The organism is Pseudoalteromonas sp. P1-25 (assembly GCF_001401805.1).
Lineage (GTDB): Bacteria > Pseudomonadota > Gammaproteobacteria > Enterobacterales > Alteromonadaceae > Pseudoalteromonas.
The window spans coordinates 56,918-108,589 of record NZ_LKDW01000013.1; the positions used below are offsets into that span (position 1 = coordinate 56,918).

The following is a 51,672-nucleotide window of genomic DNA, read 5'->3' on the forward strand; positions in this document are numbered from 1 at the left end:
ACGTTCAAAATGTGCATTGGGCAATGTATTCATACCTTGCTGCCCGAGCGAGAAAAAGTGCAGTAATTGGCGCATCTCATTGGCTTGCTCAGCCATGGACTCACCGGCAGCTGAGGCTTCTTCTACAAGTGCCGCATTTTGTTGCGTCATTTCATCCATTTGCGCAACGGCTTTATTAACTTGCTCAATGCCAGCGCTTTGCTCTTCAGAGGCCTCGGTTATATCCGAAATCATTTGCGTAACACGTTGTACGCTTGAAACAATTTCTCTAAGCGTTTCGCCCGACTCATTAACCAGCACAGTACCGTCGGTGACTTTTGCTACGCTGTCTCTAATGAGCTCTTTAATTTCTTTGGCCGCTCCTGCTGAGCGCTGCGCTAAGTTGCGCACCTCGCCAGCAACCACAGCAAAACCTCTGCCTTGCTCACCCGCTCTAGCTGCCTCTACAGCCGCGTTAAGCGCCAGTAAATTAGTTTGAAAGGCAATTTCGTCAATAACACCTATAATGTCAGCAATTTTTTTACTCGATTCGTTAATAGCCGACATACTCGTTACTGCTCTATTAACCACTTCTCCGCCTTGAATTGCTTTGTCGCAGGTTTCTTCGGCCAAATCGTTAGCAACTTTTGCGTTATCTGCATTTTGCCTTACGGTACTGGTCATCTCTTCCATACTCGATGCAGTCTCTTCAAGCGATGAAGCTTGCTCCTCGGTACGCTGACTTAAATCTGCATTACCTTGTGAAATCTCCTCTGCACCACTGGCAACAAGTGTGGCTGAGGAGTTTATGCGATTTATAACATCAGTGAGTTTATCTGCCGTGGTATTAGCATCTTGCTTGAGCTTATCAAACGAGCCTTGATACTCTTTCTCTATGCGCTTTGACAGATCGCCATTGGCCATTGCATCAAGCATTAGAGCGGTATCGCTAACGGCATCATCCACAATTTCCACTAAACTATTTAAACCCTGCGCCAAGCGTAAGAAAAAGCCTTCTTTACCTGTTTCATCTACACGCGTATCTAAATCGCCTTTACCAGCATTACTCACTAACTGCGCAATTTCCTTTTCTATGGCGACTTCACTTGTTCTATCTTCCCACTCAACTACCGTCCCTATACGTTCTTGCTCTGGTGTGAAAATAGGGTTTGCCACTAACCCAAAGGTTCGTCCGCCTACTTTTATTTCAGCGCGATATGTTGTTGTAAGCTTAGCTAATAAGTTTTGCTGGTGGGCCGGGTTTTTGTGGAATATATCTATATTTTGCTTAATTAAATTAGTGCTATCAAAGTTAGGCAGCTCTTTTTTCAAATCATCTTCAGCAATACTCATCATCGATTTAACCGCGTTGTTCATATAAACAATCACATTTGAGGCATCGGCTATCATGGTGTTTGTTGCTACGGTATCAAGCGCCTGTTTTACTCTTAAGTTTTCTTGAGCTTCAGCGCGCTCTTGCTCTGCTTTTGCTACGCTATCGGTAATATCTTCCCATTCAACAATGGTGCCTAAGTGTTTACCTTCATGATTTATCCACGGTGTGGCAATCAAACTAAAAATAAGCCCTGCTAAACGTAACTCAGTTTTGTAAGGTTGCTTTAAGTTTTTTAATAGCTCGCGTTGATGAGCTGGGTGCTTATGAAAATCATCTACACAGGTGCCGATTAAATTATCGACAGAAAAACTAGGTAGCACACTTTGCAAGGCCGTTTCACGTGCTTTGAGCATTGACTTAACTTGATCGTTTACAAATACAATATTGAGATCTTTATCGGCAATCATTACATTGGCTTGGCAAACGGTTAACGCACTTGCTAAGTCCGCAGCCTTTTTAGACTCACGCTCTAGCTGTTTTTGCGCGGTGATATCACTTGCGTATTTAATAACTTTATAAGGCTTGCCATTTAAATCGTATATAGGGTTATAAGAGGCTTGAATCCATATTTCTTGCCCTTGTTTACCTATTCGCATGTACTCGCCCGAGTCGTACTCTCCACGCCCAAGCTTTTCCCAAAACTGTTTATACTCGTTTGTTTTAGCGTATTCTGGGTCCACAAATAATTTATGGTGTTGGCCTTTTATCTCGCTAAGTTGATAGCCTAAACCGTTTAAAAAATTGTCATTGGCAGTAATAATTGTGCCATCAAGATTAAACTCTATCACCGCCTGCGATTTACTAATTGCCTCAAGCTGACCTTGTGCTTCAGCGGCCTGTTTTTTTTGCTCGGTAACATCTGTGGCAAATTTAATTACTTTTAGCACTTGCCCTTGGCTATCAATAATCGGGTTATAGGTCGCTTGAATCCATACCTCACGACCTCCATTTGCAAGGCGTTTAAACTCGTCAGAAATGAACTCACCGCCGCGTAAACGTTGCCAAAAATTTTTATACTCGCTGCTTTGTGCTTCGTCTGGTTCAACAAACATAGAGTGGTGCTGGCCTTGCACTTCTTCTAAGCGATATCCCATTGCATTTAAAAAGTTTGAATTGGCGGTAATTATTCTGCCACTCGGTTCAAACTCAATAACTGCTAATGATTTATTTAATGCATTAACGATTAAGTCATTACTTGATTCTGATTGCTTCGGATTACTAAACCATCCCATGCCCATCACCACCTTTATGTTTGTTTTTGTTGCTACATAGCACTGCGGCTATATATCCATTGTTCTTTGTAAGTCAATTAACGAGACCATTTTTTCACCTACGTTTACCAGCCCTGCCACATACTCACAATTACTCGAATCAGACAGGCTAGGGACGGGCTTGGCGTCTTGCTCTGCAATGCTGTAAACATCAGAAACCGCATCTACTGCGATGCCCATTACTTTTGAATCATTTTCAAAAGTAACTTTTACAACAATAACAACCGTTAAAGGCCCATATTCAGTACTTGGCAAACCAAAACGTAAGCGCAAATCTATTATTGGCACTATGGTGCCGCGAAGGTTTATCACTCCTTTAACAAAATCAGGAGCATTGGGCAGTACGGTAATTTCTTCCCAGCTTCTGATTTCTTGCACGGTTAATATATCTACACCGTACTCTTCATCAGCCATAATAAAGGTTAGAAATTGCTTAACGCCTTGCTGTTGCTCTAAATCAATTTTGTTATTTAACTCGCTTTGTGCGCTAATCATGAAGCCTCCAGGGGTGTTTTAGAGTCTATGATTAGCTCTTGGCTACCTGGTTTTTTAAGTCCTGATAGTTTTATTAAGCCACTAATATCAACAATTAACGAGACACGCCCGTCGCCTAAAATAGTTGCTCCAGACACGCCATCCACTTTTTGATAATTCGCCTCTAAACTTTTTATTACTACCTGCTGCTGTGAAAGTAAGTCATCAACCAGCAAGCCCACTTTTTGGTTGTCGGTTTCAACAACCACCAGCAAGGTTTTGTCTAATGACTCTATGGCGTTTTGATGATTAAAAATTTGATACAAGCGTAAAATAGGGATGTATTCGTCACGCAGTCTTAGTACATCTAAGTCTCTACCCACTCGGCTTACTTTAGTGATATCAATCTGTAGCGATTCAACAATTGAAATGAGCGGAATAATATAAGTATGCTGCGCAACCTTAACTAATTGACCATCTAAAATGGCAAGCGTAAGAGGTAGCCTTATTGTAAAAGTAGAGCCAACGCCAGGTGCTGATGAAACCTCAACGGAACCATTTAAAGATTGAATATTGCGCTTAACAACATCCATTCCTACACCACGCCCAGATAAGTCGCTAACCGCATCGGCGGTAGAAAAACCGGGCATAAAAATAAGCTCATTGATTTCGTCATCGGTTAAATTACAGTCAGCGGTAATTAGCTCATTAGCAATGGCTTTTTCTTTTATTTTTTGCGTATTTAAGCCTTGTCCATCGTCCATTATTTCTATTACGATATTACCGCCTTGGTGAAAGGCATTTAAGGTCACGGTGCCCACGGGGTCTTTACCTGCGGCAACCCGCTGTTCAATTGTTTCAAGGCCATGATCGAGCGAATTTCTGACAAGATGCACCATGGGGTCGGATATTTTTTCCATTACCGTTTTATCAAGCTCGGTTTGTTCCCCTAATAATTTCAACTCCACCTGTTTATTTAGTTTTTGGGCAATGTCGCGCACTAGTCGCGGAAACCGGCTAAATACAAAGTTAATCGGTAACATACGAATGCGCATCACATTTTCTTGCAGGTCTCGGGTATTGTGTGCCAGCTGCGCAAGGCCTTCTTGTAACGACGTAATGGTCGATTCGCTAATTTCTTGCTCGCTCAACTGATTTAACATGGCTTGTGTTATCACCAGTTCCCCAACCATGTTTATTAATGAGTCTACTTTGTCTATTCCTACTCTTATGGAGGTAGACTCCGGTGCTGATGTTGGCTTTTTATCGGCTGTGGGTTTGCTTTTAGGCTTATCGGGTGCTTTTTTGGCATCGCTAATAGGCTGTGTTTGAGCTGTGCTGTGGTTGCTCTTTTCGTCCGTGTTTGCGGTGTGAGAAGTGTCTTCATCAAATAACCCGCCACAGAGCTCTATTTTTATATCGGCATCATCCTCTACCCATTCAAATACCTCTTTAATGGCGGCTTCTTTTTCGCTGGTATTTAAAAAAAAGCGCCAGTGCAAGTAGCACTCGTCACTGCTTAAATCTTTAATATCTGGGATATCGTCTAAAAATGCCTGCGTTTCAAGCTCGCCGAGTTCAGCTAATTCGCTGATCATGAATAAAGGCTCATTGCCTGTTTTAAAAAGGTGATGATGCGGTTTAAAATCAATTTGAAAAGTATTTACCTCAGCAGCAGCCTTTACTTCGCTTGCCTCGGTTGGGGGTGAATCGGCTTGCATTTCGAGTACAATTTCAAACTGTTTTTTTAAGGTCGTAGCGTGTGATAAATCAGGCTCTTGCTCAGCTTGCAGCTCACCAAGTAACCCGCGCAAGCAATCAACAGCTTTAAGCAATAAATTAACATGTTCGGTGGTTAGCTCGCGCTCGCCTTGGCGTATTTGATCGAGTAAGGTCTCAAGCACATGAGTAAACTCAGCGACAGAGTTAAAGCCAAAGGTGCCACTGCCCCCTTTAATTGAGTGCGCAGCTCTAAAAATAGTATTTATTGTTTCTAAGTCTTCTTCGCCGGGCTCTAAATTTAATAGCTCGGCCTCCATTGTATCTAGGCCTTCAAAACTTTCTTCAAAGAACACTTCAAAAAATTGACTTAAATCTATACTCACGCCGCACTCCTCAGTTAACGAATTACTTTTTTAAGCACCGCTAGTAACTGATCCGGGTTGAATGGCTTTACAATCCAGCCTGTTGCGCCAGCTGCTTTGCCTTCTACTTTTTTATCTAATCCTGACTCGGTAGTTAACATTAGCAGCGGCGTAAATTTGTAATCAGGAAGACCTCTGAGTTCTCTGATAAGCGTAATGCCATCCATAATGGGCATATTTACATCTGAAATGACCGCATCAAAACTTTGCTGCTTGGCAATCGCAAGAGCCTCGCTGCCATCTTTTGCTTCGGTAACATCAAAACCTGCGGTTTTAAGCGTAAAGCTCACCATTTGACGCATTGACGCAGAATCATCAACCGCTAAAATTTTCTTCATATAAACCTCTACCCTTTACTATCAAGTATTAAATATTGACTTAAGCCAAGTTGATTAATGGCGTTTTGAAGTGCATCACTGTTGCCTACCCATACAATTTTGTGATGTATGGTAAGAAGGTGTTTTTGCAAAGCACACAAAAGTTGAATTGACGCGGTATCGGCTGAAATAACCTCACTGACATCTAAACAAATATCGTTGTTGCTATTGAGTTCTTGTAATAAATCTTGGTGAAGAGTCTCTACATGCATAATTGCAAGTTCGCTTGGAAGTTTTAGCATTTTTTCAGGGCTTTCCCTGTCAATTCAATTCATAACAAAAGCTTAGCCTTAGTTATTAAAATTGCCATAAAAGGCTCAAAAAAATTAATAAAACTTTTAAAAGTGGCGCTAAAAAGCAAAAAAGGAGCCTAAGCTCCTTTTAAAATTCGTGAAAGGTGTAAAACTAGTTTTTATAGTAATCCGCTATTTGCTTAAATTCGCTAATAAGTTGAGTGGTATTAATAAGAGGTACATTGCCTTGTTGGAACTCAGGCTTAAATATGGCTCTTACCGCTCCATTTGCATCAACTAAAGCCACCGAAGCACTATGATCGACCGCATACTCTGATTCTTGTGAGTCACTAATGGCATAAATTAGTCCAAGCTCTCTCACCACTGGGAATAAGTTTTTGTGCACACCTGATACAGCTAAAAAATCAGGGTTAAAATAATCAATATAGGCCTTTCGTTTTACCGCTGTATCGCGCTGGGGGTCTACCGACATAAACCAAATTTGCAGTGGGTATTCGTTATGTAACTTTTTATACACACTATTTAGCTTCGCAAGCGTTAATGGGCAAATATCTGGGCAGCTGGTATAACCTAAAAATACTAAGTTCCACTGCCCCATAAATTGCGCCTTGGTGACTAACTCACCGTTTTGGTCATTAAGCGTAAAATCTGAAAGAGGCTTTGCTTGCTCATACACTAAAGCTTGCACATCGGGTGCACTATTTTGCTCTGAGCAAGCAACAAGTAAAAACGAAAAAATTACAACTAAGCTAATCCGTAACTGCTTCATAAGGGGAGCCATTTATCTATAAATAAGATCACGAAGAGTACCATTAAATGCATAATTGAAAAGCGAAATAAGTCCATGGCATTACTATTATCAGGGGCTAGCTTTAGCTTAACCGCTTTATATAAAAAGAGTGCATTGAGTACACATGCGCCAACCAAATAAATACCGCCCGACATACCAATTAAATACGGTAACACGCATACAAGCGCCAGTAATATGGTATAAGCCACAACACACGTTTTGCAAAAATCGATACCATGAGTCACTGGCAGCATAGGAATTTTAGCGCGTTCGTAATCGCTTTTGCGTGCTATTGCCAGTGCCCAAAAATGCGGTGGGGTCCACGTAAATATAATCATTACAAGTAACCATGGTGCGGCTGCCATTTGATTTGTTTCAGAAACCCAACCCAATAAAGGCGGCATTGCGCCAGCTAAACCACCAATCACAATGTTTTGCGGTGTGGCACGCTTTAAAAAAGAGGTGTAAATAAAAGCATATCCCACTAACGCAAACAACGTAAGTACGGCCGTTAGGGTGTTGGCCCAAAGCATTAGCATTATAAAACCGGCAAACCCTATCACACCTGCAAAGCTTAACGCATGGGTTTTACTAAGCCTGCCTTTGGCTACAGGGCGGTGGCGTGTTCGCGCCATTTTTGTATCTATTTCGCTATCAACAACATGGTTTATTACCGCCGCAGCGCCAGAGAGCAACCCAATGCCTAATAAACTAATAAACTGTACTGTAATGCCTCGCCCTACATCAGGCGCCAGTGCCAAGCCAACCCAGGCAGTAAGTACCAACATAGCCACTACTTTAAACTTGCTAATAGCTAAGTAATCTTGCAGTAAATTATAAGCACGTTGAATAAAAGGGTGTGCGCTAATAACTTGTAGTTCTTTTTTGTCTAGTGTGAGTGCCATTATTATTCCCCTTTAAGTGCGTGCTGTTAGGTAGTAACACAACCTAACCATAGTCAATAACAAGATAGCTGCCATTAAATTGTGTGCCAGCGCCACTCCTAGCGGAAAATGCCAATGCACCACCGCAAGCCCCAAACTAATTTGGCACAGTAGCGCAACGAGCACGCTGACAGTACAGTGTTTTATTTTTGCAGATTGCGCCTGACTGTATATACGCCACATAATTAGTGCCAACACAACACATGTAACTAGCGCCCAAATTCTGTGTAATAGGTGAATAGACATACGCGCCTGTTGCGATAGCACTCCGTACTCATAGTTACTGTGCTCAAGCGGCAGCTGAAACACACTACTGAGTGAAAATGGCTGCGCATAACTACACAGCGGTAAGCCATTACAGTGCGGCGCTGCATAATTTGCTGCAAGCCAACCACCTAATGCAATTTGTATAACCAATACAGCCAATGCAACTAAGCTCAATGAAAAGTAGCGTTTAGCGCTACTATCTCCGCCCTCTATGGGTTTACTGGTTAAACGCAGGTATAAAAGAGTGATTAGCGATAAAATACTAAACCCTCCCAGTAAATGCCCCATTACAATGAGCGGTTGCAAGTTCATAGTAACGGTCCACATACCCAGCGCTGCCTGAAATATAACTAACAACAATAATGCTAGCGGTAATTTAACCGGCGTGTTTGAGTTATGGCGCTTTACAAAAGCCAACACAAATAGCGCTAAAATAAGTAACCCCAGCGCACCTGCAAAGTAACGGTGGATCATTTCTTTCCACGCTTTGGCGGTTTCAAACATCATATCTGGGTAACTTTGGGTAGCCAGTGCGATATCGGCTTCATGCTTTGGTACAGTTAAAAAGCCATAGCAACCTGGCCAGTCTGGACAACCAAGACCTGCGTCACTCAAACGTGTATAAGCGCCTAGCCCTACCACTAATAACGCAAGCAACCCCGTTGCAAGTACCCAGTGTTTATAATTTTTATACATAGGAATCTCCCATTAACAATGCGCTATTAGTTAGCTTGAACGAGAATAATTAAGTAGTTTTTTTAAATCTTTTAATAACCCTTTTTGTACTAAACGGTTTTCTTGAGGCTGCTCTTTAAACGGATACTCAAGCACCACTAACCCCCTATGATCAATTAAATATAAGCTAGCGGGCTGTAAATTTTGTTGCGCGTTAAAGGTTTTCCAAGGCATGTTCTTAACATTAGGCGCCCCCATTACAGCCATATCAACCTTGCCTTGGTTTTTTCCTAAGGCGATATATAAGTTATCAAGCGCATTGAGCTGCTCATTACACGATGCACTACATTTATTGGAGTAATTAAGTGCAATTGTCCATTGCTTAGGGTTATGTTGCTGCCAGTTTTCAAGCTTTACTTCGTGCTGTAAAAAATCGCCATTATTGGTAATAGCGCTTGGCAACCAGTCTAGTTTTAGCGCACCGTATGCGAGTACGAGTGGTACAGCGCAACATACAACAAATAAAACTAAGGGATTATTTTTCATTGTTAGTCCTCTTTTTACTAGCAAAAATGGCCACCACCACACAAGCTAAGGCTATTAAAAACCATTGCACTGCATACGCTTGGTGCTTTTGCGGACTCATCACCACCGCTGTATAATGCGGTATTGCTAGCGCATCTCCAGTACCTTGACGATAAGCCATAAAGTTAAATAACGATTGATTACTTTGCTTACTTAGCTTTTGTAAATCTATTGATTGAATTCGTTTTTGAAAGTCTTGTTTTGTCGAATTGGTTTGTAAGTTAAAGCTCGCTAAGTTTTGCTCTTTTATTTGCGCTTTAAACGTAAGAGTACTTTTAGGAAGTTGGATGTTCGGTAATTCGCTGCGTGAAATAGGCGCTTTTACCCACCCTAAATTAACGAGTAAAACGCCACTTGCTTGGCTTGGCTTAAATAAAACCAATAAATCGTAACCCACTTGCCCTTGGTAAACTTGGTTATCTAAAAGCCAGTATTGCTGATTTATTATTTTTCCGACAAGCTCAACCTCTACACCTGTTTTATTCCACTTTGAAGGCATGGCCTGTAATTGCTGCCAGCTCATTACGCCTTGGGTTTGCATGTTAGCTATAGCTGTTAGCTGTTGCTGCTTTTGCTCAGCCCTTGCTAATTGCCAATACCCTAAACGTACACATACCAGCACCACAGCTACCACAACGCAAAGTGCGATAAATGAGCTAAGCTTTTGTTTACGCCTTAAAATTAACTGCATAAAGGGTCAACCCAGTGATTATTAAAATTATTATTGTGCTGCTGTTACTATTTATACTTTTCAACTTGTTTAGAGCGCTATTTATTATGGTGACCGACAAATCTGGCAATCGGCCTATGTCGCATTTTTTAGGCCGTCGCGTACTGTTTTCTGTGGTGGTTTTGGTGATGGTGATAGCCGCTGTAAAACTTGGTTTTATAAAGGCTAATCACTCACCATTAGCCGTTACAACACATACACAAAAACAAATAAACACAGCCACACCACATCAACAAAATGCCAATACCAAGCCGCTGCTTGAAACGCAAAATGTTTATCTTTCGTAAAATGGCCTTTTAAAATACGCACAAAAACAACAAACAAAATAATGGCGCCAAGGGTCACATGCATGCCATGAAAACCTGTCAGTAAAAAAAATGTATTGCCGTAAATGCCTGCATCTAGTGTTAGATTGAGCTCGTTATAGGCATAAATATATTCTTCTACCTGCAATGCTAAAAAGCACACACCCAATAAAATGGTTGCCCCTAGCATCACTTTTAGCGGTTTACGTTTATTGTTTTCAATGGCTACGTGAGCAAAATGCAAAGTAACCGAAGACGCTAATAAAATAAGCGTATTAATAAGGGGTAAGCCTTGCCACCCCATAGCTTGCGTGGTTTCACCTGCTGGTGTGGTTAGTAGTGGCCATACGGCCTCAAAGGAAGGCCAAAGCACCTCGTTGGTCATCGCATTATTCCCAGCGCCGCCAAGCCAAGGCACCGACAAAACACGGGCGTAAAATAATGCGCCAAAAAAGGCCATAAAAAACATAACTTCAGAGAATATAAACCAGCTCATGCCCTGTCTGAACGAGCGGTCCATTTGCGCTGAATACAAGCCCTGATCAGACTCGCTAATTACATTTTTAAACCAACTAAAAATCATATACAGCAGCACTGCAGTGCCTGCATATAGCAGGTACACACCGCTGCCCCCTTCACTTTCTAAATTCATAACTGTTAACGCCGCACCCACTGCAATAAAAAATAACGCCACCGCGCCCACTATGGGCCAAGGGCTTTGCTCGGGTACGTAGTAGTTTTCATAATCTTGATTCATGTTACTTGCTCCTAGTTTTACACTAGACATGCAGGCTAGTTATTACTTGCTACTAGCTGCTCACTAATATCAAATACGGTGTACGATAAAGTTAGCTCTTCTACATCGCTCGGCAGTGCGGTATCAACATAAAAAAGCAGCTTAAACTCAAGTTCTTCACCCGCTTTTAGGGGTTGTTGATCAAAGCAAAAGCACGCTATTTTATGTAAGTACTTAGCTGCCTTTCCGGGCGATACAGAAGGTACCGCTTGCATTACTTTATCGATATCACTGGTGTTTTTTGCGCTAAACATTACCTCACGCATAGCACCTGGTTTCACATCAACACTGTATTCTTTAGATTTAACAATAAAGGGCGCACCACTTTGCGCATGGGTTGTAAAGCTCACACCTATTTCTCGGTTTTCAGTGATTTGTGTACTTTGTTTAGCTTGCTCAAGCGACGGCTTGCCATTAAGCCCGGTTATGTCGCAAAACACGTCATATAAGGGCACTAAGGCAAATGCAAAAGCAAACATACCTATACAAATAAGAATTAGGCGCTTTAATAGCGGTGCATGTGTCATTATTTAATTTCCGGCGGTGTAGAAAAAGTATGATACGGCGCAGGAGAGTCTACTTCCCACTCTAAACCTTCAGCACCATCCCATACTTTTGCAGGGACTTTATCGCCCCCTCGGGCACATTTAATTACCACAGCCACAAAGAGTAACTGCGATAAACCAAAGGCAAACCCACCTACACTAATAATTGCGTTAAAGTCAGCAAACTGCAGAGCGTAATCGGGAATGCGGCGAGGCATACCTGCCAGCCCAACAAAATGCATAGGGAAAAACAGCACATTAACGCTTACCAGCGATAACCAAAAATGCCACTTAGCCAAGGCAATGTTGTACATATTGCCCGTCCATTTAGGCAGCCAATAATAAGCCCCTGCCATAATAGAAAATATTGCCCCCGTAACTAACACGTAATGAAAGTGCGCCACCACAAAGTAAGTATCGTGATACTGAAAATCAGCTGGTGTTATAGCCAACATCAACCCCGAAAAGCCCCCTAAGGTAAATAGCACAATAAATGCAATACTAAATAACATGGGTACTTCAAAACTTATTGAACCTCGCCACATAGTGGCCACCCAGTTAAAAACTTTTACCCCTGTAGGTACCGATATAAGCATGGTCGCGTACATGAAAAATAGCTCGCCAGCAACGGGCATACCGGTCGTAAACATATGATGCGCCCACACTATAAAGCTCAGTAATGCGATAGAAGAAGTGGCGTATACCATGGAGGCATAACCAAATAGTTTTTTACGAGAGAACGTAGGCACGATGGTCGAAATAATACCAAAGGCGGGTAAAATCATGATGTACACTTCGGGATGGCCAAAAAACCAAAATATGTGCTGAAACATCACCGGATCGCCGCCACCTGCTGCATCAAAAAAGCTGGTTCCAAAGTATTTATCGGTCAGCACCATAGTGACCGCTCCGGCCAATACAGGCATAACAGCAATTAATAAAAATGCGGTTATTAGCCATGTCCAAACAAATAATGGTAGTTTCATCCATGTCATGCCTGGGGCACGTAAGTTAACAATGGTCACAATCACGTTTATTGCGCCCATAATTGAGCTAATCCCCATAATGTGCACTGCAAACACAAACATTGCGGTGTTATCGTTACTGTACGTTGTAGAAAGCGGCGCATAGAACGTCCAGCCAAATGCGGGGCCGCCTCCAGGCATTAATAACGATGCCAATAAAATTAAAAAAGCGAAGGGTAAAATCCAAAAGCTCCAATTGTTCATTCTGGGCAGTGCCATGTCTGGCGCACCAATCATGAGCGGTACCATCCAGTTAGCAAGCCCCGTAAAGGCTGGCATTACAGCACCAAACACCATAATTAAGCCGTGTACTGTGGTCATTTGGTTAAAAAAGTGAGGATCTACCAATTGTAATCCTGGCTGAAATAACTCAGCCCGAATAACCATGGCCATTGCACCACCAATTAAAAACATCGTCAGCGAAAAAATTAAGTACATGCTGCCAATATCTTTATGGTTTGTTGTATATAACCAGCGTTTAAAACCTTTGGCTGGATGATGGCCGTGGTGAGCGTTATTGGCGTGTGGTTGTTCTACTATGCTACTCATTAGTTCGCCTCCCCATCAGCATCAAGTGCTGCCTGAATTTCACTAGGTTGGATAACATCACCCGTATCGTTACCCCACGCATTGCGTTTGAAGGTAATTACTGCCGCAAGTTGCTTTATAGATAACTGCTTTGCAAATGCCTGCATTGCAGTGCCAGGACGGCCATGAATTACAATATCTATATGATCTTTTATATCACCAAGCACAATGGGGCTACCTTTAAGCGCTGGAAACACACCCGGTAACCCCATACCTGTTGGCTGATGACACGCAGCGCAACTTGCCATATACACTTGCTCGCCTAGCGTCATTAACTCTTCTTTAGGAATCGTTTTCTCAAGTAGGGCTGCATCGGCTAATGCCGCTTTCTGCTTAGCTTGCTTAGCATCTGCAAGCCACGCGTTAAAATCCTCTTGCGACTTAGCTTCAACTACCACGGGCATAAAACCATGATCTTTACCGCATAGTTCGGCGCATTGGCCACGGTAAATACCCTCTTCGTTGATGTTGGTCCACGTTTCATTAATAAACCCTGGGTTGGCATCTTTTTTAACGGCAAAATCAGGTACCCACCAAGAGTGAATAACATCATCAGAGGTCATTAAAAAACGCACCTTTTGATTAATTGGCAGTACTAAAGGTTTATCAACCTCAAGTAAGTAATTGGGGTTTTTATTAGCAAGGTTGGCTATTTCGTCTTGAGGGGTAGACAAAATAGAATAAAACTCCACGTCTTCGCCCATATATTCATAATGCCACTTCCACTGTGACCCAGTGATCTTAATGGTTAAGTCGGCCTTACTGGCATCTTCCATTGCAATCAAGGTTTTAGTGGCAGGGATTGCCATGGCAATTAAAATAACAAACGGAATGGCAGTCCAAAGAATTTCTACTTTGGTACTTTCATGAAATTGGGCAGGAACTGCCCCTTTAGATTTACGGTGATGAATTAGTGCCCAAAACATAATTGCGAACACTATCACCCCAATCACACAACATATTAAAAATATTGTCATGTGTAGCTGATATACATTATTACTTATATCGGTTACGCCCTTGCGCATATTGTATTGGCTATTAGCCAGCACTTGCTGCGGGAACATAATCAATACAAGCCACAAGGCAGAGGTCAGTTTACCCATGTGACGGCTCCTTTGATGCTATTGCGAATGCAAAGCGAAGAGGCATACGGCTTAAACGCCAATTCGTTATTTTTATTATTTAACCAACCTAATTTGTTTTGATTGGTATAGCTGCGCCAACAAAGAATGTGTATTTGTGTGTTCTCAAAACCAAAAAGCTGTGAGTTATTGTTAGCCCAGCACATTAATGATTAGCTAAAAAACGTACAACAAGCAAGTTTCAGTATAAAAAACAAACAAGTTGTATTTTAAAATAAGCTTTAATTACGCCAGCTTAAACACAAGTTAGTTGCTAAATAGCGAGTAAAACTAGGGGGTGCATCATATAAAAGAGGAGTTAAGTGCGAGTGCAAAAAAGTTTACAGGCTAAATAATTTTAGGGCGCTTTGAGGTAGCGGAAGGTCTTTCTTAAAACAAAAATGCACACTTAAAAGTGCGCATTTATAAAAAGTTACTTAAAAATAGTTAAAAATTACATCCAGTCGGCATTTCTTATTACGCCAACAGCTAAACCTTCAATATTAAAAGATTCGTTTTCAAGGTCTACCTCTATAGGCGTAAACTCTTCGTTTTCGGCGTGTAATAATACTTTTCTGCCTGCTTTTTCGAGGCGCTTTACGGTTACGTCTTCATCTACCCGCGCAACCACAACTTGGCCGTTTTCAGCTGTTTGGGTACGGTGTACAGCAAGTAAGTCGCCGTCCATAATGCCTATATCTTTCATACTCATACCGTTAACACGCAGTAAAAAGTCAGCGGCAGGTTTAAACATAAGTGGGTCTATTTTGCAGTGGCTCTCAACATGTTCTTGCGCCAAAATAGGCGAACCCGCTGCAACTCGACCTATTAATGGTAGCCCTAGTTGCTCTGGCTCTTCTTCTTCAACCAATTGAATACCACGGCTTGCGCCTGGCTTCATTTTAATAACACCTTTTTTGGCAAGCGCTTTTAAGTGCTCTTCTGCGGCATTGGCACTTTTAAAACCTAGTGTTTGCGCAATTTCGGCACGTGTAGGAGGCATACCAGTGTCTTTAATAAAAACTTTTATTAGTTCGAGTATTTGAGCTTGGCGTTTAGTTAATGGTCGCATACAACTGGTTTTCCATACAGTACATTTAACTGTGAGTATATACAGTTAAATAAAAATCGCAAATTTAAATTGCGCTTTAAAATAGCTAAACACACCGCACTTGGATATATTTTAGGTAATTACAGACGTTCAGTATTTAAAATGCTATAAATTTGCTTTCAGCATAAAGGAGTAATTATGAGTATTTGGCATCAACCCATCACATTAGCGCTTTGCAAACAGTTAGATGAGGGAATAAACGGCCAAGGCACGCTAATGAAAACAATGGGTATAGAAATAACCGAAATAGGCGATGATTACCTAGTAGCCACCATGCCCGCTATTCCTGAGCATCATAACCCTATTGGTATGGTACATGGTGGCGCAAATGTGGTACTTGCCGAAACCGTAGCAAGCTACGCCGCTAACTTTGTAGTGGACTTTACAAAATTTTATTGTGTTGGCCAGGAAATTAGCGCCAGCCATTTAAAGGCCTCTCGAAATGGCACTTTAACCGCTGTTACTCGTGCATTTCATATTGGTAAGCGCAGTTCTGTATGGGAAATAAAAATAACTAATAGCCGCGGCGAACTTTGCTGCGTATCAAAAATGACCGCAGCGGTTGTCGAGCGCAAATAATTAACTATGGCTACTTTTCGATAGGGTAAATTGTTATTTCCATACCTGCGCCAATTGCAGATATACGTAGCAGTGTATCTGCATGTAGAGCTTGGTTAAAACACTTAGGTGACGTGCCCGATTCAAAGCCAATATCAAAGGTTCTGCGCGAACAGCTCAACCATTGTTTAAGCGCATTACGTGAACACGACTCGATTAATTCACATAAGTGGTTAATTGCTTTGTCAGGCGTGGTTATGTCACCCGCGGCTTCAATACGCGCCAATTGACGATATTCGTCTTTGTCATAATGTAAAACCATCGCGTTTTTCTTTAAGTCTGCCACTAGGGCGCTAATATCTTGTTTAGACTCAAGCTCTAGATCTACATTTAAAAATTGAATTTCCGACATTGTCTGCTTTTTACCCTCTTATAGTTTCATCGCAAACTTTAACGCAGTTTTACTTTTATACCAAATCAACTAAGCGGTAAACATGGCTTTATTAATAGAAAAAACCTGTTTAAACGCCATTGGCACCTAATTTGCCTTATAAAACGGGTTAGGCTAGTTAAGCTCAAATTTAGCGTTTATGTATGAAAGTTATACACACACTGTGTAATTAAAAGCTGTAGGAGAACAATAATGGTAGATCATGGCCCGCAAATTAAAAATGATGAACAGTACGATGCGCTTCGCGATGAAGGCATGAGCAAACAAAAAGCCGCGCGAATTGCTAATAGTAATACTCATAAAACCGCAGTTAAAGGCGGCAAAGCCTCAAAGTATGAGAAGCGCACAAAAAAACAGTTATACGATAAAGCAAAAGAGGTAGGCATTAGTGGCCGCTCAAAAATGAGCAAACAAGAGCTCATAAATGCCCTGCGTGAGCATTAAACGCAGCCTCACTGATTTTTTATCGCTCCTTTTTATTATTTTTATAAAGTTAGAGTAAGCTTATGAATAACTGCGACAAAATGCCGCAGTAAAAGCATGGGCTGCTGTAATACACTAACGCTAAAAATAATAAGAAGCACAAAATGAGAAAGCAACTATTTAAGCGCGCACGAAAACTACATAAGTGGCTAGGCTATTTACTTGCCTTACAAATTTTAGCTTGGCTTTTAGGTGGCTTAGTAATGAGCGCAATACCACTTGAATACGTACATGGTAAGCACCTTGCAAAACGCACACTTACAAACCCATTTACACAAGCAGACTACCCCACATCACTCGATAATATTACGTCACAAGTGGCTAACCCCACTCAAATAATATTTGAGCACTTTTTAACTACCCCGCTTATTACTGTTATTAACAGCACCGAGCAGCAAAGCTTTAATGGCTTAACGGGCCGCCCTTTTAAGCCACCCACTAAAATACAAATCACCGCTAATGCACAAGCTCATTTACTCATCGACGCTAAACCAGTAAGTACCACATTTTTAAAACAAGGGACTCGAGAAGTGGGATACAAAACAAATGTGTGGCAAGTACAATTTAACGACACCTTTAATACCACGCTGTATTTAAATGCAATTAACGGCAAAGTAATTACTGTTCGCAGCACTCTATGGCGTATATTCGACTTTTTTTGGATGCTGCACATAATGGATTACGACGAGCGAGAAGATTTTAACAACCCGTTACTAATCAGCTTTGCAGCCACCAGCGTGCTATTTTGTTTATGCGGCATGTTGCTACTTTTGCAAAATTTAAGGCTTAAAAGGATTTTTAAATAGGTTTATATTTTAATTTCAAGGCCTTAAACTAGCGCCTCCTGTAGTTCACGTATGTGATGGATATGCTTAAATTTATTTTAGCCTTTGTGGCTTGTTGTATTTGTTTTTCGGCATCGAGTGAAGAATTTACCCGTTTTTCAACGGCTAAAAGGCACTTAATTAAAACCCTACCCGATAACGCTAAAAGCCTTTACTGCGGCTGCGACATTAAAAAGCAGGGTAAAAAGCTAATCCCTGACCCTAGCAACTGTGGCTATATTCCGCGTAATACTTTAACTTCTTCTGGCAAAGTTAATGTACGTGCTCTGCGTATTGAATGGGAGCACATAGTGCCCGCATGGGAATTTGGCCACCAGCTACAATGCTGGCAAAACGGCGGACGTAAAAACTGTCGAAAGGTCAGTGCCAAATTTAGAAAAATGGAAGCCGACATAAACAATTTAGCCCCCGCAATTGGCGAAATTAACGCCGATCGCTCTAACTATCGCTTTGGAATGCTGAGCGAAAGCGCCACTCAATATGGCCGCTGCCAGGTAAAGGTTAACTTTAAACAACGCTTAGTAGAGCCGCCATTTTATGCCCGCAAACGCATTGCCGACACCTACGCTTATATGCAAAAAACATATGGCTTAAAAATATCAGCCAAACAACAAAAGCTATTTGATGCATGGAAAAAACAAGCATTTGCAGATAAAAGCAGCGCAAGCAAGCTTTAACACAAGCGAAATGTTATACACTCATTTACATAATTTAGGGTCTAATACGTTGAATAAATGAGCGGGTGTTGTAGTATTTTAAACAACTTATTTACAAAAAGTAGTTCTGTATGTTTAAAAATAACAAAGCATCACTCGCTATTATTGCTGCACTCTCAAGCCTAACACTTGCTGGCTGTGGCGGTGGTAGCAGCATGAATGAAACGCCCGCTCCAATCATCACACCTCCTGCAAGCACAGCCCCCACATGGACGGCAGGTGTATTTGAGCCATCGGATGAGTTAAAAAACTTTTGCGAAAACCCACGCACAGGTAACGATCCGTTTAATAATAATGAGCCTTACCCAGACCAAGCTGGTTCAGCACTTTACGAAAAGCTTTGGCTTCGCTCGTGGAGCAATGAAACCTACCTTTGGTATGATGAAATAGCCGATAACGACCCTGAAAACTTTGCTACAGTGGCCAGTTATTTTGCCCAACTAAAAACCGAAGAACTAACTGACTCAGGTGATAAAAAAGATAACTTTCATTTTTCAGAACCCTCCGAGGACTACTTTCAAGAAGCACAATCAGGTGTAACCTCAGGCTATGGCATAAACTGGGCATTTATAGGCGACCCAGCTGATAGAATTTTGCGTGTTGCCTACCTAGAAGATGACTCACCAGCAAGCCAAATTGGTTTTCAACGTGGCGATACGGTGCTCGAAGTTGATGGCGTAAGCATTAATACTAGCACACAAGCAGGCGTAGATACCCTAAACGAAGGCTTATTTAGCCCCACTAATGGCGACTCGCACACCATCGTTGTGCGCAGTAACGATGGCGCTGAAAAAACCTTTAACGTAACGGCTGGCAACATAGAACAAACGCCTGTACAAAACGTAAAAACCATTACCACCGAAAATGGCACTAGCGTAGGATACATGCAGTTTAATAGTCATATAAGTATTGCTCAAGAAGGCTTAATTGCGGCGGTTAATAAATTTAAAGCCGATAACGTAGAAGAACTTGTTATTGATTTTAGATACAACGGGGGCGGTTTATTAGCGCTTTCTTCGCAGCTTGCCTACATGGTAGCCGGCAGTGCTAATATCCAAAACCGTATTTATTACCAAACTCAGCGAAACGACAAGCAACCTGTAGAGTCGCCTTTTCCGTTTATAGATGAAGAAATTGATTACTCAACCTTTTTTAGCACCGGTGATAACCTACCCGACTTAAACTTATCTAAAGTGTATGTGCTTAGCACATCAGGCACCTGTTCAGCATCAGAAGCCTTTATTAATGGTCTAAAAGGCATTGACGCCGAGGTAATACTCATTGGCGACACGACCTGCGGTAAACCATATGGTTTTACTCCAACACATAACTGTGGCACCACGTATTACACCATTCAATTTAGCGGTATCAACAGTAAAGGGTTTGGTGAATATGCAGCAGGGTTTACGCCTACGCCAACACCGCAGTTTGATGCGGATGTGAAAGGTTGTGTAGTGAGTGATGACTTCGACAATCAATTAGGCGATCCAAACGAAGGGATACTCTCTACTGCGCTTTACCATATAGATAATAACGGCACATGCCCTGTTAGCACCGCTTCTGCGGGCATTAAAACGCAAATTCAAAGCGCTGCTGGCGATAGCAAGCAACTATTACCTTTAAACGCACCTAATGACTTTAACCGTGGCAATATGGATTTAACATGGCCTACGTTAAATAAGGATAAGTAATGGCTAAACTACTGGCAATATTAACCTTATTATTTATTGGAGGCTGTAACAGTATGAATACTGCCACTGCCAAGCCTGCACTACTTACCGAGGTAAACCTAGGCGTTATAGCCACGCTACAGCAAGCGATTATAAAAGCGAAAGGTGGCACACTAGTTACACTTGCCGACACCGTTTTTACTAAACGCAGCGAGCTGTTACTAAGCCATGGAAATAGTAAAGACTCAAATGGTATGCCCATAATGGGCGCGCATAATATCAAGTCAGAAAAGTTTGTTTTACAAATAATTGCCGAGCAGTGCGTGCTTTATTATCCTAAAAAAGATATGGCTATTGAGCTTAAAAACGTAAGTTGTAAAGCACAATAAAATACTATTAAAAAGGCACACAGCATTAATCTGTGTGCCTTTGCCATTTTTCCCTTGGTTTATAAATCTTGATGCGGGCCAAATACTTCGTAATGAATATGCTCGTTTTTAACACCTAGCGCCAGTAACTGGCTTTTCACAAACGCCATAAACCCAGCGGGGCCACATAAGTAAAAGTCACCATTTGTAAGGGGTAGTTGTGTTTGTATGGCCGTTAAGTCCATCAACCCTGTAAAATCAGCCCCATCACTGCTTTGATTAAACCACGTTATAGTTTGCAAGCTGTTATAAGCCGTACTTAACTCATTTAAATAGCGTGCAAACGCGTGCTGCTGAGTATTTTCGCACGCATGTAAATACATAATATTTTGCTTAGGGTTATCGCTTAATAACGTTTCGAGCATCGCAAGCATTGGCGTTTGCCCAACACCTGCTGAAATAAGTACTGCTGGGTTTGTGTTATTACGTAAAAAGAAATCTCCTGCAGGCGGGTATAGTTCAACTATGTCACCTTGTGTTAGTGAGTGTAAATAATTAGATACCACACCAGGCTTTGGCTGTAGCTCTTTTTTAACACTAATACGGTAGTTTTTACCGTTACCTTTTTGCGAAATAGAATACTGGCGAATTTCTGCATATTCAGCGCCCTCTGGCTTAACTTTAATCCCTAAATATTGGCCAGGTTTGTGGATAATAACCGCTTTGCCATCTACAGGTGTGAGTGTAAAGCTTGTTACTAGCTCAGATTCAATCTGCTTATTGGTTATTTCAAATTGGCGAGTACCCGCCCAGCCACCGAGTGTGTTTTTACTATGCTCATACAAAGCCCCTTCTTCGGTAATACAAATATCAGCAAGCAGTGCGTAAGCTTCTCGCCATGCGTATTCTACATCTGGCGTAAACTGCTCTGGTATTAGCTCTTTTAAGGTGCCAATTAAATGAGCACCAACAATGGGATAGTGCTCTGGTAAAATATTTAAACTGGTGTGTTTATGGTTAATGCGCGCTAATGCCTCTTTTAACACCGCTAAATTATCAATATTTTGGGCGTATGCCGCTAAGGCGTTAAACAAAGCAAATTGCTGGCGGCCGGTGTCTTGATTCACCATATTAAAAATATTTTTAAGCTCTGGGTTATGGCTAAATAGTCGCTTATAAAAATGATCGGTCACAACGGTGCCAGCCTGTGCTAACAGCGGAACAGTGCTTTTAACAATTTCAATGGTTTTATCAGATAACATAAAATAGTCCTATAGGTAAGCTAACCACGACGCCCATCAACACGACGCCGCGTTAATATAGGTGTGCAGTAAATTAAAAATAATAAAAAAGCCACTAACCACAACAAGGCACTTATCTGCCAAGCAAAGTGTGGCCCAATAATTAAGGGGAGTATTGAGCGAGTAATCGCTGCTACCAGCACTAGCAAAAAAGCAACAGATATATATTTAGGAGTATTAAGCGTCCGCCCTGTATGACCAAGCGATACACGGGTCATCATGGCTAAAATCATCATCCCTATTGTGCCAATAGTGATAAGGTGGAGCGCGTCTTTGAAGGGGATTACGCTTGTGTAAAAGCTCAATGCAATTAGCAATAGGCCAACACCTAAAGCAAGATAAGAAAAATGCAAAGACCATAATAAAGGCACTTTTAGCACGTTTGCATGCCACCAAAGCTTTGCACGAATTAAGTGAAGCGCAGCCACTATCGCAACAATGAATGCGGGGCTAATTGAGCTTAAAAATAACTTGCTGATAAAAAATAAAGTTATTGCCAGTATTGATAAATACAGCAGTGCTTTATCAATTTTAGGAGTGCGTGTTTGCTCGCTAAGCAATAAACCTTTAGCAGTAAAAAAGGGAAGCACCCTTCCTGCAACAATGCCGACCAATAAGCTAATAACGAGTACAGCGGTGTCAACCACAGCCAATGCAAGCTGCATGTTGTTATTTAAAACAAGGAGTAAATAAAGTGTATTGAGGACGCACAACACGCTTAAAATAGCTAAAAACTGATAGTTATTTTTACTGCGTGCTGTAAATAGCATATTAGCCAGTGCCGTAATTGCACCTACCCACCATGCTAGCTGTAGCAAAATGACAAGCCATAAATTAGCGTTAGCAAAATTTGGCATCTCTATAAAAAACGCTAAACGCGCACTTACCCATATTAAAGTAAGTAGCATAAGTGCTTTACCACTTATGCTTTCAACGCCCGTCCACGTTTGTGCCGCCGTAAGTAAAAAGCCTACAGCTACTACGCCAGCAAAGCCAAATAGCATTTCGTGCGCGTGCCAAAGTGTGGCTGGTATTGTTAAATGCCAATTAGCATGGCCTGTTAAAATAAGTAACCAATAACCTATTGATAAAAATGCCAGCAAACCGCCTGCTAAAAAGTAAGGTCTAAATGCAAGCATCCATAACGGCCATTTAGTAACTTGATAAATAGCTATGCGCGCCGGCACTGGCTCTGTTAAGTTTAGTGGGCGCATTAGCGTACTTCCTGCCCTAAACCATGCTGGGCAACACAACGCAGTACATAACTAACTTTTAAAATAGCTGCCACTACAATAGTGCCAACATGCGCTGATATTTGTACCTGCATCGAAAAGTACTCTGCATATGGGTAGCTAATTAAAATGCTCACAACCATACAAACAGCGCTAAGCCCTAATACGACATTAGCAGTAAATAAAAGCGATTCAAAAAATGAGCCTAACTCAATATTGTTGCTTACATTATTTATTGGAAGTGTGTTCATAACGACCCCGTAACTATTAACGTCACTTAGCTATTACACATACTGTGCCAACAGAATAAATCTATACTATTCAGTACTTTAAATAAAAACACTGTACAATTTGAGTCTTTATGACACACTCCAATTTAATTCATAAAAACACAAATAGGTCATTTTGACATGAACCAACAGTTCAACCTTACCCAAGTAGCTTTAGAGCTTGCCCAAAGCACTCTGCACGAGCACAGCTTTGATCAATTATTGGCAACGGTTGAGCGTGTAATACCTAGCGATGCCAGTGCATTACTTGTCATGCAGGGCGAGCAACTTAAGCCCTTAGCTATTAAAGGTCTGATGCCCGACAGCCTTGGCAGACGCTTTAAAATAACAGAGCACCCTCGCCTTAAGGCTATTTGCAGTGCAAGCCACGCATTACAGTTTGCACACGACTGCCCACTGCCCGACCCATACGACGGCTTACTGCTGGCTAAAACGGGCGATGTACCTGTGCATGCCTGTTTAGGCTTACCCCTTTATGATAGAAATACTCTACTTGGTGTACTCACGTTTGATAGCCTTAACGCAAATGCCTTTAGCAGTATCAGCACAGATATGCTAAGCACCTTACAAACGCTGTGTAGTGCACATTTTAAAACGGCTCTAGAGCTTGCCCATTACAAACACCATGCGCAGCATTCAAGTGCACTTGTGCAAGAGTTAACGCGTGATGCGCTTACTCGCGATGGCGGTGAAATAATTGGCCAAAGCCCAGTAATGCAAACGCTTAAAAACGAAATAAAACTGGTTGCGGCCTCTAACTTTAGTGTGCTGGTGTTAGGAGAAACGGGCGTAGGAAAAGAGCTAGTAGCGCGTAATATTCACTTAAATTCTGCCCGTAAAAATCAGCCACTCATTCATTTAAATTGTGCATCACTTCCCGAAAATCTTGCAGAGAGTGAGTTTTTTGGCCACGCCAAAGGCTCATTTACTGGCGCACAAAATGCCCGCCAAGGTAAGTTTCAGCTAGCTGATGGCGGCACATTATTTTTAGACGAAATTGGCGAGCTGCCATTGGCTATGCAAAGTAAATTACTACGCGTACTGCAAAGTGGTGAAATTCAAACCGTTGGTGAAGACACACCAAAATACGTAGATGTTCGTGTGGTGGCTGCCACTAATCGTGATTTAAAGCATGAGGTAGCACAAGGCCGCTTTAGAGCCGACTTATATCACCGGCTAAGCGTTTATCCTATTACCGTACCACCACTTAATAAACGTGAGCACGACATAACCCTACTCGCGGGTTATTTTATTGAGCAAACAGCCCGTAAATTAGGTATTAAACAATTAAAGCTAAGCACTGAAGCGCAAGCATTGCTCCACCAATACAGTTGGCCTGGTAATGTACGCGAGCTTGAACATGTTATTAGCCGCAGTGCATTAAAAGCTAAGCAAAGCCAATGGCAAAACCCTATAGTTACAATTACCAGCAAGCACTGCGATTTAACCCCACAGTTAAGTAATACAGAGCAAGTTAGCACGCAAAGCACCGTTAACTCTGCCTTCAATCAGCCATTAAAGCAGGCCGTTGAATCTTTACAGTTTAAAGTTATAACCGAACAACTCAAGCTGCATAATTATAACTGGGCAGCCACTGCACGCATGCTTGAGCTCGACAGAGCTAACCTAGTACGCCTTGCTAAACGTTTAGGTATTAAGGTTAAAAAAACTATTTAAGGGTTTGAGGCTTATTAAAGTGCGCTTTTAATAAGCTTGCAAATGCTTGTACTTTTGCAGTCCGATGCACTAAATGATGTGTTACAAGCCATACATCAGTTTGCCAACTCAGCTCACTATGTAAAATAGGTACTAAATCAGTATATTGGGCTGCTACCCCATGCTGTAAACCGCCTATACCTAAGCCTTTAATTATAGCCCGTGTTGCTTCGGAGGTTTCTGAAACCCGTAGCTTTATTTGCTGCGCCGGAATGTGCTTATCAGCCCACTCAAAATAAGGAACACGTGCATTAAAACCCGCCACACCCGATACAAAGTTATGATGCTGTAAGTCATTTAATGTTTTAGGCATACCATACTTGTTTATATAGCGTTTGTTGGCGTAAAGGCTCGATGTAAGCTTAGTTAAATGCTGAGCGATATAATCCCCCTCATCTGGCCTTGGCCCTGCGCGCACTGCAATATGTGCTTGGCCATGATCTAGCCTTAACCGCTTTTGTTCTAAAATAACTTCAAGCTGCACCTGAGGGTGTAAAGCCTGAAACTTTTCGCACACATCGCCCAGCACATCCATAAACCCACTTACCGTAGTAAGTAATAAACCTCCGCGTAACGTACTGTCGGCAGCGGCAATATCGTTATGTAATTGCTCAAGTGACGAATCTATAGTTTGCGCTGTAGTAAATAATTTAGCGCCAATTTCAGTTACCTTATAACCCCGAGCATGGCGATGAAATAAACGCGTATCTAAGTTTTTTTCAAGGCTATTAATACGCCTAAGTACTGTACTGTGGTGCACATTTAATGCCTCTGCAGCAGCTGTAAGCGTACCAAGCTTTGCTACCTCAAAGGCAACTTTTATGTCTTGCCAATCATCAAATTTAATTGCCATGCTACCCGCCTTCTACTTATGTGCATATACGCACACAAGTGTTGCGTTTATTCGGGTTTTCTACAAGTGAAAGTTTGCTACATTAGAGTCACTTCCAGCAAATAAAAGGTCTCAATTATGTCAGCACCAAAAATTATCGCGCTCGCGGGTAGTCTGCGCAAAGATAGCTTTAACCAAAAACTCATTAACGAAGCAGCACGTTTTGCTCTGCAAACAGGTGCTGAAGTAGAAGTAATTAAACTCGCCGATTTAAATTTGCCGTTATTTAGCGAAGACATTGAAGGGCAAGGCACCCCAGCCGATGCACAACATTTAAAAGACAAGTTACGCGCTGCTGATGGTATTTTACTGGCAAGCCCAGAGTATAACGGCTCCATTACTGCTGCACTTAAAAATGCAATTGATTGGGCGTCACGTACTGAGCAAGGCGCTCTGCCTGCATTTCGCAACAAAGTAGTGGCATTATTTGCTACATCACCTGGTGGGCTTGGTGGCTTGCGCGGCCTAAACCATGTACGCGATATTTTAAGTGGTATTGGCTCATTAGTACTTGCCGATCAGCTTGCTGTGCCTTCGGCATTTACTGTATTTGGCGAAGATGGAAAAATCACTGATCCAGCCACTGCTGAAAAAGTTAGCGTATTAACGCAGCAGCTCGTTTCTGTTGCTAGTAAATTAAGTTAATTTTTACGATTGTGTCGCTGCTAATTTAGCAGCGATAAAATCAGTGTGCGCTACATATAAAAGCCCAGCCACTTTGCGTATTACATACTCTTCTTGGGGATCTATCTCCCCATCGGCATACGCCAATCGCCATAATAGTTCAATAATTTCAATGCGCTGCGCCGCACTGCAGTGATCGTTAATCTGCTTAGAAAATTGAAAGTAATCAATTGCCCCATCTAAGCTGCCTGCGGCATTCGTGGTCAGCTCTTCTACTTCTGAATCTGTTAAATTAAAGTATTTTTTTAAGGTTACAGTCAGGGTGTGTTGTTCATTATGGTCAAGCTTAGAATCAGCACGCATTACCTCAATAAGCAGCGCAGCAACCGCTGTTTTTAGATCATGCTGCTCTATGCTTGGCTGTTGCTCGTCAAAAGCGGCAAACAGTTGTTTTATTTGTTTGAACATCACATATTCTCTTTTTGGGTGTTAGACTTAACTTAAATACATCGTGCTTAATGTTTTATTAATGGGTATTAAGTTCGCAAATTAAAGGATACATTTTTATGAAAGGCTTATACACACCGCATTTAATTGCTGGCGCTGCATTGCTAGCCTTTTCTGGTATAGGGAGCGCCTTTGCAGAAGTGGGCGAAAAAGAAAAGTCATACGACTTTGATAACAAAGTGCATTACTACCAAACCAAAATTGACAACAGCAATTATAAAATAGAAATACAATCAGACGATTACAAACACTTTGCTAATCAAAGTATGTTTTTACTGCGCCATGCAGACAGGTTATGCCGTGGTAACACTTTTATGTTAAAAGTGCTTGAAGGCGTGCAAGAGTACGAACGTTTTCCTACTAAGCCACGCGCTTATCAACCACCTTTAACGGTTTTATTGCAATGCGAGGAGCCTGAATAATACGCTTACTCTTCGTATCCCCATGGTGCAGCGGGTGGCGTAATAGGTTTAGTTAAATCAAAGTCCACCTTAAACTCGCGCCCTTGGCGAATTAGCCTATAAGTAAACACCTCAGGATAAATATACATTTGCCATGTATTACCTGCCGACTGTGCAATACCTTGTGCTACAAATAATTCTTTAGAGTATTGATCGGCCGGGAAAGACTGCATTTGTGCAAAACCGGCATCAAGTGTATGACCGCCATACATAGTTGAAGCATCGTCGCTGCCATCTTTATGACGATGATCATGCTTTAAGCTCAAACCACTGCCCGTTTTAGTAATGATCCACGTACGCGATGCATCATCTCCCACATGAAATGGCACTTGCAGCTCGCTATCTGTACATTTACGTACATGCATAACTAGTTTTTTATTTTCAAATGAGCTCGGGCCTTTTGCGTTATCTACGCTTACTTTGCCCTCAAACGCTTTACCACAATGCGCTGCAATATTATTAAAAAACGCATCATGTGTGGGTATAGACACCAAAGGCGCTGGGCGCGCAAAAGCTGCTGATGAGGCAAGTAATAAGGTTGCTGCCGTTAATAATTTCATAAAGTACTCTTATAATAGTTTTTTAATACCATAGCGGTTTAAGCTAATAATGGGAAATAGCTGCGGTGAGTGGCTTTTCTGCTCTGTTTTTCATTAATGTTAAAAGTGAATGATGGAAGTCTTGAAAAATTACCTCACCCCATATTCGCGAATAAACACCAAAATTTGTATTATCTTGCACGGTTGTTTTTAAAGTTAAAATGGTATGACCGCTTTTATCTTCACTTAACGCATACCCACCGTAAAGAGGTGAAAAGTATTCGCCGCCTAGCTTTACGTGTTTATCGAGTGCGTCATCGGGAATGGCATCAGGGTCTATCTCAAATCTATAAAGCATCTGTTTATTTGGCTGCCAATCCGTAATCACTTCCTTAAATATAACCCCTTTTTGCCATTTACTGATTCTAACAGCCCCAACACCCGTAGCATTCATATTTGCCTCTAAAGGTTTAGGTACACCTATTAATTGAGTGAGTGAAAATGGTAATTCTTGTGGCTCTATCTTGCTTACATTTGCAAGCTGCTGCCATACACGATTTATAGGCGCTTCAATAACTATAGCGTTGGTGACTTCATATGTTTTTGATAAGTGTAAATAATTCACCTCAATAGGTGAGAGCAATACAGGAAGCAAAGCAATTGAAAGTAAAGAGCGGTTAGCATTTTTTGTTTTACGGTGTTTAATAAAGCCTGCCAGTAAACCGCCCATACTTGCAAAGAGCATAAAGGCAGGTAATGCCATTGCCACGCAAATGCTACCTTCAAGTAACGTAATAACACTTACAAGTAAAAAAACAAAAATTGGTTGCCAAGCAATTGTCACCATTTGCCTTTTAGTTAATGTTTTTGAGCTTTTAAATTCAAAATGAATACGAATATAGCCAATTGCAACGGGCACTAAAAACATAAAGGAAATAGACACAAGGCTGCTTAAATTGTATGTATCAAGTAGATCTACAAACAGCCGCATAAATATGCCGTAAAGCGTACCGAGTAAAATACCAATTGATTTAGGGGATTGAATTTGCATTATATTTCTTATTATTTGAGTAACCATTGAACGTAGCAGATGCGCTATATCAGTTCAATTAAAATACACAGACCACTACTTAGACTAAAGGATAACAGCCCTACTTTTATAATGCTTCATCTAATTAGAACAAGCAGAAAAAATATAAGCACATGATTTAAAATAAAATAAAGTTAAGTTTATTTTCTAGCTGAGAAATTCAACTCGCAGGTTTAGCGTTAAATAAAGCCATACACGACCTTTTGCCTATACATTCCTGAGTAAAAGCTGATCTACCCTGCTCCTTCACTATTCATTTGCTTTAACAAAAGCCGTATTAATAAATAAGCAACGAGTAACAGGAGGGACTATGTCAGTAACCCCAAAGGGTCACAATTCAGATCACAAAGATACATTGCACGACAATACCAACAGCTATCAAAACAACCATAAACCCAGCTCAGAGTTTAATACTCGCGACGAGTATCTCGAACATGAATTACAGATTATGCAGCCTAAGCGCTGGCGGCCTAATTTACCATTTAAAGACTACCGCTTTGAATTTGAAGACACCATTCCAGCTATGGCGGGCACCATTGGTAAAGTCGTTATGGTGGGGGCTATTGCCGCTACTTTTGCAGCGCCACTGGGTTTAAGCGATGCGTTTGTGTTAGAAAACGTACGCTATGAATTACTCATTGTTTCTATTTTTATTATTTTGTTTTCGGGCTTTATTTTACCCACGGCTAACTTAGCCGGTACTCACGGCCCACTTATTCCGTTAATCCCCATCGTTGTTGCCGCTGGCGGCCATCCTATGGCATTTGGCTTACTCATTGGTGCCTTTGGCTTTATTTTAGCCATAACCAAAGGAGGAAGTTTGCTCGCACGCTTAACCAGTAAAGGGGTGTGCGGAGGCTTACTCATATACTTAGGCTTTATTGGTACTATTTCGCAAGTTAAAAAGCTGTTTGCATGGGCTGAGGTCATTGATATGGCACACATCGCATTTATTGTTATTTTGGCGACCATTTTATTGTATGCGTTACTTGAGCATTTTAAAAAGCGCTGGCTAGCTGTGCCGCTTAGCTGCCTTATTGGCGGTGGAGTTGCCTTTGCACTCGGTGCGCCGTTTGAATTTAATACCGCGCCGGGCTTACCTAATATGAACCCAGCTTATTGGTGGGGCGAAAACACGGGTTGGATGCTTGGCCTACCAACACTTGAAAGCTTTGTGGTTGTGCTGCCGTTTGCGGTACTGGCTGTCGCTATGTGGTCGCCGGATTTTTTAGGACATCAAGTTTTTCAAAAAATTAGTTACCCACAACGTACTGAAAAAGTACAAATGAACATAGACGACACCATGCTAAGTGCATCGGTTAGGCAAACCTTTGGCTCGCTTGCCGGTGGTGCTAACTTTACCTCATCGTGGGGAACCTACATTGTCCCTGCCGCTATTGCTAAACGCCCTATTCCGGCGGGCGCCATTTTAACAGCTGTATTTTGTATTATTGCGGGTTTATGGGGCTACCCTATGGATTTAGCCATTTGGCAACCCGTGCTTTGCGTTGCGCTTATTGTTGGTGTTTTTATTCCGCTGCTTGAGGCGGGTATGGAAATGACACGCGAAGGTAAAACAACGCAATCGGCCGCTATTGTTGTGTTTGCATCAAGCTTGGTTAACCCTGCGTTTGGTTGGTCACTAACTATGCTGCTTGATAACTTAGGCTTAATTGGCTGTAAAGAGCGCAGTGCTAATTTAACTAAAATGAGCCGCTGGGTTATTCCGCTCATTATGTTTGTGGTTTTAACCACCGTAATGGCCATTGTTGGTATGCTGCCAGGCATACCTGCGCTAATGGCAGAATTTAGACACTAATAATTAGAAGAGTTAAACATAAAAAAGCGCGGCTGATATACTCAGCCGCGCTTTGTTTTCATATGTAATTAATTGCTTTTCGTTACTGCCAAGGGCGCTCAGCAGCAAGTTGTTTTTCAAACGCATCAATTTGTGGGTTTAGCGTTTCGGTCACACCAATAAAGTCTAAGCCACTTAATAAACGCTCTTTTACGTCTTTACGAATATCAAAACTAATTGGCGCAAACTTATCGCTTGTGAGTGTTTGGTTTTCAAGATCGATTTGAATGTTTATATCGTCGTACTGCTCACTAAGTACAAACAATTGCTCAAGCGTGTCAGCTGGTAGCGCAATGGCTAGCATTTGGTTGTTGCCACAGTTATTAAAGAAAATATCAGCAAAGCTTTCCGCTAAAATTACTTCAAAACCATATTGCTTAAGTGCCCACGGCGCATGCTCGCGTGATGAGCCACACCCAAAGTTGTCGCGCGTTAATAATATTTGCGCGCCTTGGTAGCATGGGCGGTTTAAAATAAAATCAGGGTTTGGCTCGCCGTTTTCTAGGTAACGCCAATCGTAAAACAGCGCTGCATCAAAGCCATCACGGCTAGTTGATGTTAAAAACTGCTTTGGAATAATTTGGTCAGTATCTACATTGTTTTTATCAAGTGGGGCCATTAAGCCACTAAAAAATACGCTCATTAGGCTTCTCCTCTAATATCAACAAAGTGACCATGTATTGCAGCAGCTGCCGCCATTGCAGGGCTCACTAAATGCGTACGCCCGCCACGGCCTTGGCGGCCTTCAAAGTTACGGTTAGACGTAGATGCACAGCGCTTACCTGCTTCTAAGCGGTCGTCGTTCATTGCTAAACACATTGAACAGCCCGGCTCGCGCCACTCAAAACCTGCCGCTTTAAAAATATCGGCCAAGCCTTCGTCTTCAGCTTGCTTTTTAACAAGGCCAGAACCCGGTACGATTAACGCTTCTATGCCAGCCACTACCTGTTTGCCTTCAACAATTTTTGCCGCTGCACGTAAATCTTCAATACGGCTATTAGTACACGAACCAATAAATACTGTATCAACTTTAGCGCTTGATAATTTATCGCCCGCTTTTAAGTCCATGTATTTAAGAGCACTGCGTATAGCATCAGCTTTAATTAAATCAGGTTCTTGATCAGGGTCGGGTATGCATTCATCAACGCCAATTACTTGCTCTGGGCTGGTGCCCCATGTAATTTGTGGCTGAATGTCGTCGGCTTCAAGCTCAACACTTAAGTCAAACTCAGCGCCTTCATCTGTTTTTAAAGTTTCCCAATATTCAACTGCGGCATCAAAGTCAGCACCTTTTGGCGCAAATGGGCGGCCTTTTAAGTAATCATAGGTAATTTGATCTGGTGCTATTAAACCTGCTTTTGCACCCATTTCAATACTCATGTTACATAGCGTCATACGGGCTTCCATTGAAAGCGCTTCAATGCCTTCACCACAAAATTCAGCAACATAGCCTGTACCACCAGCAGTACCTAATTTACCAATAACCGCCATAATTAAGTCTTTAGAGGTGACAGTTGGGCGAAGCACCCCGTTAATTTGAATTTTTAACGACTTTGCCTTTTTTTGCTGTAGCGTTTGCGTTGCTAATACGTGCTCCACCTCAGACGTACCAATACCATGCGCTAATGCGCCAAACGCGCCATGCGTAGAGGTATGGCTATCGCCACATACAATGGTAGTGCCAGGCAAGGTAATACCTTGTTCAGGCCCCATTACATGCACAATACCTTGGTTAATTGAGTTTAAATCGTAAAGTACAATGCCAAACTCTTTACAGTTAGCATCAAGTGCCATTAACTGGTTTTTAGAGACTTCACTTGCGGCATCAAGTGATCGGCTTTTAGTCGATACATTATGATCCATCGTTGCAAAGGTTTTTTCTGGGCAACGTACTTTACGGTTTTTTTCACGTAGGCCTGCAAAAGCCTGCGGTGATGTCACCTCGTGTACTAAATGACGGTCAATATAAAGTAAATCAGTTTGCTCGTTTATGCTGGCAACGGTGTGTGCTTGCCAAATTTTGTCGTATAACGTTTGGGCCACTTGCTAATTCCCTACTTTGTTAAGTCGCAGCATAACGGTGCTGCGCCTTTAATAATTAAATACGTGAAACGATGGCGGCTGCCACATCGCTTGTGCTGTATCCACCCTCTGGGTAGATATCTGGCGTGCCAACGCCTGCTTCAACGGCTTCGGCTACGGCTTTTTCAATGGTGCGTGCTGCTTCGTCTTGCCCTAATGAGTAACGTAGCATAAGTGCGGCACTTAAAATTTGCGCAATCGGGTTTGCAACGCCTTTACCAGCAATATCTGGCGCTGAGCCACCAGCAGGCTCGTACAAACCAAAGCCCGATTGATTTAAGCTTGCCGATGGTAATAAGCCCATAGAGCCTGTGATCATTGCACACTCATCTGACAAAATATCACCAAATAAGTTATCGCAAAGTAGTACGTCAAACTGGCTAGGCTGTTTAACTAACTGCATTGCGGCGTTATCTACGTATATGTAATCTAGGCTTACTTCTGGGTAGTCTTTGCTCACTTCGGTGACTACTTCACGCCATAATACGCTTGATGCAAGTACGTTTGCTTTATCTACTGAGGTTACATGGTTACTACGTAATTTTGCCGCTTCAAAGGCAAAGCGCGCAATACGTTCAATTTCTTTACGCGAGTAAGTTTGTGTATCAAATGCAGCTTCTTCAGCGCCTTCGCCACTTCGGCCTTTTTCGCCAAAGTAAATGCCGCCAGTAAGCTCGCGCACACACAAAATATCAAAGCCTTTTTCGCTGATATCTGCACGCAATGGCGATGCTGCACTAAGCGCTGGTAAAAGTTGTGCTGGGCGTAAGTTACAAAATAAACCAAAGTGCTTACGAAGCGGTAAAAGCGATGCACGCTCAGGTTGCTCGTTAGGGGGTAGGTTTTCCCATTTTGGGCCACCTACTGAGCCAAATAAAATGGCATCGGCGTTTTCACATGCGCTTAGCGTTTTTGGTGGTAATGCTTCACCAAATTCGTCAATAGCTGCGCCACCAATAGCATGATGCTGACGGTTCAGGGTAAAACCAAACTTATTGCTTACAGCATCAAGCACTTGCTCTGCTGCTGCCATTACTTCTGGGCCAATACCGTCGCCAGCTAATACGGCAACGCTGTAGTTTGTTTTACTCATCCTGCTTTCCTTTGTTGTTTTAAATCAGACACTTTTTGTGCACGATAAATTAAGTTGTAAACACGGATCATGGCGCGTACCGACGCCTCTACCACATCCGCAGCAATACCCGCACCGTGATAAGGGCGGCCATCGTATTTAGCAATAATGTTTACTTGGCCTAGCGAGCTTGCGCCTTGGCCAGTGGCTTCTAAGTTGTATTCAATCATTTCAACGCTCATACCTGTTAAGCGCTCAATAGCCGCAAACGATGCTTCAACAGGGCCATTACCTGTGGCTGCTTCTTGTTTTGCTTCGCCATCAATTAACATTCCAATGGTAGAGCTGGCTACCGACTGTGAGTTAGACGCTGAGTTAACAAACTCTAATTGGTATTTTTCGTCTTTGTCGTTAATTTGATTAAAGTAAATCATGGCTTCAAGGTCGTAATCGTATACGGTACCTTTTTGATCAGCTAACGCTAAAAAGCTCTCGTATAAGCTGTCCATGTCGTAATCAGCTTTTTGGTAACCTAACTCTTCTAAGCGATGCTCAATAACATGACGACCCGAACGCGAAGTCATATTTAATTGGTTATTTGGCACACCGACGCTTTCTGGCGACATAATCTCATAAGTATTTTGCGCTTTTAATACGCCATCTTGGTGAATGCCCGAGCTATGTGCAAAGGCGTTTTCGCCCACAATGGCTTTATTTGGCTGTACCGGCATATTACAAATTTTTGCCACTTGGCGAGATGCGCGATAAATTTCTTCGCTTTTAATATCGGTGCGTACATTTAAGTGGTCTTTGCGCATTTTCATGATCATTGCCACTTCTTCTAACGAACAGTTACCCGCACGCTCACCAATACCATTTATTGTACATTCAATTTGTCGAGCACCCGCTTGTACCGCAGCTACCGAGTTAGCCACAGCTAAACCTAAATCGTTGTGGCAATGTACACTTAAACGCGCTTTATCAATATTTGGCACGTTATTCATTAAATGATGGATCATTGCGGCGTATTCGTCTGGCGTTACAAAGCCAACGGTATCGGGTAAATTAATAGTTGAAGCACCCGCATTAATTGCCTGCTCAACAATTTTACATAAATCCCAATGTGGCGTGCGCCCTGCATCTTCACACGAAAACTCAACATCATCAGTGTAGTTACGCGCTAATTTAATTGATTTAACCGCCATGGCCGTTGCATCGTCTAGACTCATACGTAATTTATGTTCAAGGTGTAAAGGGCTTGTAGCAATAAAAGTATGAATACGGCTTTGTTGTGCTGTGCGAAGCGCCTCACCACAGGCTTCAATATCTTTTGCTACTGAACGTGCTAAACCACAAATAATAGGGCCTTTAACCTCGGTTGCAATACGTTGCACCGAGCGAAAATCAGCGGGGCTAGAAACTGGAAAACCCACTTCCATCACATCCACGTTCAAGCGGCTAATAGTATGCGCTAGCTGAATTTTATCGTCTTCAGTAAGGCTTGCTTTAAGTGCCTGCTCGCCATCACGTAAGGTGGTATCAAAAATCCATACTTTATCTTTGTCTTGCATAACTGCCCCTCATTCCTCGATTACCCAAATTTCAATTTATCCCAGCCGCGAGATAATAAAAAACCCCGCAATTGCGGGGTTTTTAGTGTTTAACTCGATGCAAACACACTAATCCCCGCTCACTGACCATAGCAGTAAGAGGTTAAGTTTTAGTGTAATTAAACGAAAATTTTGCATCTTGTTTCTTGTGTGTGTGTTCAGTGAGGCCTATTTTTATCATTACAGCGCAGTGGGTGCAAGCATAAATATTCCAAATCAAGGAATGAAAACCCCACATTAAAGAAATTTATATACCTAAAAATAGCACATTAAGGTTTTATAAATCACACAACTGCACTTTTTGGCTTAAATTAATGTGTTGAGTAAACTTGCGTGCTTAGATTAACTTATTGCTAATTTTTTAAGCTAAACCTGATTATTTGTTTCACGAATATAATGCCCTGCACCGCGGGTGATATAACGCAGCTGCCAAATAACACGCTCAATTAATTCATCACGTTGCTGACCTTCAATGTCGAGTGCTTCAGCACCGGCATTAAATACCAGCGTTACCATGGCTTCGGCCTGAATATAAGCGTGGATTGAATCGCACTTGGTTTCGCTTTCTAAATAATGCGCAAGCTCTAAAATAAAGTGTTTTACCTCACGTGCAACAGCAGCTCTAAAGGCTTTTGAGGTGCCAGAACGTTCTCGCAGCAGTAATCTAAATTGGTTGCTTGAGTTATCAATAAACTCCATAAAGGTAACAACCGAGGTATTTATTACGCTACCACCACTGGCTATACGTCTGCGAGCTTGGCGCATAAGCTGACGAAGCGTTAAACCGGCTTCGTCGACCATGGTTAAACCTAGCTCGTTCATGTCTTTAAAGTGGCGATAAAAAGAGGTGGGGGCAATACCTGCTTCGCGGGCAACTTCGCGTAAGCTTAAATTAGAAAAACTATGATCAGCACTTAGCTGATTAAATGCCGCCTCAATTAAGGCTTGTCGTGTTTTTTGTTTCTGTTGTGCTCTAACACCCGACATCCACAGCTCCCTGAGTAATTTTATATGAAGTTTTAATGATAATTAGCCGAATTGTCTAGTCTAATACTTGACGCCAAGAGATTGAAACACTATTTTAGCTTACAGTTGTACGCTGAGAGTAAAAACGATGAATAAACCACCGATTATTTGGACAAACGTCCTATTTTTTAGCCTAACCTTTTTGGCGGCTGTCACCCTTGTACCTTGGTACGGCATTAGTTACGGATTTACCAGCGCGCATTGGATTGCATTTGTAGGCTGTATGTTTTACGCAGGCCTATCTATCACTGCCGGATACCACCGATTATGGGCGCATAAAGCCTATAACGTTCACCCTGGAATAGAATTTATTTTTGCACTTGGTGGCGCATTTGCTTTGCAAAACAGTGCGTTGCACTGGAGTAGCGATCACCGTATACACCACGGTCAAGTAGATGACCCAGTAAAAGACCCTTACGCCGCAACTAACGGTTTTTGGTACAGCCACATTGGCTGGATGCTACGTGATTACCAAGGCGATAGTTATAACGATTACAGTAATTGCCGTGATTTACAGCGCAACAAAATTGTTATGTGGCAACACAAGCACTACTTAAAGCTTGTTATAGCCATGAATGTCGGTTTACCGCTTGTGCTTGGTTTATTGGTAGGTGATGTGTGGGGCATGCTACTACTTGCCGGTTTACTGCGTTTAGTATTGAGCCAACACTTTACCTTTTTTATTAATTCATTGGCTCATATTTGGGGTTCACGCCCATATACTGAAAAAAATACCGCGCGCGATAATGGCTTTTTAGCGTTATTTACTTATGGCGAGGGTTACCATAACTTTCATCATATTTTTGCAAGCGACTACCGTAACGGCATTAAGTGGTTTCATTACGATCCAACTAAATGGATGATTCGCTCTTTAGCAGCGCTCGGTTTAGCCAGTAAATTAAAGCGCACTCCAGTTGAGCGCATAGAAAAAGCCAAAGCCGAAACGCTAATGAGTAAAACGCAAACGCGCCTTTCAAAATTGCCTTTAGCGCAAGATAAGCTTACATTATTACAACAAGAGTACGATTTACTGCTGAAAAAACTGCAAAATTACTGTTCACTACAAAAACAAGTGTTAGAAGCTAAAAAAAATAACATGGCAAAGCAGTGTGAACAATCAGCATTAATGACACAATACCATGAGCTGGAAGCCGCCTGGGAAAATCAAAAACAGGCATGGCTAGCACTTAATGCGAGGTTATTAAAAGCCTCTTTTAATTAATTTAGGAGTGGCTGTGGCCAAACAACCAGAACAAAAAAAAGCACCTGTAGTTTACCAATATGACGCAATAATTATTGGTACGGGCCCTGGCGGTGAAGGCACCGCCATGAACCTATCTAAAAACGATAAAAAAGTGGCGGTAATTGAACGCCAACAAGCTGTTGGCGGTGGCTGTGTACATTGGGGGACAATTCCTTCAAAAGCATTACGCCACTCGGTTAGCCGCTATATTGAATACAAAGCTAACCCATTATTTAATGTTGGCGAGCGCCCTAGTCGCTTAACATTTCCTGATATTTTAAGCCATGCAAGTTCTGTTATTTCTAAGCAGTCAAACTTACGTAGCAGCTTTTACGACCGTAATCGTATTCATATGTACCAAGGCGATGCGAGCTTTGTAGATAAACACACGGTTGAAATTAAGCGCCTTGATGGCTCAGCAGAGCGTATTACCGCTAAAACCATCGTAATTGCTACCGGCTCGCGCCCATATCGCCCACCTGAGGTCGACTTTAGCCATTCACGTATTTACGACAGCGACACCATTTTAGGCCTAGAGCACGACCCACAACGTGTTCTTATATACGGTGCGGGTGTTATTGGCTGTGAATACGCTTCAATATTTAAAGGCTTAGGCGCGAAGGTAGATTTAGTAAATACCCGCGACCGCTTATTGGCCTTTATGGATGCAGAAATCTCTGACGCGCTTAGCTACCACTTTTGGAACAGCGGTATTGTTATTCGCCACAACGAAGAGTTTGACCGTGTAGAAACACGGGACGATTGTGTTGTTATGCATTTAAAATCGGGCAAGCGTGTAAAAGCCGACTGTATTTTATTTGCTAACGGCCGTACAGGTAATACCGATACGCTAAATCTTGAAGCTATTGGCTTAAAAGCCGATGGTCGAGGCCAGCTTAAAGTCAACGAAATGTACCAAACAGAGGTAGACAACGTTTACGCAGTAGGTGATGTTATTGGCTATCCGAGCTTAGCTAGTGCAGCGTTTGATCAGGGCCGTATAGCTGCCGATGCGATTGCCTGCGGTAATTGCGAAGATAAGCTGATTATAGATATTCCAGCAGGTATTTATACCATTCCTGAAATGAGCTCAGTAGGTAAAACAGAGCAACAGCTAACCGCTGCAAAGGTACCATATGAAGTGGGCCGTGCACAGTTTAAGCACTTGGCTCGTGCGCAAATTGCGGGCACAGAAGTTGGTAGTTTAAAAATATTGTTTCACAGTGAAACCAAAGAAGTACTTGGCGTGCATTGCTTTGGCGAACGTGCCTCGGAAATTGTTCACATTGGCCAAGCCATTATGGAACAAAAAGGCGCTGGCAATACGGTTGATTACTTTGTAAATACCACATTTAACTACCCAACTATGGCAGAAGCCTACCGAGTTGCGGCGTTAAATGGATTAAATAGGTTATTCACTTAATCCACTTACTACACAGCAAAAAGCCCGCTAATTAGCGGGCTTTTTAGTAGCTATTAATACCACTGCTTGTTATTTGTGGTATTGCGCGCTTAGCTCATGTACTGCGTTAATAAATACACCGGCGTTTTCTGGGTCTACATCTGGTGTAATGCCGTGGCCTAGGTTAAATACGTGGCCATTTCCTGTGCCAAAATCTTCTAAAATAGTGCCTACTTCCTGGCGGATACGATCAGGCGTACCGTGAAGCATTGACGGGTCCATATTACCTTGCAATGCAACTTTATCGCCTACACGACGCTTAGCGTCGCCAATATTAATAGTCCAATCAAGACCTACTGCATCACAGCCTGTGGCTGCAATTGCTTCAATCCACTGGCCACCATTTTTGGTAAATAGCGTTACCGGCACTTTACGACCGTCGTATTCGCGAATTAAACCATCAACAATTTTATGCATGTATTGCAGTGAGAACTCGTTGTAATCGCGCGGGCTTAATACGCCGCCCCATGAGTCAAATACCATTAGTGATTGCGCACCGGCTTTGACTTGCGCGTTTAAATAATCAATAACCGAATCAGCGAGTTTATCGAGTAATAAATGCAGTGTTTGCGGCTCTGCAAACGCCATTTTTTTAATTTTACCAAATACTTTACTGCTGCCACCTTCAACCATGTAAGTTGCTAGTGTCCACGGTGAACCCGAAAAACCAATAAGCGGTACTTCGCCCTTTAACTCACGGCGAATTGTGCTTACTGCGTTCATTACATAGCCAAGCTCGTCAGTTGGGTCTAGCTTTGGAATTTTTTTAACATCAGCAAGTGACGAGATAGGGTTTTCGAACTTAGGGCCTTCACCGGTTTCAAAGTACAAACCTAAACCCATTGCATCGGGAATCGTTAAAATGTCACTAAATAAAATAGCGGCATCTAATGGGTAGCGACGAAGTGGTTGTAGTGTTACTTCACACGCTAGCTCAGCATTACGGCACAGGCTCATAAAATCGCCCGCTTGTGCACGTGTAGCACGGTACTCTGGTAAATAGCGTCCTGCTTGACGCATCATCCATACCGGTGTTACATCAACGGGTTGTTTTGCAAGTGCACGTAAATAACGGTCATTTTTTAATTCGCTCATAGCTTAATAATCCTGAGGCTTATAGAAATTGTTCAAGATTGTACCACCATATTCTTCGGCTCTCTATCGCTATGCTTGTAAAACATGTGTTATAGCTAACCGTCCCTACTTTGTTGCTTATTTAGTCACGTTTGCGCACTAAACAATCAAAAAGAACTAACAATAAAAACTTTTTGTTAATATGTTTGCAACATTACAAAAACCTTGGTATTGTTTGTCCCGCGTTAACAAGAACAATAATAAAAATCTTAAACAACAATAACAAAAATATTTATAATAAAAATAACAAAAATCTTCTATAACAATAAGAAAGCTTGTATTAACAGGCCAAAACAAGAAATTAAGCCACCTTAACCGGTGGTTTTTTCTTGCCTGCAATAAAATAATAAATTACCTACAATAAATACACGTATACCCCAGCTCATACCTTTTACTTGTTGATATACACTTAAATAAAATATATCTTGATGTATAAGAAGATTTAAATTTAACCATAAAAGTGACCCAGCTTAGGAGAACAGTAATGCTGACGCGCGTAGAGAAAGCTCAACAAAAATGGGGTGGTAGCCATACTGTCATTGATAAATGGTTAAACGAGCGCCAAGAATTAATAGTACTTTATTGTAAAATGGCTGGGTTTTCGCCATATGATAAAAAAGATCACGCCTTACCAGAGCCAGAGCAGATTCAATCATTTTGCCAAATTTTAATGGATTACTTATCTGCCGGCCATTTTGAAGTGTACGATGACATTGCTAAAGCCTGTGAGAGCAAGGGCCTTGAAAGCCAACAGCTGGCAAATACAATTTACCCGCGCATTTCAAGCACAACAGATATTGCTTTAGATTTTAACGATAAATACGCAGAAGTAGATAAAGAGGACTTGTTAGCAGAGTTTGATAATGATTTGTCGGTACTTGGCGAAACGTTAGAAGCGCGTTTTGAACTAGAAGATGAGCTAATAGATAATTTGTTTTCTAACCACACAGATTAATAAAATAGCCTACAAAAAAGGGACCGTTATGGTCCCTTTTTGCGTTATAAGCTACTGCTTATTGCGCTGGTGCTTCGTCATCTTGTATTTCAAGTAGTTCTACTTCAAAAACAAGCGTTGAGTTAGCTGGAATTTTACCTAGGTCACGATCGCCGTAAGCAAGTTCAGAAGGAATAGTAAACTTATACTTAGACCCTACAGACATAAGCTGTAAACCTTCAGTCCAACCCGCAATTACACGGTTAAGAGGGAACGTAGTTGGCTCGTTACGCGCATAAGAGCTATCAAACTCAGTGCCATCTAATAAAGTACCTTTGTAATGTACTTTAACTACGTCTGTTGCTTCAGGCTTTTCGCCTTCCCCTTCGCTAAGTACTTCGTACTGTAAGCCTGACTCAGTGACTGTTACGCCTTCTTTTTTAGCATTTTCTTCTAGGTATTTTTTACCTGCTTCTTTGCTTTTTTCAGACTCAACTTTAGCTTTAGCTTCTTGCTTTGCACGCACTGAAGTATCTAATTCAGTAAGTACTTCACGGATTTTTTCTTCATCGATTTTTGCATTACCAGCAAGCGCGTCTTCAAAACCACGAATTAACAGTGCTTGGTCTAGCTCGATACCAATCTCTGATTTATCAGCTAGGTCTTTATTTAAAAAGTTACCTACTGATGCACCAATACCGTATGCTTGTTGCTGCTCTACAGTGTCTAATTTAACTTCAGCTTTTTCTTGTTTTGCTTCTTGATTACAAGCTGTAAGCGCTAAAACCGACGCTGCAATCAATGACAATCTAATCGTCTTTTTCATTTTAAATCTCCGACACACTTTGCAGTTGTCATTTATTGTATTATTACTAGTTAAAGATTAACGGCCTACATGATAGGCTGCTTGTTTAATAACTAACTAAATTAAAACCTAACCTATTATAGTGATTAGACAAACACCCTAGGCCTTCAACGTGACCTAGTCTAACCTCTCAGTCACTAAGAGTTAAGAGGAAATACCTGTAATATGTCGATATTTCGTACTTTTTTAATCGCTTTTAGCTGTTTATTAGCCCTAGCTTGTAGCGATCAAAAACAGCAAGCTGCACAACGCTTTGAACACGCAGCACAGGGTGCGTTTTCCTCGGCAGTATCTAACGATGGTAAATACAGCTTAGTCTCCTCCATTCACCATGGGGTCGCCCTGTGGGATAATCAACAGCAGGTGCTAAAATATCAATGGTTTCAACAACAATCACAAGAAAGCCTAGTGTATGCTGTGGCTATTGCCTTTGATAATAGCGTGGCCGTTACCGCAGAAAAAACCACCTTTGCCGTGTGGGATATTAACAGCGGCGAAAACCGTGGCTATTATAAAATTCAACAAGCCACTATTCGCGATATTGCGATAAGCAACCAAGGCCGCAGTGTTTTATACGGCAGAAGCGACGGTGTAGTGGTCTTTTTAAACCTAGAAACCGGACGCCGCATTGAATTTTTAGGCCACCAAGACAAAGTAAACACCGTTGATTTATCGCCTAACGGGCGCTATGCCCTAAGCGGTTCGAACGATTACGTTGCCTATTTTTGGGATACACGCACAGGACAAGTAATTCATCGCTTTAATCACCCTACGCGAGTTACCCAAGTAACTCTAGACCCACAGGGTCGCTACGCATTTACCGCAGATAGTATGAAGCAAGCACATGTATGGAAGCTGACTACAGGTGATCTTGTGAGTAAACTGGCGTATATTGCGCGTCAGAAAATTTTTACTGCGGTACGCTTTAATGAACAAGGCACATTGCTGGCAACGGGCTCGCCCAATAAGCGCGTTGATTTATGGCAGTTGCCCAGCGGCGAGAAAATTCAAACTTGGCAAGTCACACCACGTAAAGGCAGTAAGCCTAAATCGGCTGTGGTGCTAGATGTAACGTTTATAGATAACGGCAAGTCGTTATTAACCGAGAGCTCGAGCGGAATTGCAGAGCACTTTACAATACGAGAAGCAAATGAACACAATTGAACATCGTTTAATGGAACTTGAGGCAAAAGTTGCTTTTCAAGACGAAACAATAGAAATATTAAATGACGAGCTAAAAGCACACCAACAGCAGCTTGCAAAAATGAAGCGCCAAACTGAGCTACTAGCAGAAAAGCTTAAAGAAGCGCAGCAACCGTCGCTAATGTCACAAATGCAAGAGCCACCTCCGCCACATTACTAAAATAAAAACCGGGTTAATCGCCCGGTTTAAATACACCAATAACTTGTTCAAATTGGCGAGTAGATGCCTGAACTGCGTTATCTGGCTGCGCCATTTTGTGGCCGCACTCTACGCACTCTACTTTTTCAACATCATGTTCTCTGTATAGCATCATGGTATCCATGGCTTTACATTCAGGGCACGATGCACCAGCAATAAATCGCTTCTTTTGTCTCACAACATTTTTCCTGTGGTTTGAACTGCACATATTTTATCGTATAACTTCCTAGGTTGATACGCTTGATAAGAGCAATACGTTCTATGGTATGATAGCGCCAACTTAACAAGGGCACAGCAAAGTAACGTATTCATGATCCAAATCTCAGAAATAGAACTACTTCGTGGCGGAAAAGCCTTATTAAAAAATGCTTCGGCTACTTTATTTCCACAACACAAAGTAGGTCTTGTAGGCGCTAATGGCTGTGGTAAATCTACGTTATTTAGTTTATTAAAGTCTGAGCTACAGTTAGATGCTGGTGATTGCAGTATTCCTAAAGATTGGTCTATTGCCTCTGTAAAACAAGAAACTCCCGCCCTTGAAATAAGCGCCATTGATTATGTACTGCAAGGCCACCCAGAATACTACGCACTGCGTATCGCACTGCGTGAAGCTGAGCAAACCAACGATGGTGACACCCAAGCCAAAGTACATATTCAGCTTGAGAATATTAAAGGCTACAGCATAGAGTCAAAAGCGGGCGAATTGCTGCACGGCCTAGGCTTTGCTAATCACCAAATAGAAAACCCAGTAAGCGCCTTTTCGGGTGGTTGGCGTATGCGTTTAAACCTTGCACAAGCACTTATTCGCGATGCCGACTTACTATTACTCGATGAGCCAACCAACCACCTTGATTTAGATGCCGTTTACTGGCTTGAGCGCTTTTTACGCGCCTATACAGGCACACTAGTGCTTATATCGCATGACCGTGAGTTTTTAGACGCCGTGGTTGATCAAATTTGGCATGTAGATAAACAGCTTATTAATGTGTACAAAGGTAACTACTCACAGTTTGAGCGCCAAAAAGCAGAGCGTTTGTTGCAACAACAAGCTATGTTTGAAAAACAACAAGAGCAAATTGCCCACCTTGAGCAGTTTATAACTCGCTTTAAAGCCAAAGCCAGTAAGGCCAAACAGGCACAAAGCCGTGTTAAAGCACTCGAACGTATGGAAAAACTGGCTCCTGCACATGCCGACTCACCATTTGACTTTGAATTTGCCGAGCCAACAGCCCTGCCTAACCCGCTAATGACCCTAGATAAAGCAAAAGCAGGTTATGGCGATGTCACTATTTTAAATAATATCGCGCTAAACCTAGTTCCTGGCAGCCGTATTGCGTTACTCGGTCGTAACGGCGCGGGTAAATCAACGCTTATAAAGCTATTAGCGGGCGAGCTTGAGCCGCAAGCAGGTAAAGTGGTTCAACACCATGGCTTAAATATTGGTTACTTTGCACAGCATCAATTAGAGTCGCTTGATTTAAAAGCCAGTGCAGTGACTCATATTCAACGCTTAAACCCTCAGGCCACTGAGCAATCATTGCGTGACTTTTTAGGCGGCTTTGCCTTTATTGGCGATAAAGCACTTGAGCCGGTGGCACCGTTTTCGGGCGGTGAAAAAGCCCGCTTAGTGCTAGCCATGTTGGTGTATCAAAAGCCCAATTTACTACTACTTGATGAGCCAACAAACCACCTTGATTTAGAAATGCGCCACGCGCTAGTGATGGCACTGCAAGGCTTTGAAGGCGCCATGGTTACCGTATCGCACGATCGCCATATGCTCAAAAACACCGCCGATGAATTTTATTTAGTCGATGATGGCAAAGTGACTCAGTTTGGTTACGATTTAGATGCGTATTACCAATGGTTACTCAATGCCAATAAAGAAGCCGCTAAAAGCCAGCAACCTGACGAGCCAAAAGCGAATTCTGGCATTAACCGTAAAGAGCAAAAACGTTTAGAGGCCGAGTTTAGAAAAACCATTCAACCGCTTAAAAAGCAAATTGAAAAGCTTGAAAAGCAACTAGACAAATACTCTGCAGAGCTTAGCGAGGTCGAAGTCGCCCTTGGCGATAACGAACTCTACAACGACAATAATAAAGCCCAGCTAAAAGAGTTAATTGCTAAGCAAGCCACGCTTACCCCTAAAGTAAACGACACCGAAGAAGCGCTCCTAATGGCGCTTGAAGAAATGGAAGAAAAAGAACAGGCCTTTGCTGATGAACTTGCTCAATAGCAATGATTTTTGGCAATTTGCGTGCACCTTGTACGCAAAGCCTGGGCAACAACAAGCCTTGCTGACTCTTCAAAACCAGCAAGGTAAAAACGTAAATCTGTGCTTATTTTTATTGTACTTAGATTCACTTAAGCTAAGCATTAACACCGAGCAACTCAGTGCGTTAATAGAATCAATTGACGAATTTGATACACAAGCACTTAAGCCTCTGCGCTCTGTCCGTCGCTATTTAAAAGCAAATCAGGAGACGATTGCTGACTACACAAAAATACGTGAAGAGTTACTAAGCACAGAGCTAAAGCTTGAAAAGCAGCAACAGCAAATACTTGTTGATACAGCGAATAAACTTAGCTTTTTAGAAGCTGTAAAGCCAAACAATATTGAGCTGTATGTGAAAGCCACTTAGGCTGTCAGTTTTCATACCCTCTTCTAATGCCCATTCTATTTTCTTTGTACAAAAAAATCTTTAAGTAGTTTATTCACAAAGAGAACTAGAGACGCTGCGCTTTTAGAAAAAATAAAGGCCAAGCTAATATCGCTAAAAATATGAGTCTAGCCTCTACTGGCTCGTGGCTACCTTTCTCATTTACTCCTCATTCTCTTCTCTTTGTGCAAAAAAACCTTTAAGTAATTTACTCACAAAGAGAACTAGAGACGCTGCGCTTTTAGAAAAAAATAAAAAACAAGTTATTATCGCTAGCAATATAAGTCTAGCCTCTGCTAGCTCGTGGCTACCTTTCTCATTTACTTCTCATTCTCTTCTCTTAGTGCAAAAAAACCTTTAAGTAATTTACTCACAAAGAGGGTTAGAGACGCTGCGCTTTTAGAGGAAAATAAAAACCAAGCTAATATCGCTAAAAATATAAGTCTAGCCTCTGCTGGCTCGTGGCTACCTTTCTCATTTACTTCTCATTCTCTTCTCTTAGTGCAAAAGATCTTTAAGCAAATTGATTATTCAAAGCCTATAAGTGCTGCAGTAACTAGCTAGCCTCTAAAACATGATCTACATCAACTTTACTTGGTTACTTTTTCTACTTAAGAAAATTGTTTGATCTCGATCACGTTACGCCTTGCAAACTCGCTCTATGATTAACCCATCAACTGAACGAGGAGATTAATCATGAACGTGTTCTTTAGAGACTTTTTTAGCGACCCTGTTTTATTTATGTCTTTTGGGATTTTAGGCGTAGTGATTTCTCTTTGCCTATTTTACGCTTTTTACTTTATTAAAAAAATTAGCGAGGCTGAAGTTCCCGAGCATCATTAAGCACGACGCACAAAGCGCCTACTCAGGTTACTGATTAGGCGCTTTTTATTTTATAAAGCGAAAAATTTGGTACACTAACGTTTCGTTTTTTTCATAGTGCGTAGTACAAACATGATCAATAAGTTTAAACCAGCATGGTGGATGACCAATCGTCACGTTCAAACCATAATGCCGCGTTTTTTCCGTCCATTTCACAATACGTCCTACGAACTTGAGCAACTTGATACGCCCGACGGCGATTTCATTGAACTTGCATGGTCGCTGCCTCATAACGAAAACGCTCCCCTTGCAGTGGTTTTACATGGCCTTGAAGGCAACATAAATAGCTTTTATGCCAAAGGCATGATGAAAGCCTTAAAAAAACAAGGTTATGCCGTAGTACTTATGCACTTTAGAAACTGCTCAAGTGAAGTTAATCGCTTACCGCGTGCTTATCATAGTGGTGATACCGCCGACTTAGCTTTTTTTATAAATCATTTAAGGGCGCAATTCCCAAGCCGCCCTATTATGGCTGTTGGTTTTTCGTTAGGGGGTAATGTACTGGCTAAATACCTAGGCGAAGAGCGCGAAAACTGCCCGTTAAGCGCCGCTGCAGTGGTTTCGGCTCCTTATGATTTATCATCATCAAGCGATGTTATTCGCAAAAGCTTAGGTAAAATTTATCAAAAGTATTTGCTCGATAGAATGAAAAAATCAATGCAGCGTAAATTGCCACAAATTAAGCAGCAAATACCTATTACCTCTGAGCAGTTAATGAAAATTGACGATTTACTAGAGTTTGATAATCAACTAACCGCACCACTGCATGGCTTTGAAAACGCGTACGATTACTATCGCCAAGCCAGCGCCATGCCTTACTTAAAGCATATTGCGATTCCTACGTTAATCATTCATGCCAAAGACGACCCAATGTTGTCGATTAAAGCCGTGCCAAGTAGGCAAGATGTGAGTGAGCATGTTACCCTGAGCGTCTCTGAAAAAGGCGGCCACGTAGGGTTTATTAGCGGTAATAACCCGTTTAGGCCGGTATTTTGGCTTGAGCAAGCCGTTCCTTATTATTTTGGCCAGCACGTTCCCACTAAAGCGAGCAGTAAGCAGTTATGATTATCCCTTTTGAACAACTTGATAAAGACACCCTCTATAACCTAATTGAAAGCTACGTGCTTCGTGAAGGCACTGATTACGGTGAGCAAGAAGTGAGTATTCAAAGTAAAGTAGCGCAGGTTAATCAGCAACTTAAAAATGGTGAAGCCATGGTGTTTTTTTCTGAGCTACATGAATCAGTCACTATTATTTCAAAAAATGAATTTAAAGCTCTACAAAGCGAGGAGCATGAATCACAGTCGTTTGATTAGCGCCTAACACTTGTAACTTTTGAGCTGAACGTACACAATGGCTTTTTACCCAAAGAGCCAAAACATGATAAAACTCAGCACTCTAGTGGTAGCCATATCACTAGCTTTAACACCACAAGCCTTTGCAGAGCAAGTAAAAAGCCCGTCAGACAAAGCAGTAAAACTAGCAAAAGACACTATTTTAATCGACACCCATATTGATGTACCTTATCGTATCCACGAAAAATGGGTTGATGTCACTAAAGCTACCGATGGCGGCGACTTTGACTACCCTCGCGCAGTAAAGGGCGGTTTAAACGCGCCATTTATGTCTATTTATATTCCTGCTCACTTAGAATTTGAAGGCAAAGGTAAAAGTTATCAGCTAGCCAATCAAATGATTGATAGCATGGAAGCCATTGCACAGCGCGCCTCAGAAAAATTTGCCATTGCCAGCTCTACTGCAGATATAGAAGCGCAGTTTGAGCAAGGTAAACTGTCAATTGCGATGGGTATGGAAAATGGCTCGCCAATTGAAGGAAAAATGGAAAACCTACAGCACTTTTTTGACCGCGGTGTACGCTACATCACGCTTGCGCACTCACAAAGTAACCATATTTCTGACTCATCATACGATATTCGCCGTAAATGGAAAGGCTTAAGCCCATTTGGTAAAAAGCTGATAACTGAAATGAACAACGTCGGTATGCTCATTGACGTATCGCATATATCAGATGATGCGTTTTATCAGGTAATGGAGCTATCTAAAACACCGGTTATTGCCTCACACTCTTCATTACGCAAATACACACCGGGCTTTGAGCGTAATATGAATGATGACATGTTGCTAGCGCTGAAAAAGAATGGCGGAGTTATCCAAATTAACTTTGGCTCAAGCTTTGTAACCTCCCAAGCAGGTTCATGGTACAAAGACCTGAAAAGTACAAAGGAGGCCGTTAAAAAAGAAGGCACTAAGCCAGGCAAAGACTTTGACGCAGCGTACCGTGCTAAAAACCCATTCCCGTTCGCAAGTCTTGAGCAAGTCCTTGATCACATTGACCATGTAGTTGAATTAATTGGTATTGATTACGTAGGTATTGGCTCTGACTACGACGGTGTAGGGGATTCATTACCGATTGGCCTAAAAGATGTAGCGAGCTACCCTAACCTAGTGCAAGGGTTAATGGACAGAGGCTATAGCGATGCCGACATTAAAAAGATTTTAAGCGAAAATACGCTAAGAGTGTGGAAGCAAGCTGAGGCGTATGCGAAAAAACACTAGCGTGTAAGCTGTAAGCTGTAAGCTGTAAGCTGTCAGTTGTCAGTTGTCAGTTGTCAGTTGTCAGTTGTCAGTTGTCAGTTGTCAGTTGTCAGTTGTCAGTTGTCAGTTGTCAAAAAGTTTAATTAATAGCACGGTTTAAAGTCGTGCTTTTTTATGTGTTAAGTATAATTTAACACCAAGCTACTAATAGCTAATAGCTAAATGATCTGACTCCATAAAAGTAGACACCTATTTAGGAGTCAGTTCTCATGAAAGTAAAAGCGTTTCGTAAACATACAGAGGAATTTAAAAGAAAAGTGGTGCAGGAGTCGCTAGACTCACACGGTACCGTTAAAATGACCGCTAAAAAATACGGTATTCATCCCGATATACTGTCAAGTTGGAGAAGTAAAATGACCTCAAGAAAAGAGCCTAAGCCACTTAAAAACCATGGTCCAGAAAAGTCATATAAAGACCTTGAACGTCAAGTTCGTAACCTTGAAAAGCAGCTTGAGGACGTACAGTTGGAGAACGACGTACTAAAAAAGGCGAGGGCCTACTTCGACAGTCTAAAAGAATAAGGTTTCAATATATTCATAAGGCCACGACGGCGAAGAAAACAGTAAGCAAGTTATGTAAGTTATTATCTGTTTCTAAGGCTGGGTATTACAAATGGTTGAAACAGTCGTCGAATCCAGTTGAAAGAAAAAATGATTTTTTACTTCAGTTTTTAATAAAAAGAAGTAATGAAGAGCACTGCATACCTGGTTACAGAAAATTGTGGCAAGCCGCCATAGCCGACGGATATGATTGCAGTAAAGGCCGAGTGCAGCGTTTATTACAAAGCGTGGGTTATCGCTCTAAGTCAGGTAAGCGTCGCTACAGCAGTGGTAATAAAAAGCAGGGTTTTACAACAGCAGAGAATCTACTTGCTCGTCAATTTGATGTTGAAGAGCCTAATAGTGTATGGGTATCGGATATAACTCAGGTGCGCTGTAAAGAAGGCTGCCAGTACTTATGTGTCATTTTAGATTTATACTCACGCAAAGTTGTGGGCTGGGCAACAAGTCGAATTAATAATGCGGTTTTAGTGATTAAAACACTAAAGAAGGCTTGGAATGTGCGCAAGCCGAACGGGCAACGTTTACTGTTTCATTCAGATCAAGGGAGCCAGTATCGAGCTAAAGAGACTATATCGTGGTTGAACAAGCGAGGTGTAACGATTAGCATGTCGAGAAAGGGAAACTGCTGGGATAATGCCTGTTCAGAAAGTTTTTTTGCTCAGTACAAAAAAGAATGGATGAGTAATCTAAATGAACTGAGTCGTAGCGAAATGACAATACAAAGTCGTTTTTATATTGAGAATTACTACAACTCAGTGCGAATGCATGGGACGATTGGAAATGTTAGCCCCATACAATATGAATCAATGAATTAAAACCCCGTGTCTACTTTATCGGGGTCAGATCACAGATCAGATAGCTGATAGCTGAAAACTAAGCACTTTTCTTCAGGCATTAAAAAAGGCCACCTAAGTGACCTTTTTTTAACAATTAACTTAAACGTTAATTATTACTCTACGATAGTTGCTACAAAGCACCTACGCCTAAGGTAAGAGCGCCACCTTCACATGACGTAAATTCCAGGCATTAAAAAAGGCCACCGAAGTGACCTCTTTTTAGTATTAATTAGCTAGGCTAATTATTACTCTACGATAGTTGCTACAACACCAGCACCTACAGTACGGCCACCTTCACGGATAGCGAAAC

General features: G+C 41.8%; 54 protein-coding genes (1 of these 54 running past the window's edge). 23 read left to right on the forward strand and 31 right to left on the reverse strand.

All coding sequences use genetic code 11. The features are described from left to right. The 10 genes from AN393_RS10100 to AN393_RS10145 form a co-directional block, all read right to left on the reverse strand. Nucleotides 1-2,607, reverse strand: the 5' portion of a protein-coding gene (locus AN393_RS10100; protein ID WP_055015509.1) for a methyl-accepting chemotaxis protein. The gene continues 99 nt to the left of window position 1, outside the view; the window shows 2,607 of its 2,706 coding nt (coding positions 1-2,607); its start codon is at nucleotides 2,605-2,607; the stop codon falls past the left edge of the window. A 48-nt stretch (nucleotides 2,608-2,655) separates the two neighbouring features. Beyond that, nucleotides 2,656-3,141 carry a chemotaxis protein CheW gene (locus AN393_RS10105; protein ID WP_055015456.1) on the reverse strand — a complete coding sequence of 162 codons (486 nt, stop codon included), beginning with the start codon at nucleotides 3,139-3,141 and terminating at the stop codon, nucleotides 2,656-2,658. After that, the gene (locus AN393_RS10110; RefSeq protein WP_055017972.1) at nucleotides 3,138-5,225 is read right to left on the reverse strand and encodes a chemotaxis protein CheA; all 2,088 of its coding nucleotides are present in this window, start codon (nucleotides 5,223-5,225) and stop codon (nucleotides 3,138-3,140) included. Before AN393_RS10110 ends, AN393_RS10105 begins: the two co-directional genes overlap by 4 nt. A gap of 14 nt (nucleotides 5,226-5,239) precedes the next feature. Continuing rightward, nucleotides 5,240-5,602, reverse strand: coding sequence for a response regulator (locus tag AN393_RS10115; RefSeq protein WP_029773320.1), 363 nt, complete (start codon nucleotides 5,600-5,602; stop codon nucleotides 5,240-5,242). A gap of 8 nt (nucleotides 5,603-5,610) precedes the next feature. Then, entirely contained in the window at nucleotides 5,611-5,883 is a 273-nt protein-coding gene (locus AN393_RS10120) for an STAS domain-containing protein (RefSeq protein ID WP_055015458.1), read from the reverse strand. 163 nt (nucleotides 5,884-6,046) lie between these two features. After that, nucleotides 6,047-6,664 carry an SCO family protein gene (locus AN393_RS10125; protein WP_055017973.1) on the reverse strand — a complete coding sequence of 206 codons (618 nt, stop codon included), beginning with the start codon at nucleotides 6,662-6,664 and terminating at the stop codon, nucleotides 6,047-6,049. Beyond that, the gene (gene cyoE / locus AN393_RS10130; RefSeq protein ID WP_055017974.1) at nucleotides 6,661-7,590 is read right to left on the reverse strand and encodes a heme o synthase; all 930 of its coding nucleotides are present in this window, start codon (nucleotides 7,588-7,590) and stop codon (nucleotides 6,661-6,663) included. Before cyoE ends, AN393_RS10125 begins: the two co-directional genes overlap by 4 nt. Nucleotides 7,591-7,602: 12 nt before the next feature. Beyond that, on the reverse strand, nucleotides 7,603-8,592 hold the full coding sequence (locus tag AN393_RS10135; RefSeq protein WP_055017975.1) for a heme A synthase: 990 nt from the start codon (nucleotides 8,590-8,592) through the stop codon (nucleotides 7,603-7,605). Between the two features lie 30 nt (nucleotides 8,593-8,622). Continuing rightward, nucleotides 8,623-9,117, reverse strand: coding sequence for a hypothetical protein (locus AN393_RS10140; protein WP_055015462.1), 495 nt, complete (start codon nucleotides 9,115-9,117; stop codon nucleotides 8,623-8,625). After that, nucleotides 9,107-9,847, reverse strand: coding sequence for an SURF1 family protein (locus AN393_RS10145; protein ID WP_055015463.1), 741 nt, complete (start codon nucleotides 9,845-9,847; stop codon nucleotides 9,107-9,109). The genes AN393_RS10140 and AN393_RS10145 overlap by 11 nt, the downstream gene beginning before the upstream one ends. A gap of 14 nt (nucleotides 9,848-9,861) precedes the next feature. Here AN393_RS10145 and AN393_RS20720 point away from each other — a divergent pair, with 14 nt between their 5' ends. Continuing rightward, the gene (locus AN393_RS20720; protein ID WP_082422701.1) at nucleotides 9,862-10,173 is read left to right on the forward strand and encodes a DUF2909 domain-containing protein; all 312 of its coding nucleotides are present in this window, start codon (nucleotides 9,862-9,864) and stop codon (nucleotides 10,171-10,173) included. Here the strand turns inward: AN393_RS20720 and AN393_RS10150 are convergent. The 5 genes from AN393_RS10150 to lexA form a co-directional block, all read right to left on the reverse strand. Beyond that, nucleotides 10,073-10,948 carry a cytochrome c oxidase subunit 3 gene (locus AN393_RS10150; RefSeq protein WP_055017976.1) on the reverse strand — a complete coding sequence of 292 codons (876 nt, stop codon included), beginning with the start codon at nucleotides 10,946-10,948 and terminating at the stop codon, nucleotides 10,073-10,075. The two genes, AN393_RS20720 and AN393_RS10150, sit on opposite strands and share 101 nt — an antisense overlap. Before the next feature lie 35 nt (nucleotides 10,949-10,983). Continuing rightward, nucleotides 10,984-11,514 (reverse strand): cytochrome c oxidase assembly protein, encoded by a 531-nt coding sequence (locus AN393_RS10155; RefSeq protein WP_055015465.1) that lies wholly within the window; start codon nucleotides 11,512-11,514, stop codon nucleotides 10,984-10,986. Next, on the reverse strand, nucleotides 11,514-13,106 hold the full coding sequence (gene ctaD / locus AN393_RS10160) for a cytochrome c oxidase subunit I (RefSeq protein WP_055015466.1): 1,593 nt from the start codon (nucleotides 13,104-13,106) through the stop codon (nucleotides 11,514-11,516). The genes AN393_RS10155 and ctaD overlap by 1 nt, the downstream gene beginning before the upstream one ends. Beyond that, complete coding sequence (gene coxB, locus AN393_RS10165; protein ID WP_055015467.1) at nucleotides 13,106-14,248, reverse strand: cytochrome c oxidase subunit II; 1,143 nt, start codon at nucleotides 14,246-14,248, stop codon at nucleotides 13,106-13,108. The genes ctaD and coxB overlap by 1 nt, the downstream gene beginning before the upstream one ends. Before the next feature lie 472 nt (nucleotides 14,249-14,720). Further along, nucleotides 14,721-15,338 carry a transcriptional repressor LexA gene (lexA, locus tag AN393_RS10175; protein ID WP_004588213.1) on the reverse strand — a complete coding sequence of 206 codons (618 nt, stop codon included), beginning with the start codon at nucleotides 15,336-15,338 and terminating at the stop codon, nucleotides 14,721-14,723. Nucleotides 15,339-15,515: 177 nt separating this feature from the next. Here lexA and AN393_RS10180 point away from each other — a divergent pair, with 177 nt between their 5' ends. Further along, nucleotides 15,516-15,956, forward strand: coding sequence for a PaaI family thioesterase (locus AN393_RS10180; RefSeq protein WP_055015470.1), 441 nt, complete (start codon nucleotides 15,516-15,518; stop codon nucleotides 15,954-15,956). Between the two features lie 10 nt (nucleotides 15,957-15,966). On the opposite strand, the gene AN393_RS10185 is transcribed toward AN393_RS10180, so the two are convergent. Beyond that, a complete protein-coding gene (locus AN393_RS10185; protein ID WP_055015471.1) occupies nucleotides 15,967-16,347 on the reverse strand; it encodes a hypothetical protein in 381 nt (126 codons plus the stop codon). Between the two features lie 231 nt (nucleotides 16,348-16,578). On the opposite strand from AN393_RS10185, the gene AN393_RS10190 reads away from it, so the two are divergent. The 5 genes from AN393_RS10190 (at nucleotide 16,579) to AN393_RS10210 (ending at nucleotide 20,489) form a co-directional block, all read left to right on the forward strand. Beyond that, complete coding sequence (locus AN393_RS10190) at nucleotides 16,579-16,830, forward strand: Rho termination factor N-terminal domain-containing protein (RefSeq protein WP_055017977.1); 252 nt, start codon at nucleotides 16,579-16,581, stop codon at nucleotides 16,828-16,830. A gap of 143 nt (nucleotides 16,831-16,973) precedes the next feature. Continuing rightward, nucleotides 16,974-17,675: a hypothetical protein gene (locus AN393_RS10195; protein WP_055017978.1), complete on the forward strand. Its 702-nt coding sequence runs from the start codon at nucleotides 16,974-16,976 to the stop codon at nucleotides 17,673-17,675. Between the two features lie 56 nt (nucleotides 17,676-17,731). Next, nucleotides 17,732-18,391 (forward strand): endonuclease, encoded by a 660-nt coding sequence (locus AN393_RS10200; protein ID WP_055017979.1) that lies wholly within the window; start codon nucleotides 17,732-17,734, stop codon nucleotides 18,389-18,391. A 110-nt stretch (nucleotides 18,392-18,501) separates the two neighbouring features. Further along, nucleotides 18,502-20,121 (forward strand): S41 family peptidase, encoded by a 1,620-nt coding sequence (locus AN393_RS10205; protein ID WP_055017980.1) that lies wholly within the window; start codon nucleotides 18,502-18,504, stop codon nucleotides 20,119-20,121. Then, entirely contained in the window at nucleotides 20,121-20,489 is a 369-nt protein-coding gene (locus AN393_RS10210; RefSeq protein WP_055017981.1) for a hypothetical protein, read from the forward strand. The genes AN393_RS10205 and AN393_RS10210 overlap by 1 nt, the downstream gene beginning before the upstream one ends. Nucleotides 20,490-20,548: 59 nt before the next feature. Here AN393_RS10210 and hmpA read toward each other — a convergent pair whose 3' ends face one another. The 3 genes from hmpA to AN393_RS10225 are packed head-to-tail and all read right to left on the reverse strand — an operon-like array spanning nucleotide 20,549 to nucleotide 23,252. Then, complete coding sequence (gene hmpA, locus AN393_RS10215) at nucleotides 20,549-21,730, reverse strand: NO-inducible flavohemoprotein (protein WP_055017982.1); 1,182 nt, start codon at nucleotides 21,728-21,730, stop codon at nucleotides 20,549-20,551. Nucleotides 21,731-21,750: 20 nt separating this feature from the next. After that, nucleotides 21,751-22,983, reverse strand: a complete 1,233-nt coding sequence (locus AN393_RS10220) for an NnrS family protein (protein WP_055017983.1) — start codon at nucleotides 22,981-22,983, stop codon at nucleotides 21,751-21,753. Beyond that, the gene (locus AN393_RS10225; protein WP_055017984.1) at nucleotides 22,983-23,252 is read right to left on the reverse strand and encodes a hypothetical protein; all 270 of its coding nucleotides are present in this window, start codon (nucleotides 23,250-23,252) and stop codon (nucleotides 22,983-22,985) included. The genes AN393_RS10220 and AN393_RS10225 overlap by 1 nt, the downstream gene beginning before the upstream one ends. A gap of 159 nt (nucleotides 23,253-23,411) precedes the next feature. On the opposite strand from AN393_RS10225, the gene norR reads away from it, so the two are divergent. Then, on the forward strand, nucleotides 23,412-24,968 hold the full coding sequence (norR, locus tag AN393_RS10230) for a nitric oxide reductase transcriptional regulator NorR (protein ID WP_055017985.1): 1,557 nt from the start codon (nucleotides 23,412-23,414) through the stop codon (nucleotides 24,966-24,968). Here norR and AN393_RS10235 read toward each other — a convergent pair. Continuing rightward, nucleotides 24,961-25,860 carry a LysR family transcriptional regulator gene (locus AN393_RS10235; protein WP_055017986.1) on the reverse strand — a complete coding sequence of 300 codons (900 nt, stop codon included), beginning with the start codon at nucleotides 25,858-25,860 and terminating at the stop codon, nucleotides 24,961-24,963. The two genes, norR and AN393_RS10235, sit on opposite strands and share 8 nt — an antisense overlap. A gap of 117 nt (nucleotides 25,861-25,977) precedes the next feature. Here AN393_RS10235 and AN393_RS10240 point away from each other — a divergent pair, with 117 nt between their 5' ends. After that, the gene (locus tag AN393_RS10240) at nucleotides 25,978-26,544 is read left to right on the forward strand and encodes an NADPH-dependent FMN reductase (protein WP_055015483.1); all 567 of its coding nucleotides are present in this window, start codon (nucleotides 25,978-25,980) and stop codon (nucleotides 26,542-26,544) included. 3 nt (nucleotides 26,545-26,547) lie between these two features. On the opposite strand, the gene AN393_RS10245 is transcribed toward AN393_RS10240, so the two are convergent. Continuing rightward, complete coding sequence (locus tag AN393_RS10245) at nucleotides 26,548-26,991, reverse strand: TerB family tellurite resistance protein (protein ID WP_055015484.1); 444 nt, start codon at nucleotides 26,989-26,991, stop codon at nucleotides 26,548-26,550. A 98-nt stretch (nucleotides 26,992-27,089) separates the two neighbouring features. Here AN393_RS10245 and AN393_RS10250 point away from each other — a divergent pair, with 98 nt between their 5' ends. Then, the gene (locus tag AN393_RS10250; protein ID WP_055015485.1) at nucleotides 27,090-27,452 is read left to right on the forward strand and encodes a hypothetical protein; all 363 of its coding nucleotides are present in this window, start codon (nucleotides 27,090-27,092) and stop codon (nucleotides 27,450-27,452) included. A 5-nt stretch (nucleotides 27,453-27,457) separates the two neighbouring features. Here the strand turns inward: AN393_RS10250 and AN393_RS10255 are convergent, their stop codons facing one another. Continuing rightward, nucleotides 27,458-28,051, reverse strand: a complete 594-nt coding sequence (locus tag AN393_RS10255) for a hypothetical protein (protein ID WP_055015486.1) — start codon at nucleotides 28,049-28,051, stop codon at nucleotides 27,458-27,460. A 43-nt stretch (nucleotides 28,052-28,094) separates the two neighbouring features. Further along, nucleotides 28,095-29,081 (reverse strand): hypothetical protein, encoded by a 987-nt coding sequence (locus AN393_RS10260; RefSeq protein WP_055015487.1) that lies wholly within the window; start codon nucleotides 29,079-29,081, stop codon nucleotides 28,095-28,097. 349 nt (nucleotides 29,082-29,430) lie between these two features. Here AN393_RS10260 and AN393_RS10265 point away from each other — a divergent pair, with 349 nt between their 5' ends. Beyond that, nucleotides 29,431-30,939, forward strand: coding sequence for a DUF3360 family protein (locus AN393_RS10265; RefSeq protein WP_055017987.1), 1,509 nt, complete (start codon nucleotides 29,431-29,433; stop codon nucleotides 30,937-30,939). Between the two features lie 82 nt (nucleotides 30,940-31,021). On the opposite strand, the gene leuD is transcribed toward AN393_RS10265, so the two are convergent. The 5 genes from leuD to fabR all read right to left on the reverse strand — a co-directional run bounded on the left by leuD (nucleotide 31,022) and on the right by fabR (nucleotide 36,729). Further along, a complete protein-coding gene (leuD, locus tag AN393_RS10270) occupies nucleotides 31,022-31,621 on the reverse strand; it encodes a 3-isopropylmalate dehydratase small subunit (RefSeq protein ID WP_055015489.1) in 600 nt (199 codons plus the stop codon). Then, nucleotides 31,621-33,021, reverse strand: a complete 1,401-nt coding sequence (leuC, locus tag AN393_RS10275; protein WP_055017988.1) for a 3-isopropylmalate dehydratase large subunit — start codon at nucleotides 33,019-33,021, stop codon at nucleotides 31,621-31,623. The genes leuD and leuC overlap by 1 nt, the downstream gene beginning before the upstream one ends. Before the next feature lie 55 nt (nucleotides 33,022-33,076). Continuing rightward, a complete protein-coding gene (gene leuB, locus AN393_RS10280; protein WP_055017989.1) occupies nucleotides 33,077-34,153 on the reverse strand; it encodes a 3-isopropylmalate dehydrogenase in 1,077 nt (358 codons plus the stop codon). Beyond that, nucleotides 34,150-35,703 carry a 2-isopropylmalate synthase gene (leuA, locus tag AN393_RS10285; protein ID WP_055017990.1) on the reverse strand — a complete coding sequence of 518 codons (1,554 nt, stop codon included), beginning with the start codon at nucleotides 35,701-35,703 and terminating at the stop codon, nucleotides 34,150-34,152. Before leuA ends, leuB begins: the two co-directional genes overlap by 4 nt. 405 nt (nucleotides 35,704-36,108) lie before the next feature. Beyond that, nucleotides 36,109-36,729 (reverse strand): HTH-type transcriptional repressor FabR, encoded by a 621-nt coding sequence (gene fabR / locus AN393_RS10290; protein WP_055015493.1) that lies wholly within the window; start codon nucleotides 36,727-36,729, stop codon nucleotides 36,109-36,111. 127 nt (nucleotides 36,730-36,856) lie between these two features. On the opposite strand from fabR, the gene AN393_RS10295 reads away from it, so the two are divergent. Together AN393_RS10295 and sthA are read left to right on the forward strand one after the other, a co-directional pair. Continuing rightward, the gene (locus AN393_RS10295) at nucleotides 36,857-37,990 is read left to right on the forward strand and encodes a fatty acid desaturase (RefSeq protein WP_055015494.1); all 1,134 of its coding nucleotides are present in this window, start codon (nucleotides 36,857-36,859) and stop codon (nucleotides 37,988-37,990) included. Nucleotides 37,991-38,003: 13 nt separating this feature from the next. Continuing rightward, nucleotides 38,004-39,434: a Si-specific NAD(P)(+) transhydrogenase gene (sthA, locus tag AN393_RS10300; RefSeq protein ID WP_055015495.1), complete on the forward strand. Its 1,431-nt coding sequence runs from the start codon at nucleotides 38,004-38,006 to the stop codon at nucleotides 39,432-39,434. A 69-nt stretch (nucleotides 39,435-39,503) separates the two neighbouring features. On the opposite strand, the gene hemE is transcribed toward sthA, so the two are convergent. Next, nucleotides 39,504-40,568, reverse strand: a complete 1,065-nt coding sequence (gene hemE, locus AN393_RS10305) for a uroporphyrinogen decarboxylase (protein ID WP_055015496.1) — start codon at nucleotides 40,566-40,568, stop codon at nucleotides 39,504-39,506. Nucleotides 40,569-41,091: 523 nt separating this feature from the next. Here hemE and AN393_RS10310 point away from each other — a divergent pair. Beyond that, entirely contained in the window at nucleotides 41,092-41,562 is a 471-nt protein-coding gene (locus tag AN393_RS10310; RefSeq protein ID WP_055015497.1) for an Rsd/AlgQ family anti-sigma factor, read from the forward strand. Between the two features lie 58 nt (nucleotides 41,563-41,620). Here AN393_RS10310 and fkpA read toward each other — a convergent pair whose 3' ends face one another. Beyond that, a complete protein-coding gene (gene fkpA, locus AN393_RS10315; protein ID WP_055015498.1) occupies nucleotides 41,621-42,367 on the reverse strand; it encodes an FKBP-type peptidyl-prolyl cis-trans isomerase in 747 nt (248 codons plus the stop codon). A 204-nt stretch (nucleotides 42,368-42,571) separates the two neighbouring features. On the opposite strand from fkpA, the gene AN393_RS10320 reads away from it, so the two are divergent. Both AN393_RS10320 and AN393_RS10325 read left to right on the forward strand, forming a co-directional pair. After that, a complete protein-coding gene (locus AN393_RS10320; protein WP_055017991.1) occupies nucleotides 42,572-43,570 on the forward strand; it encodes a WD40 repeat domain-containing protein in 999 nt (332 codons plus the stop codon). After that, complete coding sequence (locus tag AN393_RS10325; RefSeq protein ID WP_055015500.1) at nucleotides 43,557-43,769, forward strand: SlyX family protein; 213 nt, start codon at nucleotides 43,557-43,559, stop codon at nucleotides 43,767-43,769. Before AN393_RS10320 ends, AN393_RS10325 begins: the two co-directional genes overlap by 14 nt. 13 nt (nucleotides 43,770-43,782) lie before the next feature. On the opposite strand, the gene AN393_RS10330 is transcribed toward AN393_RS10325, so the two are convergent. Continuing rightward, a complete protein-coding gene (locus AN393_RS10330) occupies nucleotides 43,783-43,986 on the reverse strand; it encodes a YheV family putative zinc ribbon protein (RefSeq protein WP_004589620.1) in 204 nt (67 codons plus the stop codon). Between the two features lie 132 nt (nucleotides 43,987-44,118). Between AN393_RS10330 and AN393_RS10335 the strand changes: the two genes are divergently transcribed. The 7 genes from AN393_RS10335 to AN393_RS10370 all read left to right on the forward strand — a co-directional run bounded on the left by AN393_RS10335 (nucleotide 44,119) and on the right by AN393_RS10370 (nucleotide 51,341). Beyond that, a complete protein-coding gene (locus AN393_RS10335) occupies nucleotides 44,119-46,041 on the forward strand; it encodes an ATP-binding cassette domain-containing protein (protein ID WP_055017992.1) in 1,923 nt (640 codons plus the stop codon). Then, the gene (locus AN393_RS10340; protein ID WP_055015502.1) at nucleotides 46,025-46,447 is read left to right on the forward strand and encodes a TIGR02444 family protein; all 423 of its coding nucleotides are present in this window, start codon (nucleotides 46,025-46,027) and stop codon (nucleotides 46,445-46,447) included. Before AN393_RS10335 ends, AN393_RS10340 begins: the two co-directional genes overlap by 17 nt. A gap of 714 nt (nucleotides 46,448-47,161) precedes the next feature. Then, on the forward strand, nucleotides 47,162-47,308 hold the full coding sequence (locus tag AN393_RS20440) for a hypothetical protein (protein WP_004589623.1): 147 nt from the start codon (nucleotides 47,162-47,164) through the stop codon (nucleotides 47,306-47,308). A gap of 111 nt (nucleotides 47,309-47,419) precedes the next feature. Beyond that, entirely contained in the window at nucleotides 47,420-48,412 is a 993-nt protein-coding gene (locus AN393_RS10350) for a hydrolase (RefSeq protein ID WP_055015504.1), read from the forward strand. After that, on the forward strand, nucleotides 48,409-48,663 hold the full coding sequence (locus AN393_RS10355) for a YheU family protein (protein WP_055015505.1): 255 nt from the start codon (nucleotides 48,409-48,411) through the stop codon (nucleotides 48,661-48,663). The genes AN393_RS10350 and AN393_RS10355 overlap by 4 nt, the downstream gene beginning before the upstream one ends. A gap of 64 nt (nucleotides 48,664-48,727) precedes the next feature. Continuing rightward, entirely contained in the window at nucleotides 48,728-49,924 is a 1,197-nt protein-coding gene (locus AN393_RS10360) for a dipeptidase (RefSeq protein ID WP_055015510.1), read from the forward strand. A gap of 248 nt (nucleotides 49,925-50,172) precedes the next feature. Then, nucleotides 50,173-51,341 (forward strand): IS3 family transposase gene (locus AN393_RS10370; protein ID WP_152968276.1). Its coding sequence is split into 2 segments (ribosomal slippage): nucleotides 50,173-50,443 and nucleotides 50,443-51,341, totalling 1,170 coding nucleotides; the frame shifts between segments, so codons are not numbered across the junction. Nucleotides 51,342-51,672: the final 331 nt, after the last annotated feature.

Coding starts and splice junctions, on each gene's coding strand:
- AN393_RS10105 (WP_055015456.1), bottom strand. CDS start 3,141: ATGATTAGCGCACAAAGCGAGTTAAATAACAAAATTGATTTAGAGCAA.
- AN393_RS10115 (WP_029773320.1), bottom strand. CDS start 5,602: ATGAAGAAAATTTTAGCGGTTGATGATTCTGCGTCAATGCGTCAAATG.
- AN393_RS10120 (WP_055015458.1), bottom strand. CDS start 5,883: ATGCTAAAACTTCCAAGCGAACTTGCAATTATGCATGTAGAGACTCTT.
- AN393_RS10125 (WP_055017973.1), bottom strand. CDS start 6,664: ATGAAGCAGTTACGGATTAGCTTAGTTGTAATTTTTTCGTTTTTACTT.
- cyoE (WP_055017974.1), bottom strand. CDS start 7,590: ATGGCACTCACACTAGACAAAAAAGAACTACAAGTTATTAGCGCACAC.
- AN393_RS10135 (WP_055017975.1), bottom strand. CDS start 8,592: ATGTATAAAAATTATAAACACTGGGTACTTGCAACGGGGTTGCTTGCG.
- AN393_RS10140 (WP_055015462.1), bottom strand. CDS start 9,117: ATGAAAAATAATCCCTTAGTTTTATTTGTTGTATGTTGCGCTGTACCA.
- AN393_RS10145 (WP_055015463.1), bottom strand. CDS start 9,847: ATGCAGTTAATTTTAAGGCGTAAACAAAAGCTTAGCTCATTTATCGCA.
- AN393_RS10150 (WP_055017976.1), bottom strand. CDS start 10,948: ATGAATCAAGATTATGAAAACTACTACGTACCCGAGCAAAGCCCTTGG.
- AN393_RS10155 (WP_055015465.1), bottom strand. CDS start 11,514: ATGACACATGCACCGCTATTAAAGCGCCTAATTCTTATTTGTATAGGT.
- ctaD (WP_055015466.1), bottom strand. CDS start 13,106: ATGAGTAGCATAGTAGAACAACCACACGCCAATAACGCTCACCACGGC.
- coxB (WP_055015467.1), bottom strand. CDS start 14,248: ATGGGTAAACTGACCTCTGCCTTGTGGCTTGTATTGATTATGTTCCCG.
- lexA (WP_004588213.1), bottom strand. CDS start 15,338: ATGCGACCATTAACTAAACGCCAAGCTCAAATACTCGAACTAATAAAA.
- AN393_RS10180 (WP_055015470.1), top strand. CDS start 15,516: ATGAGTATTTGGCATCAACCCATCACATTAGCGCTTTGCAAACAGTTA.
- AN393_RS10185 (WP_055015471.1), bottom strand. CDS start 16,347: ATGTCGGAAATTCAATTTTTAAATGTAGATCTAGAGCTTGAGTCTAAA.
- AN393_RS10190 (WP_055017977.1), top strand. CDS start 16,579: ATGGTAGATCATGGCCCGCAAATTAAAAATGATGAACAGTACGATGCG.
- AN393_RS10195 (WP_055017978.1), top strand. CDS start 16,974: ATGAGAAAGCAACTATTTAAGCGCGCACGAAAACTACATAAGTGGCTA.
- AN393_RS10200 (WP_055017979.1), top strand. CDS start 17,732: ATGGATATGCTTAAATTTATTTTAGCCTTTGTGGCTTGTTGTATTTGT.
- AN393_RS10205 (WP_055017980.1), top strand. CDS start 18,502: ATGTTTAAAAATAACAAAGCATCACTCGCTATTATTGCTGCACTCTCA.
- AN393_RS10210 (WP_055017981.1), top strand. CDS start 20,121: ATGGCTAAACTACTGGCAATATTAACCTTATTATTTATTGGAGGCTGT.
- hmpA (WP_055017982.1), bottom strand. CDS start 21,730: ATGTTATCTGATAAAACCATTGAAATTGTTAAAAGCACTGTTCCGCTG.
- AN393_RS10220 (WP_055017983.1), bottom strand. CDS start 22,983: ATGCGCCCACTAAACTTAACAGAGCCAGTGCCGGCGCGCATAGCTATT.
- AN393_RS10225 (WP_055017984.1), bottom strand. CDS start 23,252: ATGAACACACTTCCAATAAATAATGTAAGCAACAATATTGAGTTAGGC.
- norR (WP_055017985.1), top strand. CDS start 23,412: ATGAACCAACAGTTCAACCTTACCCAAGTAGCTTTAGAGCTTGCCCAA.
- AN393_RS10235 (WP_055017986.1), bottom strand. CDS start 25,860: ATGGCAATTAAATTTGATGATTGGCAAGACATAAAAGTTGCCTTTGAG.
- AN393_RS10240 (WP_055015483.1), top strand. CDS start 25,978: ATGTCAGCACCAAAAATTATCGCGCTCGCGGGTAGTCTGCGCAAAGAT.
- AN393_RS10245 (WP_055015484.1), bottom strand. CDS start 26,991: ATGTTCAAACAAATAAAACAACTGTTTGCCGCTTTTGACGAGCAACAG.
- AN393_RS10250 (WP_055015485.1), top strand. CDS start 27,090: ATGAAAGGCTTATACACACCGCATTTAATTGCTGGCGCTGCATTGCTA.
- AN393_RS10255 (WP_055015486.1), bottom strand. CDS start 28,051: ATGAAATTATTAACGGCAGCAACCTTATTACTTGCCTCATCAGCAGCT.
- AN393_RS10260 (WP_055015487.1), bottom strand. CDS start 29,081: ATGCAAATTCAATCCCCTAAATCAATTGGTATTTTACTCGGTACGCTT.
- AN393_RS10265 (WP_055017987.1), top strand. CDS start 29,431: ATGTCAGTAACCCCAAAGGGTCACAATTCAGATCACAAAGATACATTG.
- leuD (WP_055015489.1), bottom strand. CDS start 31,621: ATGAGCGTATTTTTTAGTGGCTTAATGGCCCCACTTGATAAAAACAAT.
- leuB (WP_055017989.1), bottom strand. CDS start 34,153: ATGAGTAAAACAAACTACAGCGTTGCCGTATTAGCTGGCGACGGTATT.
- leuA (WP_055017990.1), bottom strand. CDS start 35,703: ATGCAAGACAAAGATAAAGTATGGATTTTTGATACCACCTTACGTGAT.
- fabR (WP_055015493.1), bottom strand. CDS start 36,729: ATGTCGGGTGTTAGAGCACAACAGAAACAAAAAACACGACAAGCCTTA.
- AN393_RS10295 (WP_055015494.1), top strand. CDS start 36,857: ATGAATAAACCACCGATTATTTGGACAAACGTCCTATTTTTTAGCCTA.
- hemE (WP_055015496.1), bottom strand. CDS start 40,568: ATGAGCGAATTAAAAAATGACCGTTATTTACGTGCACTTGCAAAACAA.
- AN393_RS10310 (WP_055015497.1), top strand. CDS start 41,092: ATGCTGACGCGCGTAGAGAAAGCTCAACAAAAATGGGGTGGTAGCCAT.
- fkpA (WP_055015498.1), bottom strand. CDS start 42,367: ATGAAAAAGACGATTAGATTGTCATTGATTGCAGCGTCGGTTTTAGCG.
- AN393_RS10320 (WP_055017991.1), top strand. CDS start 42,572: ATGTCGATATTTCGTACTTTTTTAATCGCTTTTAGCTGTTTATTAGCC.
- AN393_RS10325 (WP_055015500.1), top strand. CDS start 43,557: ATGAACACAATTGAACATCGTTTAATGGAACTTGAGGCAAAAGTTGCT.
- AN393_RS10335 (WP_055017992.1), top strand. CDS start 44,119: ATGATCCAAATCTCAGAAATAGAACTACTTCGTGGCGGAAAAGCCTTA.
- AN393_RS10340 (WP_055015502.1), top strand. CDS start 46,025: ATGAACTTGCTCAATAGCAATGATTTTTGGCAATTTGCGTGCACCTTG.
- AN393_RS20440 (WP_004589623.1), top strand. CDS start 47,162: ATGAACGTGTTCTTTAGAGACTTTTTTAGCGACCCTGTTTTATTTATG.
- AN393_RS10350 (WP_055015504.1), top strand. CDS start 47,420: ATGATCAATAAGTTTAAACCAGCATGGTGGATGACCAATCGTCACGTT.
- AN393_RS10355 (WP_055015505.1), top strand. CDS start 48,409: ATGATTATCCCTTTTGAACAACTTGATAAAGACACCCTCTATAACCTA.
- AN393_RS10360 (WP_055015510.1), top strand. CDS start 48,728: ATGATAAAACTCAGCACTCTAGTGGTAGCCATATCACTAGCTTTAACA.